This window comes from Bacillus cereus group sp. TH152-1LC (genome assembly GCF_027710505.1).
GTDB lineage: Bacteria > Bacillota > Bacilli > Bacillales > Bacillaceae_G > Bacillus_A > Bacillus_A mobilis.
Window position 1 is genome coordinate 57672 of sequence record NZ_JAQFNK010000002.1, and the last position, 57671, is coordinate 115342.

Consider the following 57671-nt stretch of genomic DNA (forward strand, 5'->3'; position numbering starts at 1 on the left):
GTTGAACCAATCGGACTTTAATGGGCAGTTGATCCACCACCTAAATTCTTTGCTTTCGCTGAATTTTGAGGTGGGGGTCTTACTGCCCATTAAAGCGGGATAAATAAAATTAAGATAAAAAAGGCTGCGTTCAAAGGGAGGTAATCAATCTTTGAATGCAGCTTTTTTGTAGTGAATTGTATAAAAAAACTTTTTAGTTTAAATCCCACTCCACAATAAGGCCTAAATGCGTAAGACCACCACCAAATCCATAAAGTAAAAGTGTTTCTCCGTTATTTAATTTTCCTTCTTTTCTAGCTAGATCTAGAGCGAGTGGAATAGAGACGGAAGATGTATTCCCCATATATTCCACACTCGTTAATGTTTTTTGTGTTGGAATTTTAGATTTTTCACAAATAGATTCAATCATTCTTAAGTTAGCACTATGTGGAATAAACCAGTCTATATCATTTATTTTCATATTTGCGGTATGTAATAGTTCTTTTATACCTGCTGGTACTATGCGTGTTGCCCATTTATAAACTTCTCTCCCATTTTGCACGATTTTTTCATTTGTTTGCAGTGGTGTGCCATTCATAGTAGTAGATAAGTTTGTTCTGTATAGATGAATGCCACCGTGCCCATTTGTTCCCATATGAGCAGCAATAAAGCTTGGTTTGTTTTCATCTCTTTCTAATAAAATAGCTCCAGCACCATCGCCAAATAAAATACAAGTCGTTCTATCGGTGTAATCAGTAACTTTAGATAATGTCTCTGTCGCTACGACAAGCACTTTTTCGTGTGATCCAGAAGTGATTAAGCTATTACCGACGTGCAGGCCATATGTGAAACCAGCGCAAGTTGCATTTAAATCAAAAGCTAGTGTATGGGGTATGTTGAAGTGTTGTTGTATTTGACACGCGACACTAGGAAAAACATAGTCAGCGGTTGTTGTAGCGACGATGATACAGTCTATATCTTCTAAATGCTTTTTAAAAGTTGTACATAAATTTTCAATTGCTTTAATGGCTAAGTGTGAGGAGTATTCGTCTTCGCAAGCAATTCTTCTTTCCTTCATTCCTGTTCTTTGTACAATCCATTCATCATTCGTATCGATCATCTTTTCTAAATCGTTATTAGATAATATTTGATCTGGAACATAAGTACCAATTGCAGTAATACGAGATTTAGAATGCATGGGAACATCTCCTAACGTATTTTTATAACCTGATACTAATATTAGGTTATAAAAATGTCAATATAGACTTTTATTGTATTGAAGTGATAATGCTTAACTTATTATGGAGGAATTTGGCGAGTGGTGTAAAAATAATATACGATAAGTTTTTAAAATTGATTATGAAGAGAGTTGGGCTCTTTGAAAAGAATTTTGTATATATTGCCTGTTGTCATTATTTGTAGCTTTATTCTTATTATTTTTCCAGGGAAATCTTATGCTTGTGATTGTATTAACGTATCAGCAGAAGATGCATTTCAAAAAAACGATGTAGTATTTGAGGGGAAGGTAATTGAGGTTGGAAGGAAAGAAGGGGGTGGGATTGAAGTATTATTTGAAGTGAAGGGAATTTGGAAAGGGACAACGTCTTCGCAAATTATTGTGTATACAAATGGTGGGGATTGTGTGTTTCACTTTTTAGAGGGAGGAGAGTACTTAGTATATTCTTCTCAAAGAGGGTCTGAAAAACAATTACACACACATAGTTGTAGTGGAACGAAGAGATTAGATGAGGCAGGAGCGGACAAAGTGGCTTTAAGTCAAATTGCAAAAGAATCTGTTCCGACGAAGAAAGTCGATTTAAAAGGTGGCATGTTGAACGGTTTAAGCTGGTGGCAAGTTGTTACTCTTTCTGTCGGTCTGTTACTGATAGTAGTTCTTGTGATTTTTGTTGTAAGAAGAACGCGCAAAAAATGACGATTAAAGTAAATATATAAAGATTTTCTTTCTGTTTCTATAGGTGGTTTAATCTTGTGAAAGCGAATTACTTATGCTACACTTTATGTAACTTAAAATGAACGGAGGGGCTTCCTTTGATCTTAATCAGATTACGTCTCAATACTTTGTGCCAATAATTGAATAGCGCTCAAAGGCTCTGTCTGTGTACAGAGTGAACGGGATTGGTCTGCCTATTTTAAAGGAACCCTTTATTAAGCTTATATGTGAAAAAGAGGGAGGGACGAATACGCCCTCTTTTTGTTTTGCCTTTATAAATAGAATGGGATCGTATAGGTGAACACTTATTGTGGATGCGTATATGATCTTGGGACTTTTTGACTATGAGATAGAATGAAAGTATAACTTTCTTCTATTTCTTTGGTGAACCCTTATCCGTTTACGAAAACACAGGCAGTAACCTGTGTTTTTTATTTTACGTAATCGAAATGGAGGAATAAATATATGGAAGAATTATTACAAAGAGCAGTTTTAGTTGGAGTAAATTTAGGTAATGAAGATGACTTTGCGTATTCGATGGAAGAGTTAACAAATCTTGCAGAAGCTTGTGATGTAGAGGTAATTGGGCAAGTGACGCAAAATTTACAACGAGTAAATCCATCACATTATATTGGAAAAGGAAAGATTGAAGAAGTAGCAGCCTATGTAAATGAAGTAGATGCGAATATGGTAATCTTTAATGATGAATTATCTCCTTCTCAAATTCGAAATTTAGAAGCGGATTTAGATTGCAAAGTAATTGACCGTACCATATTAATTTTAGATATTTTTGCGCAACGTGCGAAAACGAAAGAAGCGCAGTTGCAAGTTGAGGTAGCGCATCTTCAGTATATGATGCCTCGTTTAATCGGTCTTCGTGAATCGTTAGGAAGACAGAGCGGCGGAGTTGGTACGAAAAATAAAGGTGTCGGTGAGAAGAAATTAGAGTTAGATCGTCGTAAAATTGAAGAACAGATTTCAGTTTTAAATAAAGATCTAGAAGCACTTGTTGCCCAGCGTCAAACGCAGCGAAAGCAGCGTAAGAAAAATGAAGTACCAGTTGTAGCATTAGTAGGATATACGAACGCAGGAAAGTCAACGACGATGAATGCGATGCTTGAGATTTACAATGGTACAGAAGAAAAACAAGTATTTGAAAAAGATATGTTATTCGCGACGTTAGAAACATCTGTACGAAATATTGATCTGCCAGATAACAAATCATTTTTATTAACGGATACAGTTGGATTTGTAAGCAAACTACCACATCACCTTGTGAAAGCGTTCCGTTCAACGTTAGAAGAAGTAGCGGAAGCGGACCTACTTATTCACGTTGTAGATTATGCAAATCCAAATTATGAACAGTTAATTGATATTACAAATGAAACGTTAAAGAAAATTGGAGTTGAAAACATTCCGACCATTTATGCTTATAACAAATCAGATATGGTAGATGTTGAAATTCCGAAAGTACAAGAAGAACGCGTTTATTTATCAGCGAAGGAACATATTGGAATAGAAGAGCTTGTCGAAATGATTCGCTCACACATCTATAAAGAGTATACGAAGTGCGAAATGTTAATTCCGTATAATCAAGGACAGGTAGTTTCTTATTTCAATAATCATGCGCACGTTTTATCTACGAGTTATGAAAACGAAGGTACGAAACTAGAAGTAGAATGTAAGACGAGTGATTACGAAAAGTATAAGCGTTTTGCAATATAAGAAAAAAGGCGATCCTAATATATGTTAGGATCGCCTTTTTTTATTAATAGTTGCAAGTAATTCCTTTGTCCTGTCCTACTATAAAAGAAAATACAGAACGTTTATAAAAAATCCAATAAAACAGATAGAAAAAATATATTATTTGAGAAGTGATATTTCTGGAAAAAGAAATGAAACCAGTATAGAATAGAAATGTTTCAAAAGTCAGAATTTATTACACCTGCTGTAATAAATATATATTTTGTACAGGAAGGAGAGATTCATATATGCAGGCAGTTTCGAAAAAAAATACGATAGAAACACCGACGATATATCGAATACTATTTGCGATTAGTTTCGGTCATTTTTTAAATGACTCGATGCAAGCAGTTGTGCCGGCATTGTTTCCTATTTTGGAAAAAACGATGAATTTATCCTATATGCAAGTAGGGTGGATTGCGTTTGCATTAAATATGACGTCATCGATTATGCAGCCGGTTTTTGGTATGTATTCGGATAAGAAGCCGTCACCATTTTTATTACCGCTCGGTATGTTTTCGAGTATGCTTGGGATGATTGGACTGGCTTTTGCACCGAACTTTATTATTGTTATTATTTCTGTTTTATTTATCGGGTTAGGTTCCGCAGTATTCCATCCAGAAGGTGCTCGTGTTGCTTATATGGCGGCAGGGGCAAAACGAGGTTTAGCACAAGCGATTTATCAAGTGGGAGGAAATACAGGGAATTCCCTAGCTCCTATTTTTACAGCGTTAATTTTCGTGCCACTCGGCCAAATTGGCTCTTTAGGTTTTACAGCTTTTGCAGCGGTAGGAATTGTATTATTAATATTCGTATCAAATTGGTATAGGAATGAATTAGCTACTGGTGCTGTAAGAAGAAAGAAGAGGGCTGCGCTTGAGGCTGAAAATGCCATAGTAAGTACACATATTAAATTTGTTATTATACTTCTTGTTTTTCTTACTTTTGTACGTTCTTGGTACGGTGCTGGTATCGGGAATTTTTATCAATTTTACTTAATTGAACATTACGGTTTATCTATAAAAAATGCCCAGTATTTCGTATTCGCATTTATGATTGCCGGTGTATTAGGAACTTTCTTTGGTGGACCGTTAGCAGATCGATTTGGAAAGAAAACAATTATTGTATTTTCAATGCTAGGTTCGGCACCACTTGCACTTTTATTACCTCACGTTTCGCTCGTATGGGTCGTACCGCTATTCTTATGTATCGGTTTTATTAGTTCAAGTAGTTTTAGTGTAATTGTTGTTTATGCGCAAGAGCTTGTTCCTGGAAAAGTAGGGATGGTATCTGGATTAATTGTAGGGCTTGCGTTTGGACTTGGCGCTTTAGGTTCTGTAGTTCTTGGGAAATTGGCTGACATATATAGTCTACAATTCATTATGTTATTATGTAGTTGTCTACCATTAATTGGACTTACTTCTTGGTTATTACCAAGTGATAAGAAAACGATAGAATAGGGGATGTACTATGAAATTATGTGAAAATGTTACAGAATTAATAGGAGATACACCTGTCGTCCGATTATCTAAATTTATTCCAGAAGATGCAGCAGATGTGTATGTAAAATTAGAAATGTTTAATCCGTCGCGCAGTGTGAAAGACCGTGCTGCCTATAATTTACTGCACGTTGCAGAAGAGAATGGTCTCATCAAACGAGGAGATACAATTATTGAACCAACAAGTGGAAATACAGGAATAGGCTTAGCGATGAATGCAGCTGCGAAAGGGTATAAAGCGATTTTAATTATGCCAGACAATATGTCAAAAGAGCGTATAAATTTATTGAAAGCATACGGAGCAGAAGTAGTTTTAACACCGGCAGAACAAAGAATGCCAGGAGCAATTGCGAAGGCGTTAGAACTGCAAAAGCAAATACCAAATAGTTTTATTCCGCAACAATTTGAAAATCCAGCAAACCCAAATATTCATCGTTATACGACTGCACTTGAAATCTATGAACAAATGGATGGTAAGCTGGATGCATTTGTAGCAACAGCTGGAACTGGTGGGACGATTACAGGGACTGGGGAAACGCTAAAAGAGAAACTACCAAACTTATATATTGCAGTAGTAGAACCGAAAGGATCTCCCGTTTTATCAGGTGGTGTTCCAGGTCCTCATAAACTAGTAGGAACAAGTCCAGGGTTTATCCCGAAAAACTTAAATACAGAAGTGTATAACGAAATTATTCAAATCGCAGACGAAGAGGCTTTAACGACAATGAGAAACTTAGCGAGACAAGAGGGGTTATTAGTTGGACCATCTTCTGGAGCTTCTGTTTACGCAGCGATTATGATAGCAAAACGATTAGGCGCTGGTAAAAAAGTTTTATGTATTGCACCTGATACGGGAGAACGGTATTTAAGTATGGGATTATTTGAATAAAAATGATAGAACCCCCTTAATGGTGAAATAGCGCTATTAAGGGGTTTGTTATAGGGTATTAAGAGAGGAGAAACACAATGAAACTATTAAAACCAACAAATGAATATAGTGAGAAAATTATGGAGTATCGAGAGGCATTTTTACATACGGATGAACAACCACATGGTAGTAGTTCTTTACAAAATTTTGATTCACTTGATGAATGGTTTGAAAAAGTGAGTAAACAGGAACTGGGAGAAAACCTACAAGGTAATCGAGTACCTTCTAGTCAATTTTTAAGTGTTGAACAAGGGGAACTTATAGGTTTTGTGAATATTAGAAAACAATTAAACGAAGAATTATTGCGGGAAAGTGGTCATATTGGATATAGTGTTCATCCGAATAAACGTCGTCAAGGTTACGCGACAAAACAATTGAAACTCGCATTAGATGAAGCACAAAAGTTGGGGTTGCAGAAAGTATTAATAACTTGCGATAAAGCTAATATTGCTTCGGCTAAAACGATTCAAAAGGTTGGCGGTGTGTTAGAAAATGAAGTAGTTTCTTCTCACACTGGGGAAATTGTTCGGCGTTATTGGGTAGAAATATGATGTAGTGGAACATTGAAAAGGGAATGCAGTGCATAATATCGAAATAGATAAATGAAAAGGTAATTGTGTACTGCAATTATAGGAGGAAATGAAGTGGGATTAAAAGAGAAAGCAATAGAAATGTCGGAGATTTATAGGAGAAATCCGAAGATCGAAGCTATTATTTTAGCTGGTTCAGTAGCTAGAAAGTTAGAAGATGAACATTCGGATATAGAATTACATATATTATGGTCAACGCCACCAGAGGATGAGGATCGTAAAGGGCCTATTCATCATATTGGTGGAGCGATTTTGTCATATCATCCTTATGAGGAAGAAGAATGGTCGGAAACATATTTGACAAAAGAGGGAATTAAATTAGAAATTAGTAACTTTTTAACAGAAACAGTAGAGAAAGTTATTTCGGATGTGGTGGATCAATATGATATAAGTTATGAAAAACAATGTATAGTATCATCCATTCATGACGGTGTTAGTTTGTATGGAGAAGAGAAAGTGAATGAATTAAAAGATAGAGTGGTATCATATCCAGAAGAACTTGCGGAACAGATGATTTCAGAAAATCTTTGGTTAAGCAATCGCTGGCATAATCGAGAGGCACTTTTAAAACGAAAAGACTGGCTTATGTTATATGATGTTATTTGTGAAGTACAAAGAAATATATTGGGGGTCTTATTTGGTTTGAACCGAATGTATGTGCATCACCCGGCGTTTAAATGGATGCCGAATAATGTGGAACGAATGAGCATTAAGCCTGAAAACTTATATGAGCGTATGGCGAATACGTTAATAGGGAAACCGGAGTATAGTGTACAGGAGTTAGAAGTGTTAATCGAAGAGCTATTACATTTAGTAGAACAATATGCTCCAGAATTACATATTGCAGAACAACAAAAGCGTATTCAATATGCGAAGTGAAAAAAAGGGATGTAACAATGCGTTACATCCCTTTTTTATTTGACTAATTTACCTAGTACAGGTAATCGCTGAATCCTATCACCGAGAATATGTGAAGCCAGTCCGCTCGTTAGGACGAATAAAAGGTAAACAATTCCTCCTATAGTGCCGCATATAACAACAATGAGAAGTGATTCCATATAAGATTGTCCAGGAATTAACCATTTTAAAATAGCTTTTAAAGCAATTACAACAGCAGACATTGCTGCGGAGTAAATCGTAATAAGGAGTACTGTTTTTGCTGTTTCGCCAATTTTAAATTTCGCAAATTTAATGATGCAGTACAGCATAATAACATTGGAAACGAGGTATCCAAGAATTGTTCCAAGTACAGCACCGTGTCCGCCAAATAAATGTAAGAGCGGTGTATTTACTAAAACTTTAACGAGAATCCCGACTGAGAAAGCAATCATCGTTTTTCTTTGATAATCGATTCCTTGTAAAATAGCTGCTGAAACTGTGAAAATCGCACTTAATATAGCAGAAGGTGCAAATGAAATTAAATATTGTGATCCACCAAGTGCAATTTCAGGATTTACATAAACCATACGGAATGCATCATAAGCGATACTAGCAAGACCGAATGCAGCTGGAATAGTGAAGAATAACAAGACTTGAAATATCTTTGCAATTTGTTCTTGTAATTCTTCTAATTTCCCGCTTGTATAAGATTTTGTTATAGCCGGAATGATCGTTAATGAGAATCCGGTTGCAAGTGAAGCTGGAATCATAATTAACTTTTGGGCATAGTTCGTTATATAAGCGAAAACTGCATTCGCTGTTTCTAAAGGCTCTCCCATCGCTCTAAGGACATCAGCTACAGTATATTGATCTACTAACGTATAGAGCGGAATTGCAATGCCGACAAATACAATTGGGATTGCATATCGAAGTAATTCCATATAAATATTTTTTAATGGGATATTCGATGCCCTGGACTTTAATTCTCCTTCGGGAGGCTTTAATCTATTATATTTTTTCCAGTACATCATTAAAATCGAAACGCTGGCAAGTGCCCCAATAACAGCGCCAAACGTAGCAACTGCAACAGAAGAGGCGACTGAACCCCCTAATAGTTTTGAAACGATAAAACTACCAACTAAAATGAAAACCACGCGCGCAATTTGTTCTACGACTTGAGAAACGGCACTTGGTTTCATATGTTGAAAACCTTGGAAATAACCACGTGTAACACTCATAGCTGGTACGATAATAAGTGCGAAACTTAATGCTCGCATCGTAAGTGTTACGTCAGCGATAAATTGTGGATCCGGCGTTTTTGAGCGAATAATAAATTGTGATATGTACGGTGCTCCAATAAATAAAGTTAAAAACCCTAAAAAGCCCATAAACATCATTAATTTTACGCTTGAGTTGTATAATTTTTTGCTTGTACTATAATCACCGAGTGCATTATGTTTTGCAACAAATTTGGAAACGGCAATAGGAATACCAGCAGTTGAGAAGCTTAATAAAATACCGTACCAAGAGTATGCATATCCATATAAAGCAACCCCTTGTGTTCCGACTAATAATTGAAAAGGGAAGAAGTATATAAAACCTAATATACGTGAAATCATTGTTGCACCACTTAATAAAGCAGTACCTTTTAAAACTTTTGAAGTAGACAAAATTCTTTCCTCCTACTCGTGCTGTCTTGCATTCATCGTATACTACTATAAACCTGTTAGAGTAGTTAATATAGTATGGAACATAAATATTCTAATATTATTCATTTAAAAGTCATATTTTACATTTTTAAATAGAATGTAATACATAAAAATTCAAAATATAAGTTGACACTATTTTTAATGTATGATAAAAATGATAGTAATCAATTCGGAAAATAATATTTGGGCAATGAAAGGGTATAGTAGTGAATATCTCCCTATTTCAGAGAGCTGATGGTTGGTGTGAATCAGTATATAGATTATTCATGAAGTTCGTCCTGGAGCATCTTTCATAAATCTCACATTATGAGGAAATGAAAGACGGTAGTTTATACCGTTATCAAATAAAGTGGTGAAGATTGTTTCACAACTAGGGTGGTACCGCGATATTTATCGTCCCTACGTATTTACGTAGGGACGTTTTTTATTTAGGTCTTACTTTGTTGTGGCTTCATAACTAGGGTGGTACCGCGATAATTTATCGTCCCTACGTATTTGCGTAGGGGCGTTTTTTATTTAGGTCCTAACTTTGTTGTATCTTCATAACTAGGGTGGTACCGCGATATTTTTGTCGTCCCTACGTATTTACGTAGGGGCGTTTTTTATTAGTAGGGAGGAAGTGAACGTATTAGAAAAGAGTATGGATAGAACAATATAAATACCGAATTGTAACAAAGAAAAAGAGATAGAGAGGAGATTAATAAATGAATTCACAGCAATGGACATCGAAATTAGGTTTCGTATTAGCTGCAGCAGGTTCAGCAATTGGTCTAGGGGCGATTTGGAAATTCCCGTATATGGCCGGAATTGGAGGTGGCGGCGCGTTCTTCCTTATTTTCATCGGTTTCACATTATTAATTGGTTTACCGCTATTATTAGCTGAATTCGTAATCGGAAGAAGTACACAAAAAGAGGCCGTTGATGCATATAGAGAAATCGCACCAAAAACACTATGGCCATGGTTAGGGAAATTAGGAATTGTAACTTGTTTCATATTACTTTCTTTCTACAGTGTTGTAGGAGGTTGGATTTTATTATACTTATGGAATGCAATTACAGGTAGACTATGGGAAGGGAATGGAGCATACGAAGCTACGTTTGGTGAAATCATTTCCAATCCGTATTTAGCAGTTGGATCACAGCTATTATTCATCCTTATTACTATTTTCATCGTAAGTAAAGGTGTACAAAATGGTGTTGAAAAAGTAAATAAATATTTCATGCCAGCACTATTCGTTTTATTCTTTGTATTAATCGTTCGTGCACTTACATTAGACGGTGCTGGAGAAGGGGTTCGTTTCTTCTTACAACCTGATTTCTCAAACGTAACATCAGAAGTCATTTTATACGCAATGGGGCAATCATTCTTCTCCCTATCTGTCGGTGTAGCTGTTATGGTAACGTATAGCTCTTACTTACCGAAAGAAGAAAGTTTACCGCGTTCAGCATTTTCTATCGTTGCTTTAACATTAGTTATTACATTACTTGCAGGACTTGCAATTTTCCCAGTTGTGTTCGCATTTGGAATGGAACCATCACAAGGACCAGGACTATTATTTATCGTACTGCCAGCTATTTTCAGCAAAATGGCATTCGGCAAATTATTCTTCATCGTTTTCTTATTACTATTCTTCTTTGCGACTATTACTTCAGCAATTTCGATGTTAGAAATTAGCGTTGCATCTTTAACTGCAAAAGGTAAAGGGAAACGTGAAAAAATGGCTTTAATCGTAGGATTACTAATCTTCGTTGTTGGAGTACCATCAGCATTATCATTTGGTATATTAAGTGATCTGAAGATTTTTGGAAAGACAGTCTTTGATTTAGCGGATTATGCAGTTAGTAACGTACTAATGCCACTTGGTGTTTTATTAGTTTCTATCTTCGTTCCTTTAAAAATGAAGAAAGATGTATTAATGAAAGAGCTTGGGGTAAGTAAAAATAAAGGCTATAAATTATTCGTATTATGGCTATTCTTACTTCGCTTTATCGCACCAATTGCGATTATTATCGTATTCTTAAATGTACTTGGCATTATTTAATAAAGAAAGGTGGCGTATCATTTTATGATACGCTACCTTTTTATTTTGCTCTTTTTTGCAGTTCGTTTACCGTTACGAACTGATAGCCCTTCTTAGATAAAGAATCTAAAATACCTTCAATGGTCTGTAAATTTTCATTAGAATCATCATACATAGAGTGCAGTAAAATGATAGAACCTGGTTTTACATTTTTATTAACATATTTAATTTTATCGGCGGCAGATTTATAAAAAGTATCAGGTTCAAGGTCCCATGTGATTGTTTCAATATTATTTTTATTTAAATAATAGGGCAGGCTAATTAGCTTTTTTCCGTTTGGTGGTCTAAAGTCAATTGCGTCTGTAAATCCCGTTTGGCGGATTAATGAATTCGTTTTTTCTATTTCTTCTTTAATATAAGAAGGTGTTTTTAAAACCATTCTGTTATGAGAGTATGTATGGTTTCCAATTTGGTGTCCAGATTGGACGATATCTTCTCCTAACGATAGGTTTTTCTCTAATTCATTTCCGATTAAAAAGAATGTAGCTTTTGCATTGTATGTATCTAGTAGCGGTAATATTTGTTTTACATTGTTCGTAGGGCCATCATCAAAAGTTAAAGCAATCACTTTTTCATTTGTTTCTACTCTGTTTGTTAAATCTCCAAACAATTGAAAACTTCTTGCGTTCATCAATTTGTATGTTCCAAATAATGCTACAGTAATAATGAATAATGTAACGATTGTAATGATTATTTTCTTGTTCATAAAGCAACCTCACTATATTTTTGGATTGGACTAAAAAGTATTATATCAAACTAAGTAATTTCATGCTTTAAAAAGGATGTGGATGCAAGGGAAAGAAATTTATCATATAATAAAATGCAAAAGGTATATTAGGAGGTGTTTAAATGGCGATTATAATTCAATTGCCGGACACTGCAACGTCTCATGCAAAGCCAAGTATGGAAATGGCGATACTTTGCGTGAGGTAGACAAGTAATATACAATCGCCTAAATGAGCTCGTATCATTTTTTATATTTGGCTTTGCACCTTATTGAAATGAATTATAAAAAATAAGGGGCGAGCAGAAATGAAATACGTTAAAGCTGCGACGGTTTTACCAGAAAGTTTAATTATTGAAATTCAAAAGTATATACAAGGTGAAACAATTTACATTCCAAAACAGGAAACGAAACATTATAAATGGGGTACACGATCTGGAGGAAGAAAACAACTAGATGAAAGAAATAAAGCGATTAAAGAAGCGTTTAAAAGTGGGATTTCTGTTCATCAACTTGCAGAGGAGCATTTTCTTTCCGGCGAAACGATTAAAAAGATCGTGTATTCTAAATGAAGATAAAAGAGTCTAGTTCAAATATTATTTTGAACTAGACTCTTTTTGCTTTGTATCTATTGGATATATTGCGTATGAGCGGGAAAGATAATAGAAAAATATGCCGTTTTTTTACTAAATAGAAAATAGAACATTTGAGTGAAAAGCAGAAAGGTGAGCGTATATGAATCATTTAGGACAAATAACGATAGAACTATTTTTTGGTTTTTTTGTGCTATTGATTGCTACTAAAATATTAGGGAAGACACAAATATCTCAGTTAACACCATTTGATTTTATTTCTGCCATTGTTCTCGGAGAATTAGTCGGAAATACTATATATGATCCGAAAATAAAAATATGGTCTATTTTATATGCAGTACTTGTATGGGTAGTGTTAATCTATTCAATAGAAGTGATAACACAAAAATTTAGAGGGACGAGAAGTTTTTTTGAAGGCTCACCTTCAATCATTATCCGTAATGGATATATTGATCGGGAACAACTAAGTTCAAATCATTTGGATATTAATCAACTACAACAAATGCTTCGGCAACAAAAAGACATATTTTCAATCAGAGAAGTTGAATATATGATTTTGGAACCTAATGGGAACATAAGCGTTTTGAAGAAAAGTAAATACGAATCACCCACTATAAATGATTTAGGTTTAAAACATAAGCCTGTATACTTACCGATTTCATTAATTAGTGACGGAAAAGTAGTGAAAGATAATTTGAGAGAAGCTGGTTTTGATGAAGGATGGCTGTATAAACAAATAAAGCAAAAAGGGATTACTAAATTTGAAGATGTATTATATGCAGAATGGAAAACAGACGATGGTTTCTTTTGTCAGGAAATGAAGCGGTAGAACATAATCGAAGTATGTAATATTCGTTTCTAAGTTATCTTTTACATATCAAAAAGCTGAATCTTTGTATACAATAAAACTAGATCAACAATTTGTATGGAGTGATAAAGATGGAAGCTTTTATTAGAAGTGATCAATACAATTTTATAAAATCACAAGCTTATATTTTAGCAAATGGGCATGCAACGGCAAATGATAGAGGTGTCATTCAAGCGTTAAAATCACTTGCGATTGAAAAGATAATACATGTATTTGAGAATTTAACGGATGAACAGAAAGAGTTAATTGATACGGTATTAACAGTTCAAAATAGAGAAGATGCAGAATCGTTTTTAATGAAAATAAATCCGTATGTCATTCCGTTTCAGGAAGTTACAGCGCAAACATTAAAAAAGTTATTTCCTAAAGCGAAAAAGTTAAAACTTCCTGATATGGAAGAACTGGATATGAAAGAATTATCTTATTTAAGCTGGATTGATAAAGGGTCAAGCAGGAAATTTATTATAGCGAAAAATGATAAAAATAAGTTTGTTGGTCTGCAAGGTACGTTCCAAAGTTTAAATAAAAAAAGCATTTGTTCATTATGTCATGGGCATGAAGAAGTAGGAATGTTTTTAGTTGAAATTAAAGGTGATGTACAAGGAACTTTCGTTAAAAAGGGAAACTATATTTGCAAAGATGGTGTAGCTTGTAATCAGAATATGAAATCACTTGATAAATTGAACGATTTTATTGAACGATTGAAGAAATAAAAAAGGAGCCTCTAGTATTGAAACTGGAGGTTTTTATTTTTTGAAGAAGTAATAATAGGCTTCTTTTATAGTTGTAAATTTATAAAAAAAATCGGGTCATTTATAATGAAATTAGATAAAAATATCTATTTGGATACAGTTGCTTATATGCAAGGAGGTAAAACATGAATTACGAAGAGATATTAAAAGTGAAACGGTGGCCTAAAGGTACGATAGCGGCAGGTCGTGGTCATACAGTTGCGCTTAAATCGGATGGCACAGTTGTGGCAGTGGGGCGAAATAAAGAAGGAGAATGCAATGTAAGCAGTTGGTGTGATATTGAAGCAGTCGCAGCTGGCAATGTTCATATGGCGACGAACACGGGTAATGCTCATACAATCGCTCTGAAAAGTGATCATACTGTGGGAGCGGTGGGATGGAATAAGCATGATCAATGCGGCGTAAACGACTGGAATAATATTGTATCGGTTGCGGCAGGATGGCGTCGTACGATTGGCCTTAAACCGGATGGAACCGTAATAGCGGTAGGCCGAAATAAAGAAAGAGAATGTAATATAAATAGCTGGAGAGATATTGTGGCGGTCACGGCAGGTGACTGGCATACAGTTGGTCTTAAATTGGATGGAACGGTGACGGCAGTAGGTAATAATCGATATGGCCAATGCAATGTAAGCGAATGGAGGAGGATTGTGGCGTTGGCAGCTGGTTATCTTCATACTGTTGGTTTGAAATCGGATGGCATAGTGATGGCGGTGGGTAATAATAAACTTGGTCAATGCGATGTAGGCAGTTGGAGAGATATTGTGGCAGTAGCTGCAGGGAGTAATCATACAATCGCTCTTAAATCAGATGGTACTGTGGCGGCAGTAGGATGGAATGAGTATGGTCAATGTAATGTAAGTGATTGGCGCGATATTGTAGCGGTAGCAGCTGGTTGTGCGCATACGGTCGGTCTTAAATTAGATGGCACGGTGGTAGCGGTAGGTGATAATACATACGGTCAATGCGATGTAGGTAGTTGGCGCAACATCCGATTGCCTGGCAAATAGTTAATGTACAACAAATCATTAGTAATATTATTCTATTTTAGGAGTAATTATGGAATAGAACATGTACATAAGACTCCCTTTTCAAAAGGGTGTCTTATTCTTTTCCGTAAATGAAGGTCTAAATGGAGTTTTTAAACAAATTTTATTTCAAAGCTACAGTAGAAGAGATAAATAAGACATAGGAGAGCTGAAGAAATGCTTAAAAAATTTTTGCTTTCTTTACCGGATGTTTTACTTGTATGCGTTGTTCTCTACATAACATACACAACTACTCTTAGTTTTGGACAGATGTTAGTAATTTCAATTGCAATCGGAATCATCGGTGGTCTTGTTATAAGAATTTGTAAGGATGTATTCACGTATATAAGATGGACAATTAAACAGAGGAAATCTTGAACATATTGATAGCTATGAGGAGGAGATGAAATGACTAAGAAAAAGAGTAGAGTGAAAAACGAGATAGCACTTTGGACATTAACAGTGGTTGTTCTCATCATTGTATGGTACTTTTTTCAAAGATAAAAATGCATCGCACTTAAAAAGTACGATGCATTTTTATTATTTTTTTTGCCAATTTTCTTTTATAAAGTCTTCACGCCCAGATTCCTTTTGCTCAGTAGCATATTTCTCTGGGTTCTTTTTATAGAAATGTTGATGGTATTCTTCAGCCTCATAAAAAGGTGCAGCCGGGCGAATTTCAGTTACGATTGGCTCTTTAAACATACCGCTTTCTGCAAGAGCTTGTTTTGATTTTTCAGCAAGCTCTTTTTGCGTTTCGTTATGATAAAAAATAGCAGTGCGATAAGATGGACCACGGTCAAAGAATTGTCCGCCATCATCAGTTGGATCGATTTGTGGCCAATATAAATCTAGTAATTTTGCATATGGAAAAATAGAAGGGTCGAATGTGATTTGTACAACTTCTAAATGACCAGATGTACCGGCTTTTACTTGTTCATATGTTGGGTTTTCTACATGACCACCTGCATAGCCAGAAAGTACTTTATGAATACCAGGTAGTTCATCAAATGGCTTTACCATGCACCAAAAGCAACCGCCTGCGAAGGTTGCGAGTTCGTATGTTTTTTCGGACATTGTTGTAATCCTCCTAAATTTATATGTTTTATATAGTATTATACAATCTTTTTTATTGCGCAATAAAAAAGATTTAGAAGTAAAGAAAAATTGAAATATATTTCTTTATAAAGTCTTTAAAATTCCTTCAAAGTTTCTTTTTTTCTGAGTGTTATTATGTAAATCGAAGTGAATATGTGAGGTGATAGGTAATGAATCCACGTATGAAAATTAATAGTTTACAACAAAAAATGAAAGAGAGACTAATATGAAAAAGGAATTTATACAAAGCGATTTAAGAAATATATTGATTGCGGCATGCTTACTATTAGGGTTAGTTATTTTTGGATATTTTTTAATAAATAATTACCCAGGTACAAATGAAAAAAAGAAGTTAACAGATGCAACATCTACTTCAGAATCAATTACATCTATTGCTGAGTCAGATGCCAAAAAAAGGGTTACAAAAACTTTTAATATTACGGCGAAAGTAGCAAGTTTAGATTTGGGAGATGGGAAAAAGGTAGATGCATGGACATTTGATGGAACATCACCGGGTACTCAAATTCGAGTGAAACAAGGTGAACGTATTGTTGTAAATTTGAAAAATGAATTGCCAGAACCCGTTACAATCCATTGGCATGGATTAGATGTTCCTGCGGCGGTAGACGGTGTTCCAGGTGTTACGCAAAATGCTATAAAACCAGGTGAAACATATACATACGCATTTAATGCTGATCAGGTGGGGACATATTGGTATCATTCACATCAAAAAAGTGCAAAACAAACGGAGCGGGGACTATTTGGAACCATTGTTATTGAACCGAATAAACCAGCTGTAAAATATGAAAAAGATTATACAGTGGCGATCCATGAATGGAAAACAGGAGACATAAAAACCCGTAAGCATAATGGCGAACAAGATAAAGATTGGGATAGCTATCCTAGCAATCATATTCGAAATGAAAAGGCGCAAACTTTAGAAGGACCGTTAATGATGCCAAGTAATGATCAACTCAAAGATTTATCTGATGGAGATGATTACGATGTATTTACATTAAATGATACAAGTGAGGGACTACGATTGGATGCAAAACCAGGTGAAACAGTACGCCTGCGCTTAATTAATGCTGGGAATAATACGCATTTAATGACATTAGTTGGGGCGCCATTTCAAATTATTGCATTAGATGGTCGTGATATAAAAGGTGGGGACGAGCTAGATAAAGCAATTCTTCCGATGGGAGCTGCACAACGTTATGACCTTGTTTTTAAAATGCCGGAAACAACGAGTGTAAAACTTATTAATGTGGATCCATCTAAGAAAATGAATAGAATGTTAACGGCGACTATTGGGAACGGTTCTTTGCCGAAAAAACCTATTGATATAAAGAGTTATCCATGGTTTGACTTTACGAAATATGGAGAAAAAGAAGTTGGCAAGTTTACGATAGATTCAAAGTTTACAAAGGTCTATGATATGGATTTGGCAGAAGGTGTGAAAGATATAAATGGACAAGAAAAATGGGTGTATACAATTAATGGAAAGACATCACCTGATATTCCACCTATTAAAGTAGAGAAAGGAGATAAAGTTAAGATTCACTTTAAAAATAAGGGGGAAGAAATTCATCCAATGCATTTGCATGGACATACATTCCAGGTTATTTCTAAAAATGGTAAACCAATGGAGGGAAGTCCGATTTACTTAGATACAGTTAATGTTTTTCCGGGAGAAGAATATGAAATTGCTTTAGAGGCAAATAATAGTGGACTATGGATGGTTCATTGTCATCATCTCGTTCATGCGGAAAAAGGAATGCATACGATGATGAATTATGAGGGGGTAACTACTCCATTTTCTACCGGAGATCACTCAGGTAATCATCCAGAATAATAATACGGAGGTTTTCATGCTTTATAGAATGATAGTATTTATTTTAACAAGTGTAAGTATATTTTTATTTTCTCATAGTAGTGTATTTGCTCATACAAGTGTTATAGGAATCACCCCGAAAGAGGGTGAGGTTCTTACAGTACAACCGGAACAGATTATTCTTGAATTTAGTGAACCAGTTACAGGAAATGTAGTCAATATTGAACTACTAGATCCAAGTGCAAAGAGAGTGCAAGTATCAAAGGTTGAAATATTAGATAACCCCACAAAAATAAAAGTGAAGATACCAAACTTAAATAATGGTACATACACAGTAAGGTGGTCTATGATATCTGCAGACGGACATCCGAGTGAAGGAGGCTATCCCTTTTCAATTGGAGAAGAAGTACAAACTAATGCAGTGGTAGAGGAGAATGTGAGTGGGAGTGGCTCAGTATTTTCAGATGTTATGATAGTAACACTACGCTATATTGTAGAGGGAATGATTTTAATTGGAGCAGGAGTAAAGTGGCTCGATATGTTTGTAAAATGTTATAGATTACCTTCCATATTGCAAAGAATGAAGAATATGAAAAAGATTTTCTTCTTTATACTTGTAGTAGGATTAATAGCCGAATTAATAGTATATAAGTCACTTATTCCGAAGGGGAGTTTACTTATTCATTCGCCATTTTCAGTTATTATTATGATTCAACTGCTATTATTAGTTCTTATGTCTTTGCAACATATGGGGAACGAATGGTATGCGCTAATTTGGGGATTTCTTGTTGCGAGTTTTTCTTTCACAGGTCATGTATGGATTACTAATCCAAATTGGGCAGCAGTTATAATTAGAATGATCCACGTTATGAGTATTGCAGTGTGGCTAGGAGCACTTATTTATTTAGCTCTTGTTATAGTGTGGACAATATTATACAAAATTACATTTGATCAAAAGCGTTTTCGTAAACATTTTAGTATTATTGCTGGTACTTCATTTATTCTAGCATTTCTTTCTGGGGAATTAATTGTGTTTTTACAGACGAGGAATTGGGTACTTGTTAATTTTAATTCAATATGGACGAACCTTTTAAATATAAAGATTCTTACTGTATGTATAATTACAATTGTAGCATGGAGACAAACGAAAACATGGGGTAACGATATTGGAACAGTTAATCGCCGTTTATTGCTCTTAGAAATTGTTCTAGCTATACTCGTATTATTAGCTGGTATTTGGATGAGTCAAGTTTCGTTTCCACTGAATTCTGTAATAAGCTAAAAATATAATGTTCATAGGAGTTCTGTAATGTCAATTCGTATTAGATTGCTGTTGTCGTATGTTGCGATGGTAATTATTCCAATCGTTTTTTGCGGTATAGCAGTTATGTTAATTAGTGTTACTTTATTTGGTGATATTCGTATTGCAAAAGCAATCATTGGTCTTAATCAAAATAGTCATTCTCTCATTGATAAAGAGCAGGAGGGTGCTATTCGTACAAAAGAAGATGAAGATGATATTTTTAGTAGGTTGAAAATTCTTTCATCGTATGCTCCAGATAAATTGGAAGATATAAATTTTTTAAAGGAAACTGATAAAGAATTAAACGATAATCAAGCAGGATTACTAATTCGAAAAAATGATGAGCTTACATATTCATCTCCATATTTTAAAATCTCTTCGTTTGATAAATACCTACCCGCATTTGAAACGGAAGGACAAAGAAAAGGAATGGATGTGAAAATAGAGGGTAATTCTTTTTACTATAAGCAATTTGATTACTACGATGAAGAGAAGGATAAGGTTAGTATTTTTGTATTTGAGTATGTAAATCCTTTAGAAGAAATGATTAGAGAATTTTTCCCGTATTTCGTATTCTCTTTAATACTTGGGTTAATTATTACGAATGGAATATTAACATATTTTATATCAAGGAGTATTATCAAACCATTGCATTCATTAAAGCAGGCAACGGAAAGAATTCAAAAGGGTGATTTAGATTTTCAAGTAAAGCCACTTGCGAAAGATGAAATAGGTGAATTAAGTTTATCGTTTGAAGAGATGCGTGGCAGGTTGAAGAAATCGGTCGAGTTGCAAATGCAATATGAAAAAAATCGTAAAGAGTTGCTTTCAAATATTTCTCATGATTTACGGACGCCAATAACGGCTATTAAAGGTTATGTACAAGGAATTAAAGAAGGTATCGCTCGAACTCCAGAACAATTAGATAAATATTTAACGATTATTTATCATAAAGTGTTTGATATGGATCAATTAATTGACGAGCTTTTTCTCTTTTCAAAACTTGATTTAAAAGAGGAACCGTTTCAATTTGAAGAGGTTGAAATTAATCAATACTTATCTGATTGTATAGAAGAACTACAGCTTGAATTACAGGATAAGGGAATTGTAGTGAGATGGGATGCTCAAAAGGATACTTCTATTTTGGTAAAAGGTGATCGTGAAAAATTACGTCGTGTTATTACAAATATCATTTGGAATAGTGTGAAGTATATGGATAAAGAAGAAGGATATATAGGAATTCGCATGAACGAATCTATTGATTATGTAACGATTTACATAAAAGATAATGGGGTAGGAATAGAAGAGAAGGCGTTGCCTCATATATTTGAAAGGTTCTATCGTGCAGATCATTCTAGAAATTCTAAAACAGGTGGAAGCGGACTTGGTTTGTCAATTGCACATCAGATTATCACACAACATGGTGGTGATATTTGGGTAGAAAGTAAAAAAGGTAAAGGAACGACGCTGGCATTTACATTACAAAAAATCAATTAGAAAAAGGAGAGCATCTTGAAAAGAATTTTAATTATTGAAGATGAAGCTATTATAGCAGAGTTAGAAAAGGATTATTTAGAGGTTGCTGGGTATACAGTAGATATTGATTACTCTGGCGAAAAAGGTCTACAAAGAGTTCTTCTGGAGGATTATGATTTGTTAATTTTAGACATAATGTTACCAGGAATAGATGGATATGAAATTTGTAAACAAGTTCGATTGGAAAAGGACATACCAATACTTATGGTGTCCGCAAAACAAGAGGAAATCGATAAAATTAAAGGGTTAGGTTTTGGAGCAGATGATTATATTATAAAACCGTTTAGCCCGAGTGAAATGGTGGCACGTGTAAATGCTCATCTAGCTCGTTATGATCGTTTAACAGGAAAACGAGAACTAATAAAAGATGAAATTCGTATTCGAGGATTGTTTATTGATAAATCGGCCCGACGTGTATTTGTAAATGGAACTGAGGTCATGTTAACAGGAAAAGAATTTGATTTATTAACTTGTATGGCAGAACATCCAAATCAAGTATTTAGTAAAGATCGTCTCTTTGAAACTGTATGGGGGATGGATGTAATTGGTGATGCAGCAACGGTTGCTGTACATGTGAAAAATATTCGTCACAAAATTGAACTCGATCCATTCGATAAATCATATATCGAGACAATTTGGGGAGTAGGCTATCGTTTTACACAGTGAAAAAGGCCAGCAAAGGTGCTGGCCTTTTTTGTGTAAGTAGATTAAGAAATTACAAGCAAGATCCTCCGCTAACATCAATTAATTGCCCAGTAACCCAGCGGCTGTCTGGAGAAGCGAGAAATGCCGCGGTATCGGCAATATCTTCTACTTCACCTAAGCGATTAAAAGCGGAAATGGTAGTAGCGTACTGTTTCATCATTGGGTCGCTCAAGAGTTCCGCATTCATATCTGTTTTAATAAATCCAGGAAGTATTGCATTCACTGTTATTCCTCGTGCTCCGAGCTGTTTTGCTAGTGTGAAAGTCATTGTATTAATAGCGCCTTTCGTCATACTATATGCAACGAAATCAGGTAAAGAAATACGAGTGGCAGCGGATGAAATATTAATAATTCGGCTATTGTCACGTAAACGAGATAAAGCTTGTTGGATGATAAAGAATGGTGCTTTTGCATTAACTGAAACCATTCTATCAAAAAATTGTTCAGTCGTTTCTTCAATAAAAGCACCAGGACCAATTCCAGCGTTGTTTATTAAAATATCAAATTTAGTACTACCAGTTCTTTTTTGTAATTCGCTATCTAAAGAACTATAAAGTGTTTCTACACCATGTAAAGATTCAAGGTTTGCACCGATAGAAAAAGCAGATCCGCCATTTGATTGAATTTCATAAATAGTTTCTTCAGCATCTTCTTTTCGATTTCCGTAATGAATAGCAACTAATGCACCGTCGTTTGCTAAAGTTTTGCAATAGCACGTCCAATTCCTCGGCTTGCTCCTGTAACTAATGCCACTTTTCCTTTTAACATAGTTTTCTCATCTCCTCATAAAATTTTATATGTTATTAAGTTGTTTTTTTATGTAGTAATGCGAACATACTTAAGTAATATATGAGTATGTGTAAGAAGTTCATTCCGATTTTGTTTTGAGAAAAAATAAATAGACTTCTCTTGAATTGATCAAATTTAATTTTTTTTCGGAAAAACATGTTGACAATGAAAAGAACAACGTCCTATAATACGTTTAACAAATAAAAGTTAATTAAGAATTTTCTAACTTTATATGTTGTATATGCAAAGAAGAGGAAAGTAGATGGTTATGATCGTTTCAGAGAGCTGCTCCTAGGCTGAGAGAGTAGTAACAATCGAATCATTGAAGATCACCTCGGAGCATCGCTTGCGAAAGGGAAACTGAGTAGAGGGCGACGGCATCGTCTCCGGTAAAAGGACGGGGGTCTAATTGGACCTACAAAGCTTATATTTCGCGAGAAGTATAAGGAAGCTGAGTGGTGCCGCGAAACTCTCGCCTCAGCAATCAAAGCTACTAAATTGTAGTAGTTGATTGCTGAGGCGAGAGTTTTTATTTTAAAAATAGAATAAGAGAATGCGTAGAAGCGGAGAGTAAATGATAAAAATTGTTTCAGAGAGCTGCCTAGAAGCTGTGAGGGTAGTAACAATTTCATCATTGAAGATCACCACGGAGCACTACTTTTGAAAACTAGTAAAAAGTAGCGGAGTTGTTTCCGATAGAAAAACAAAAAGTCTAATTGGACTTGCAGAGCTTATATTTCGTGAGAAGTGTAAGGAAGCTGAGTGGTACCACGATTCCCTCGTCTCAGCAATGGATTGCTACAAGTATGTATGTAATCGATTGTTGAGACGAGTATATTTTTAAGGTTTATATACTGAATATTCTGTTAAAAATACTCATCTCAGCAATCGATATAAAAATAGGTTGCAAAAATAGAGAGAAAAAAAGAGGAGCGATGTGAGATGGGAAACCAGTACATTTATATGAATGGGGAATTTGTAGAAAAAGAAAAGGCAGTTGTTTCAGTATATGATCACGGTTTTTTATACGGAGACGGTGTATTTGAAGGGATTCGTAGTTACGGTGGAAATGTATTTTGTTTAAAAGAACATGTAAAACGATTATATGAATCGGCAAAATCTATTTTACTTACAATCCCGCTGACGGTTGAAGAAATGGAAGAAGCAGTTTTACAAACATTGCAAAAAAATGAGTATGCGGATGCTTACATTCGGTTAATTGTTTCAAGAGGAAAAGGTGACTTAGGGCTCGATCCGAGAAGTTGTGTGAAACCGAGCGTTATTATCATTGCAGAACAATTAAAGTTATTCCCACAGGAATTTTACGATAATGGATTAAGCGTTGTATCTGTTGCATCAAGACGTAATACGCCAGATGCATTAGACCCACGTATTAAGTCAATGAACTATTTAAATAACGTACTTGTAAAAATTGAAGCGGCACAAGCTGGAGTGCTAGAAGCACTTATGTTAAATCAACAAGGATATGTTTGTGAAGGATCTGGAGATAATGTTTTCGTTGTGAAAGATGGAAAGGTGTTAACACCTCCTTCTTATTTAGGAGCGCTAGAAGGTATTACGAGAAATAGTGTGATTGAGTTATGTGAGCGACTTAATATTCGGTGTGAGGAAAGACCGTTTACTCGCCATGACGTATATGTAGCAGATGAAGTATTTTTAACGGGAACGGCAGCAGAATTAATTCCAGTTGTAAAAGTTGATTCAAGAGAAATTGGAGATGGGAAGCCAGGAAGTGTAACGAAACAATTGACAGAGGAATTTAAAAAGTTAACGAGAGAAAGAGGAGTACGTGTTCCAGGATTAGCGGAAAGCTTACTGTAGGTAGGGAGAGGAGTTAATTGAAATGGAGCAACAGTATACAACATGTGAGAAATTGCATTGTGAAGAAGTGACAGGAGCTGGACACGTTATTCAATGCTTGAAGAATTTAGGTGTAACGACCGTTTTTGGTTATCCAGGTGGAGCGATTTTGCCAGTGTATGATGCGTTATACGGAAGTGGTTTGAAGCACGTTTTAACTCGTCATGAACAAGCTGCCATTCATGCGGCAGAAGGATATGCGAGAGCTTCTGGAAAGGTCGGGGTAGTCTTTGCTACCTCTGGCCCAGGGGCGACAAATTTAGTTACAGGCTTAGCGGATGCTTATATGGATTCGATTCCTTTAGTTGTCATTACAGGGCAAGTTGCAAAGCCTCTCATCGGAAAAGACGGGTTTCAAGAAGCAGATGTTGTCGGGATTACAGTACCTGTTACGAAGCATAATTATCAAGTTCGTGATGTGAATCATTTATCACGTATTGTACAAGAAGCTTTTTACATAGCGGAAAGCGGGCGACCAGGACCAATATTAATTGATATTCCAAAAGATGTTCAAAATGAAAAGGTAACAAGTTTTTACAATGAAGTAATTGAAATTCCAGGATACAAAATAGAGCCTATGCCAGACAGTATAAAGCTTAGAGAAGTGGCTAAAGAAATTTCAAAAGCTAAACGCCCACTTCTTTATATTGGAGGAGGTGTCATTCATTCGGGTGGATCTAATGAACTCATCAAATTTGCGAGGGAGAACCGTATTCCTATTGTTTCCACTTTAATGGGACTTGGTGCATATCCGCCGGGAGATTCATTATTTTTAGGAATGCTCGGCATGCATGGAACGTATGCTGCAAACATGGCAGTAACAGAATGTGATCTACTACTTGCTTTAGGTGTTCGCTTTGATGATCGTGTAACAGGAAAATTAGAACTCTTTTCTCCGCATTCGAAAAAGGTACATATTGATATAGATTCTTCAGAGTTTCATAAAAATGTAACTGTGGAATATCCGGTTGTCGGTGATGTGAAAAAGGCGTTACACAAGCTGTTACATATGCAAATTTGTACAGAAACAAAAGAATGGCTTACGAAAATCAAGGAATGGAAAGCTGAATATCCTCTTTCCTACAATCAAAAAGAAAGTGAGTTAAAACCACAGCATGTTATTAGCCTAGTAAGTGAAGTAACGAATGGTGAAGCGATTGTTACGACAGAAGTAGGGCAGCATCAAATGTGGGCAGCGCATTTTTATAAAGCGAAAAATCCACGGACTTTTCTAACATCTGGCGGACTAGGAACGATGGGATTTGGTTTCCCAGCGGCAATTGGTGCTCAGCTTGCAAAAGAAGAAGAACTCGTCATTTGTATTGCAGGCGATGCTTCTTTTCAAATGAACATTCAAGAACTACAAACAATTGCTGAAAATAATATTCCTGTAAAAGTATTTATTATAAATAACAAATTTTTAGGGATGGTAAGGCAATGGCAAGAAATGTTTTATGAAAATCGTTTATCAGAATCAAAAATCGGATCGCCAGATTTTGTGAAAGTGGCAGAAGCTTATGGGGTGAAGGGATTAAGAGCGACGAATTCAACCGAGGCGAAACAAGTGATGTTAGAAGCAATTGCTCATGAGGGTCCTGTCGTAGTTGATTTTTGTGTAGAAGAAGGTGAAAACGTATTTCCGATGGTTCCGCCAAACAAAGGGAATAACGAAATGATTATGAAGAGGTGGGAAGAATGAGTCATACTTTTTCACTCGTTATTCATAACGAGCCAAGCGTCTTATTACGTATAAGTGGAATTTTTGCTCGGCGTGGTTATTATATTTCTTCTTTACATTTAAACGAAAGAGATACTAGTGGTGTTTCTGAAATGAAACTCACAGCAGTTTGTACTGAAAATGAAGCGACATTACTTGTTGGTCAGTTGAAAAAATTAATTGATGTACTGCAAGTAAATAAATTATAAGGAGTGTATGGAATATGAAAACGTATTATGAGAAAGATGCAAATTTAGAGTTATTACAAGGGAAAACAGTTGCGGTAATTGGTTATGGATCTCAAGGTCATGCGCAGGCACAAAATTTACGTGATTCTGGTGTGGAAGTTGTAGTTGGTGTTCGCCATGGTAAGTCTTTTGAAGTTGCAAAAGCAGATGGATTTGAAGTAATGTCTGTTTCAGAAGCGGTTCGAACCGTGCAAGTTGTACAAATGTTATTGCCAGATGAACAGCAAGCCCATGTGTATAAAGCAGAAGTAGAAGAGAATCTCCGTGAAGGGCAAATGTTACTTTTCTCACATGGATTTAATATTCACTTCGGACAAATTAATCCGCCAAGTTACGTAGATGTAGCGATGGTCGCGCCAAAAAGTCCAGGACACCTCGTTCGCCGTGTATTCCAAGAAGGAAATGGTGTTCCAGCATTAGTCGCAGTACATCAAGATGCTACGGGCACGGCATTACGTGTAGCGCTTGCGTATGCAAAAGGGGTAGGTTGTACACGTGCAGGTGTAATTGAAACGACATTCCAAGAGGAAACGGAGACAGACTTATTCGGAGAGCAAGCAGTGCTTTGCGGCGGGGTAACTGCACTTGTGAAAGCTGGTTTTGAAACATTAACAGAAGGCGGATATCGTCCTGAAATTGTATACTTTGAATGTTTACATGAATTAAAGTTAATTGTTGATTTAATGTACGAAGGTGGTTTAACGAACATGCGCCATTCTATTTCAGATACGGCTGAGTTCGGAGATTATGTAACAGGATCGAGAATTGTTACAGATGAAACGAAGAAAGAAATGAAACGAGTACTTACAGAAATTCAGCAAGGTGAATTCGCGAAGAAATGGATTTTAGAAAATCAAGCCGGGCGTCCAACATATAATGCGATGAAAAAAGCAGAGCAAAATCATCAGTTAGAAAAGGTAGGGACAGAGCTTCGTGAAATGATGAGTTGGATTCATGCACCGAAAGAATTAGTAAAGAAATAGAGTAAGTGATTGTAAGTGAAAAATACGTAAGAGGGGATTTGACAAGATGAGAAGTGACATGATTAAAAAAGGTTTTGATAAAGCGCCGCACCGTAGTTTATTAAAAGCAACTGGTTTGAAAGATGAAGATTTTGATAAACCGTTTATAGCTATCTGTAATTCTTTTATTGAAATTATTCCAGGTCATAAGCACTTAAATGAGTTTGGGAAACTTGTTAAAGAAGCAGTGCGTGCAGCAGGTATGGTTCCATTTGAATTTAATACAATTGGAGTAGATGACGGTATTGCGATGGGGCATATCGGTATGCGTTATTCGCTTCCGAGTCGTGAAATCATTGCAGATTCAGTAGAAACGGTTGTAAATGCACATTGGTTTGATGGCATGATTTGTATTCCAAACTGTGACAAAATCACACCTGGTATGATGATGGCTGCACTTCGTATTAACATTCCAACTGTATTTGTTTCAGGTGGTCCGATGGCGGCTGGAAAAACATCTAAAGGAGATGTTGTTGATTTAAGTTCTGTTTTTGAAGGGGTAGGAGCTTATCAATCTGGTAAAATTTCAGAAGAAGAATTAAAGGATATTGAAGATCATGGCTGTCCATCTTGTGGTTCTTGTTCCGGTATGTTTACAGCGAACTCCATGAACTGTTTATGTGAAGTGTTAGGTTTAGCTCTGCCTGGTAACGGAAGTATTTTAGCCATCGATCCAAGACGTGAAGAATTAATTAAACAAGCAGCAGAGAAATTAAAGATTTTAATTGAAAAAGATATTAAACCAAGAGACATTGTAACAGAAGAAGCAATTGATGATGCGTTCGCGCTTGATATGGCGATGGGCGGTTCAACAAATACAGTGTTGCACACATTGGCGCTCGCGCAAGAGGCTGGATTAGATTACGATATGAACCGTATTGATGCCGTTTCAAGACGTGTACCACATTTATGTAAAGTAAGCCCTGCTTCCAATTGGCATATGGAAGATATTGATCGAGCGGGCGGGATTAGTGCTATTTTGAAAGAGATGAGCCGAAAAGAAGGTGTGCTTCATTTAGATCGTATTACTGCTACCGGGCAAACATTAAGAGAAAATATTGCTCATGCAGAGATTAAAGATAAGGAAGTTATTCATTCTCTCGAAAACCCTCATAGTGAAGAAGGGGGATTACGTATATTAAAAGGAAACCTTGCGAAAGATGGGGCAGTTATTAAAAGCGGAGCGACCGAAGTAAAACGATTTGAAGGACCTTGTGTTATTTTTAATTCACAAGATGAGGCGCTTGCGGGCATTATGCTTGGGAAAGTTAAGAAAGGAGATGTAGTTGTTATTCGTTATGAAGGACCAAGAGGTGGTCCTGGTATGCCGGAGATGTTAGCACCAACGTCAGCGATTGCTGGTATGGGATTAGGTGCAGATGTTGCGCTATTAACGGATGGACGTTTCTCGGGTGCTTCACGTGGTATTTCGGTAGGGCATATTTCACCCGAAGCGGCTGCGGGCGGAACGATTGCACTTCTTAAACAAGGGGATATCGTTTGTATCGATGTTGAGGAGAGATTGTTAGAAGTAAGAGTTAGTGATGAAGAATTAGATCAGCGTAAAAAAGAATGGAAACGACCAGAACCGAAAGTGAAAACTGGCTGGCTTGGACGTTATGCACAAATGGTAACATCGGCGAATACAGGTGCAGTCCTAAAAATCCCGAATTTCGATTGAGCCAATTTAAAAGAGATAAGGATGATATGAAATGGTGCAGAAGGTAAAGGAGAGAGTGAAAATTGAAGATATCTTAATGGCTCATAATTGCATGAAAGATATCGTTATTAAAACACCGTTACAACGTGATACAGTTTTATCTGAGAAATATGATTGTGACGTTTATGTAAAAAGAGAAGACTTACAATTGATTCGCTCTTTCAAAATTCGTGGTGCGTACAATTTAATTCAAAGTTTATCGGAAGAACAATTACAAAACGGCGTTGTTTGTGCAAGTGCTGGTAATCATGCACAAGGAGTTGCTTATACGTGTAATTTATTGAAGATCCCGTCAAAAATATTTATGCCGACAACGACACCTAAACAAAAAGTATCGCAAGTACAGTTTTTTGGTGGCGATTTTGCGGAAATTGTATTAGTTGGTGATACATTTGATAGCTCGTTCCAAGAAGCACAGCGCTATTGTGAGGAAAATAGAATGACGTTTGTTCATCCGTTTGATGATCCGTATGTTATTGCTGGTCAAGGAACAGTGGCAGTTGAAATTATGCATGATATGGAGAAATCGGTTGACTTTATTTTTACAGCAATCGGCGGTGGTGGATTAGCATCAGGTGTTGGTACATATGTGAAAGGTGTTAGTCCTGCTACAAAGGTCATTGGTGTAGAGCCAATGGGAGCTGCATCTATGAAAGAGGCTTTTCTTCAAAATGAAAATGTCGCATTAGAGAAAATAGATAGTTTTGTTGATGGGGCAGCTGTTAAAAAGGTAGGAAAGTTAACATTTGAAACGTGTAAAGATGTAATTGATGACATTGTTTTAGTACCAGAGGGAAAAGTTTGTACGACGATTTTAGAACTGTATAAGAAAAATGCAATTGTAGCTGAGCCGGCTGGTGCACTATCTATTGCAGCGCTTGATTTATATAGAGATGAAATAGAAGGTAAAACGGTTGTATGTACGCTAAGTGGTGGAAATAATGATATTGATAGAATGCAAGAAATGAAAGAACGTTCGCTCATTTATGAAGGACTAAAACATTACTTCATCATTGAATTCCCGCAGCGTTCAGGTGCGCTAAGAGAATTTCTGGATAAAGGATTAGGGCCAGAAGATGATATTACGCGCTTTGAATACATTAAGAAACATAATAAAGAAAATGGTCCAGCGTTAGTCGGCGTAGAATTAAAACATAAAGAGGATTATGAGCAATTAATTACTCGTTTTAAAGAAAATAATATTCAATTTATGGAGCTTAATAAAAATCCTGTTTTGTTTGATTTACTTATTTAATAGAAGGAAAGAGGAAACATACAGTTGTACCTGAAATAAAAAAGATAGATGCAAACAGCGGAAATGCTGCTTGTATCTATCTTTTTATAATTAAATTATATACTTTCCATATTCAAGAAAGATAAAGCTAGTTAACCAAAAGAATATCGCAATACGAATGATTACATACATAGTAAATTCAAAGGGAGTAAGCTTTCGTTCACGTTTTATTTTTTTAAAAAGTCTAACAGAAAAAAATGAACATAAAAGTAGAACGGCTATAGATATTTTATAAATATTCTCTAACAAACTTACATTTTCTAATAAGTCTTTCAGCATGTTCATCACCTATTCTGTAAAGTATGTTACAGAGAAGTAAATCTTGCGTTGTCTAGTTTCGTTTGTTTTTTATGTTCCCTGTATCATCGATTTCTACGTCAGTTGAAATCGTTTGTAAATATTGTAGAGCTTTTTTCTTTTCGTCCTCATTTACAGGGGAAACTTGGTTGTTGCGAATGATGTAAGGATTGAATGACATTTGGACATCCTTTCCTTTAAAAGTTAAAGTTAATACGCCAGTTTCGGCGCTTTTCCCGCTCACATAACTTGGGAATAAAAAGTTTCCTAATGAGTAAGCGATAGGAACTTTATTATAATACTCAAATCCTTGAAGCCAATGTGGGTGACTTCCGACAATCGCGTCAGCTCCTGCTTCAACCATTTTAGGAACATATTGTTTTTGGTATTCTACCGGACGATTTGATTTTTCAACGCCCCAATGCATATAGACAATTAAATAGTCTGCATCTTGCTTTTGCTCTTTAATTGTTTTTGTTACGAGATTTAAATCATATCCGTTCGCAACACCAGGTTTATTGTCACCAGCTACCCAATTCGTATCAGGCATAAATCGAACGAAGGAAAGAAATTTGAACTTTTTCCCTTTTACGGTCATTTCACGTGCTGTATATGCATCTTTCGCATTTTTTCCAGCTCCAATGTAAGGGAACTTTAATTTTTCTACGTGAGAAATCGTGTCTAATAATCCATCTTGCCCATAATCAAGTGTATGGTTATTTCCGATATTTACGATGTCATATCCAGTGTTTTTTATCGCTTGAAGCGTGGATGGATCACTTTTAATCCAAAACAGTTGTCCAGGGGCTTTCTTTTCTCTCGTTGTAAATGCTGACTCTAAATTAACGAAAGAAATATCAGCTTTTGTTATTTCTTCTTTTACATGCTGGAATGGATAATCAGCCCCGTTTTTTTCGATTACAGGACGTAATTGCCAATCGAACATAGTATCACCAGAAAAGGTGAGTGTGATTTCCGGATCTTCTATTTTCTTTTCATTTGTTGAAGCGGTTTTACTAGATTTGTTTTGCAAATCGGATTTGTCTTTCGCTTTTGAAGTAAAAGAGTAGTTAACTAATAAAACAATTGGTGTAATGCAAAAGGCTATTAACAGAAATCGTTTTAGTAAAGTTTTCATAAATACCTTCCCTTTTGAGTTTATACCGCAATTTGTAGGCAGTAAAACTCGCGCTAGTTAAAGTTTCACTTTATGTATAACTACAAAAAAATTGCGGTTTATGTAGTGAAAAACCTTTGTTAATATTCTCAATATTAAGTTAACATATAGATAACCTGTAAATCAATGAATAAACCAAAATATAGAAATAAAGAATTCGAAGGGTGAAGAATGAGAAATGGTTATTTTAGGAGCAGTTGTAAATGGGATTTGTATTATATTTGGTACTTTACTAGGTAAATTATTTAGTAGAATTCCAGAAAGTATGAAGGGAACAATTATGCATGCAATCGGTTTAGCGGTTACTGTGCTTGGACTTCAAATGGCATTGAAAAGTGAAAACTTTCTTGTTGTCATACTAAGTTTAGTAATTGGTACCGTCATCGGGGAATGGATAGGATTAGAGGGGAAGTTAAAACAGTTAGGAGATTGGCTAGAAAATAAAGTTGGATCGAAAGGGAAAGGAAGCATATCAGAAGGCTTTGTAACAGCTACTTTAATTTTTGCAATTGGCGCGATGGGGATACTTGGTGCACTCGACAGCGGGATTCGCGGAAATCATGATATTTTATTTACAAAGGCGATTATCGATGGATTTATTTCTATTATATTAACGACAACTTTAGGAATTGGTGTAGTGTTTTCGGCAATTCCAGTTATTTTATACGAAGGCGGTATTGCGGTTTTTGCAACACAAATTAATAGTTTGGTCCCGAAAGCATTAATGAATCAATTTATAGTGGAAATGACAGCTACAGGTGGTATTATGATAGCCGCTATTGGATTGAACTTACTTGGTATTATTAAAATTAAGGTGGCAAATTTACTGCCAGGTATATTGGTAGTTGGTATAATTGTTTCACTTATTTATGGTTACGCTTTAATAGTAAAGTAGTAGGGGATGAAGGTACATATGGAGGGATTTCAATTTACAAAACGTGTTCATAACATATTGCAGATTGCAGCAGAAGAGGCGGAAAGTAATATTATTCAACCAGTTCATTTGTTTATTGGCATGTGTAAAGAAGGTACTGGAGTATGCAGTGAGTTGTATATGTATTTGTTTCGTCACATTGGTGCGGACTTTTTAGAAAAGCTTTCAATACGAAACCAATACGATTTAAAGGATCAAGGGTATAAAGAAATAGGACAATATAAGTTATCTTATAAGGTGTTAGAAATTTTACAAATAGCGAAGAGACGTATGGAACGTTTTCAACAAGTAATAATGAATGAAGGACATGTTATAGATGCACTATTTCGAGCGGATACGTTTATTGAAAATCTACAAATACAAAAAGATATATTACGTATTCTAGCTGAGCCAAGAGATTTAGCGGTTGATCTAAAATGTTTTGTTCCTACTTATAATGATTTAACTTGTACTGTTAGAAAGGCTAACCTTTCTGATTTTGAAAAATTAGCAAGTTTTGTTGAAGCAGAATTTGGTGAACGTTGGTTACGTTCAATAGAATATGGATTTCGTACATATAAAGAAAACTTACCTATTTATATAGCAGAACAAGAAGAAGTGATAGTAGGTTTCGCTTGTTATGATGTAGTGAGAGGGAAGAAAGGATTGTTTGGTCCAATGGGCACAGCAAAGCAAAATCGTGTGAAAGGTGTAGGTAAGGAATTGTTACATCGTTGTTTACATAGTATGAAGCAAGATGGATATGAATACGCAATAATTGGACAAGCAGGTCCGATTGAGTTTTATGAAAGAAATTGTGATGCGCGTTTAATACCGTTAGAGAATAAGTGACTAACTCCATATAGGGGAGTTGGTTTTTTTATGAAAATAATGTAGGGAAGTAGTGATTCTTACTAGAAAATAGCGGGTTTTGTAGTAAATCTTACAAATAAAGCAAATTACTAAACTTTTTACAAGAAAGGGTGTAGAATGGGTATCTAAAGAAAGAAGGTGTGAAAATGGCCAGCTGGAAACGAAATTTGATGATTTGTTGGCTAGGTTGTTTTACCACTGCAGCCGGTATGAGTTTAGTAATTCCTTTTTTATCTTTTTATCTTTTTATATTGAGGAATTGGGGGTAACTGGAACTTCGAGTATTGCACAGTGGTCGGGACTTGCATTTGGTATAACATTTTTAATGGGTGCGATCGTATCACCAATATGGGGGAAACTTGGTGATATACATGGACGGAAATTGATGCTGATTCGTGCGAGCCTTGGTATGGCGATTATTATGACGCTTATGGGATTTGTAACGGATGTGTATCAACTAGTCGCACTAAGATTTTTAATGGGAGCAGTATCTGGTTTCCTTTCAACGGCGATGACATTTATTGCGGCAGAAACTCCGAAAGAGCATTCAGGTTGGGCAATCTCCACAATTTCAACAGGTGGAGTGAGCGGTTCTTTACTTGGTCCATTACTTGGTGGTTATTTGTCAGAGTTAATTGGAATGCGCCATGTTTTTCTTGTTACAGGAGCTTTTTTATTCCTTTCTTTTCTCATCGTTTTTTTCTTCCTACATGAAGAGAATCACTCCGCTCAAGCAAAAAAAGTACAAACGAAAAAAGTATGGACGATGGTTCCAGCGAAGCATTTAATTATTAGTTTGTTTGTAACAACATTTATTATTCAACTTGCGAACATGTCAATTCAACCTATTATTACATTGTATGTAAAAAATTTAGAAGGCCCAGGAACAGCTCATATTGAAATGATTGCAGGCGCAGTTATGTCAGCGACAGGGTTAGCGGTTATTTTGGCAGCACCAAGACTAGGAAGATTATCAGATCAAATCGGTCCTCAAAAAACGTTAGTTGTAGCGTTGTTTGCTGCAGGAATTATTTTTATCCCGCAAGCATTTGTAACCTCAGCTTGGCAACTATTAATTCTTCGATTTTTATTAGGTATCGCACAAGCAGGATTATTACCTTCCGTACAAACTCTACTAAAACAACATACACCAACCCATGTAACGGGACGAATATTTGGATATAATCAATCGTTTCAGTTTCTAGGGAATATGATTGGACCAGTACTTGGTGGACAAATTGCAGCACATGCGGGCTTCCAATATGTTTTCTTCTCTACTTCATCATTACTATTTATTGCGTGCATTTGGGTTTATTTTCATAATAAGAACGAAGAGGTATCAGAGAAACGACATTTGGAAGTTAGTTAACTAAGTGAATGAAAAAGGAAAAGGATGAAGCAACGATTGCTTCATCCTTTTCTTTAAAATTGAAGACAAAGATAGCTTAATGTACCAAGCTCGTAACTGCGGTGAATGATTTCACCGTTATTTTCACCGCTTCCCATAGCGATAAATAAAGGTACAAAATGCTCTGCTCTTGGTACTGCTAATTGTGCATGAGGGGCGTTGTTCTCCCAATTAAATAATGCATCTTTATCAGTAGTCTGCATATGTTTAATAATCCAATCATCAAATTCAATGGCCCATTGTTCGGGTGTCGTTTGATTCCATTTCAAAGCTCGTAAGTTATGAACGGTAACACCGCTACCGATTATTAAAATATCTTCTTTTCCAAGTCCTTTAAACGCTTCTCCAATCTTAAATTGCTCTTTTGCAGGAAGGAATGGATTGACTGAAATTTGGACGACAGGAATATTTGCTTCTGGATACATGCGGTGCAAGAGTGTCCATGAGCCATGATCTAAACCTCTCGTCATATTATGATGGACTGGAATACCTTTGTTTTTAAATTTTGTTTCTAACATAGATGCAATGTTAGAAGAGCCTTTCGCACGATATTTGATTTCGTATAACTCAGGAGGAAAACCTCCAAAATCATAAATTGTTTCATATTCGTTATCTGATGAAGAAATCGTTAATACTTCACTTTCCCAGTGAGCAGTGAAAATAACAATTGCTTTCGGTTTATATGTTTCTCCAAGTGTTTTTAAAAACCTTGTATAGTCTGTATCTTGAATAGCAAGCATCGGTGAGCCGTGTGCTAAAAATAATGATGGCATCATAATAGAAACCTCCCAAAAATATAATAATTACTTTATGTAAGTAACTATATAATTTTATTTTCCGTTCGTCAATATATTAGTTTAAGAGCTAATTGGAAAAGTGAGTCATTTGTCATAATGAAGGCAATTGCATATAATACATAATAAGAATAATGAATGGATATTCATTTTTTGATATACATAATAGAGTTGGGGGCTGACGAAATGAACGTACAGGAAAGTTTCGTTACGGCATTGGATGGATCGGAAATTTATTTACGTAAGTGGCTACCAGAAAGAAATCCGCGAGGGATTATTCAAATTGCACATGGTATGACAGAACATGCAGGTGTTTATACAGACTTTATTGCTGCGTTATTAGAAGCAGGGTATGGTGTTTATGCACATGATCATAAAGGTCATGGGAAAACAGTGAAAAGAGAAGAAGATTATGGTCATTTTAAACCGAATGTAGGTTGGAATGAGGCTGTTTCTGATGTTATTTTTGTATCAGAAACGATAAGAAAAGAGCAGACATGCCCGTTATTTTTACTTGGACATAGTATGGGTTCTTTTTTATCAAGACGTGCTGTACAACTGAAAGGTGAATTATATGATGGATTCCTTATTTCAGGAACTGGTGGAAATCCAGGGCTTTTAGGAAGTATCGGTCATAAAGTAGCGACAATTGAGATGAAATTACGCGGAGAAAAAACGAAAAGTCGAATGTTAAACTTTTTATCATTCGGAAATTTCAATTCGCACTTTAAACCAAATCGTACAAAATTTGATTGGTTATCTTCAGATAATAATCAAGTTGATAAATATATTGCGGATCCGTTATGTGGATTCATTTGTACGACGAGTTTTTATCGAGAATTGTTTTCTGGTGTATTAGAAGTAAATAAGCTAGAAGAGTTCAAGAAAACACCGAAAAACCTTCCAATACATATTTTTTCAGGAGATCGTGATCCTGTTGGGGATATGGGGAAAGGTGTAAAAGAAGTATATGAAAATTATAAAAAATGTGAAGTGAAAGATGTAACGCTGCGTTTATATGAAAATGGCAGACATGAAATGTTCCATGAAGTAAATAAAGATGAAGTATTTCAAGATTTGATTTCTTGGTTAGATAAGCATATTGTATGAGAAGAAACCTCACTTTTTTGAAGTGAGGTTTCTTTAAGGAGATGGAGGAGTAGTTATGAGTGAATTTGTAAATAAAGAATATGTAGAAATAGATTTTCAAGATGTTTTGATTAAAGAAGAGGAATTGAAGAATTGTACATTCATAAAATGCCGTTTTAGAGGGATAGATGCATCGGAAGTTTCTACTGAAAATTGTAACTTCATAGAATGTGATTTTACCGGTTCTCTTTTTAACGCCTCTATCCATAAAGGAACTACATTTGCAAATTGTAAGTTTGTTGGTGCGAATTTATTCGTATCGAAGTTTGAAGAATGTAAAATGACTGGCTCTGATTTTGAAGAAGCGAATTTAGACGGAATAACTATCATATCGGGCGATTGGTCCTATACGAATTTAAGGTTCGCGAACTTAAGTAAACAAATGTTAAAGGGTATACGTTTAATGGAAGCTGACCTATATGAATGTAATTTAGAAAAAGCAGATTTACGTGAAGCGGATTTAACCGGTGCACAATTAGGTAAGGCGAAACTTAGCGGTGCAAATTTAAAAGGAGCGATAGTTGATAGAATTGACTTTACAAGTTTTGATTTAAAAAATGTAACATTAGATATAGCACAGGCAGTTGCGGTAGCTAGATGCTATGGAGCTAAGGTGAACTAAATTGTTTGTAAAACCGTTCAAATTGTTGAACGGTTTTACAGATTATAATAGTTTTAAAAATTACTTTCTATATAAGAAGATATCTCATTAGCAAGACTCGATGTTAATAGTGTAGATACATTGCTTAAAATGATGATTGTAGCCTCTTTGTCAATTAATCGTAAATAGGAGGACGTAAAGCCATTAATTCCGCCGTGATGGAATATAAGTTTATTATTTCTTTCAGTCATACCAATGTTCCAACCGTAACCATATCCGTAAGATTCTGCAGTAAGCATGCGAGATGTCATCCTACTTGATAATAAGCGATTTTCTTTTAGCGCCTTATCAAATCTATATAAATCTTCGGCTGTAGAAACTAATCCACCAGCTGAATATGAATTAGACATATGAATAAATGATGCGTTCCGTAGGCCATTGTTTGGATGTAACTCATACCCAGTTGCTTTATGTTTTTGAATCATATGATTCAAATCAACGCCTGTGTTTATTATAGAGAGTGGGTAGAAAATTCTCTTTTTAAGAAATTCCTCATAAGAAATTCCACTTATAACTTCAATAATTTTTCCTAATATAATATATCCTGAATTCGAATAATTGAATTTTTCACCAGGACTAGATTCAAAGGGACACGCAATAATCCATTGTATTAATTCATTCGGTGTTCGAGGCTGTAAAGATTTTAATAAAAAGTCATGTTGAGCAGTAATATTACCGACTCCAGCAGTATGATTTAATAAATGCTTGATCGTAATTTGATTTCCTTTTGGAAAATCGGGAATGAATCGATCTAAAGTATCATGTAGCTGTAATTCTTCCTCTTCCACCAGCATTAAAATTGAAACTGCTGTGAAGATTTTAGTTATTGATCCAATACGAAACTTTGTTGTAGATGTATTAGGTATGTCCTAATTATAATTAGCTTTTCCAAATGACTGCTTATAAAGAGTCTCTTCTTTATGGACTATTAAAATTGTTCCATTAAATTTTTCGATATTTTTATATAAGAATGAATTGATATATGAGTTTAACAAATTTCAGGCACTCCTTTAAATGTTGGAATATTCGTTACCTGAAATGGAATCCAACGGCATAGGCAATTCCCCCCTACATGAAATGTTTTTTAGAATACTTTTCTATTTTATAATGCAAGTAATATAAGAAGCAAGTTGATTTAAAGTTATATAAAATAAAGGGTTTTTTATTGCTTGTGGCAATACTTTAGTAGTTCATATTTTAAAGGTGGAGAGAAACAATTATGGAAGTAAGAAAATTGATAGTAATTGAAGCTAGTGAATGAAGTGAACTTGTACTACATGTAAAAGCAACAGCTGCCCGTTCATAATAGTAGTATAATAGTAAATGAGGTGTTCATACTATGGAAGATAAAACATTAGGTATACTACTAGATGTAGTTGGGGAATTATTTTCAGATGAAATATCAATTGCCGTTTCGGATACGAAAGAATATATTTACTATCGGCCAAGTAAAAGAATTGATTTAAAGATTAGCGCCGGGGATCCAATTAAGGAAGGGACGATTGCTCATAAAGCAATAGTAACGAAGCAAAAAGCCTCTGAGTTTATTAATCGGGATGTTTTCGGTATTCCTTATAATGGAATGGCCGTACCGTTTTCAAATAATGGGAAGATTGAAGGGTGCGTGACGGCGATTTATCCAGCTTTAACGGATGGAAAGTCAGTCGTTACTTTAAAGACAACAGATGGATGGGTTCCGATTCCTTTTTCAAAGGTGATGTATTTAGAAGCTAAAGATAAAAAGACGTATGTGAATTCAGAAGAGTTAACAGGAACACATAAGTACTCGCTACAAGAATTCGAATACTTGTTGCCGAAAGATTCCTTTATTAGATGCCACCGTTCCTTTATTGTAAATGTTAATCATATTAAAGCGATTTACCCTGATACGCATTCTACTTTTGTACTTTCTATGGATAACGGAGAGAGGGTACCAGTGAGTCAGTCATACGCTAGCTATTTTCGTAAGCTTCTAGGATTCTAAATTTTTCTGCTTTAGAACCTAGATTCGCTGTTTTATCTGAATTTTCGGCATTGTGTACAAAAATCCCTATTTTGATAGTGTTAATGTGTAAAATAATTATGAATATTCATTGAGAGAGGGATTACATATGGAGAATAATTTAGATAGAATTAGGGATCAACGTTTCAAAGATCGAGTAGTTACACCTGAAGAGGCAGTTTCATGGATTGAAAGTGGAATGACTTTAGGTTTAAGTGGATTTACACGTGCTGGGGATGTAAAAGCAGTCCCATTTGCGCTGGTGAACCGAGTGAAGAATGATAAATCTTTTAAAGTAAATGTTTATACAGGGGCTTCTTTAGGTTCGGATGTAGATAAATTATTTGCTGAGGCAGGAATTTTAGGGAAAAGATTGCCTTTCCAAGCCGATGCGACTATGCGAAAAGGAATTAATAACGGAGACTTTTTATTTGTGGATCAGCACTTATCTCATACAGCAGAGTTACTTCGTGCTGACGTTATGGATATAGATGTCGCTATTTTGGAAGCGGTTGCGATTACTGAAGATGGAATGATTATTCCAACCACTTCAATTGGAAATTCATTAGCATTCTCCTTACATGCTAAGTCCATTATTATTGAAATGAATATGGCTCAATCTACGCAACTAGAGGGGCTACATGATTTATATGAACCAGGTAAACAAGGGGAAAGGCTTCCAATTCCGCTCGTAAAAACGGATGATCGAATTGGAACGATCGGTATCCCAATTGATGCTGAAAAAGTGAAGGGGATTGTGTTTACGAATCAACTGGATTCACCATCGACAATTGTTCCTCCAGATGAAGAAACTGTCATTATGGCACAACATTTAATAGAGTTCCTTCGAGAAGAAGTTAAAGTAGGCCGATTAACAAAGAGTTTAGCACCGTTACAATCGGGAATTGGTTCAGTTGCTAATGCAGTATTGCACGGCATGCTAGATTCGGAGTTTGAAGATTTAGAAGTGTATTCTGAAGTTTTACAAGATGCGGTCTTTGATCTAATGGACGCTGGGAAAGTTAATTTTGCTTCCTGCTGCTCCATCACGCTTTCTGAAGAGAAAATGCAACAAGTATTTTCTAACTTTGAAAAATATCGTGATAAATTAATGATGCGCCCGCAAGAGATTTCTAATCACCCTGAAATCATTCGTCGCCTTGGATTGATCTCGATTAATACTGCTTTAGAATTAGATATATACGGAAATGTTAACTCTACTCACGTTTTAGGTACAAAGATGATGAATGGTATTGGTGGTTCTGGTGATTTTGCGAGAAATGCACGTCTAGCTATATTTGTTACGAAATCGATTGCAAAAGGTGGTAACATTTCAAGTATCGTTCCTTTCGTTTCTCATGTAGATCATACGGAACATGATGTAGATGTTATCGTCACTGAACAAGGGTATGCTGACCTAAGAGGATTAGCGCCAAGAGAAAGAGTGGAACTGATTATTGAGAGTTGCGTACATCCAATGTATCGTGACCAGCTAAGAGCTTATTACGAAGAAGCACAAACAAGAGGTGGACAAACTCCTCATGTTTTAGAAAAAGCTTTTTCTTGGCATACGAATTATGCTAAAAATGGAACAATGCTTGAAGAGGTAGTAGAAACTGTTTAGAAGTGTAAAAATGATTCTTAATATAATATGCTATACAGGTTAAAAGAAAAAGAACGCCAATTCTCAGGAATGGCGTTCTTTTTCTTTTAAAAAATTGTTACCTATAATAAAGACTTATAAAAATAATCTCTTATTTACGGAAATAAGAGGTTTTTTAAATTATTTTTTCGAATCATTTTAATAGGTTACATATTGAAGGTGAGGAGAAAGAATCATGAAGATAAGAAAAGCGTTAGTAAGTGAAGCAAATGAATTAAGTGAACTTGCACTACATTCAAAAGCAACGTGGAACTATAGCGAAGCATTCATACTTGCTTGTAAGGAAGATTTAACAATTACCGATGAGTACATAAAAAACAATTTTGTATATGTTTTAGAAAACGATAATACGAAGATTGGTTTTTTCTCATTTTTACGTAACGATAAAGCTCTCGATTTCTTATACATTCATCCTCGTTACAAAGGAAAGGGGTATGGGAAAATAATGTGGAAGTTTGTAATAGAGCAAGCAAAGGAACTAGGAATAAAAAGCTTTACGATTGATAGTGATCCGAATGCAAAAGGATATTATTTGAAAATGGGAGCAAAGTTAATCGGAGAGACACCATCAACGGTTTTTAAGGACCGATTACTGCCCCTTTTGAAATATGATGTGTAAAACTATTAATAGTAGGAGAAGCTGAGAATGGATAATGTAAAGGCAAAAAGAATATATGAAGCACTTATAAAATTGTGGTCGATTGAAACAAGTTCAAAGTGGACAAGTGAAAATCTAGCAAAGGGACAGTGTGGTGTAACAGCTTTAGTTGTTCAAGATATATGTGGAGGGAAAATCAAAAAGACAAAAGTTGGAGAGGAGTGGCACTTTTATAACAGTATAGATGGGGAGAGATTTGATTTTACAGAGGCTCAATTCAATGAAAACCTGAACTATTTGGATGTGGAATCAAACCGGGAAGAAGCATTTGCAGATACAAATGAAAAACAATATAGCATTTTGAAGGAAAAGATAATGAAAGAATTGAAATTATCTTTTGACTCTTAATCTTTAATAAGTTACTATAATGGTGGTAACTTATTAAAGGGAACTTCATAGAGTTGAAAGGGGAAATATTTTTGAAAACAACTTATGTAAACGCTACAATCGTAACGATGAATGAACAAAACGAAGTGATAGAAAATGGATATATCATTGTAGAAAATGATCAAATTATAGATGTAAAGAGCGGAGAATTCGCTAATGATTTTGCAGTAGATGAAGTAATTGACATGAAAGGAAAGTGGGTTTTACCAGGACTTGTAAATACACATACACACGTTGTAATGAGTCTCTTAAGAGGTATTGGCGATGATATGTTATTACAACCGTGGCTTGAGACGAGAATTTGGCCACTTGAAAGTCAGTTTACTCCAGAGCTTGCGGTTGCTAGTACGGAATTAGGATTACTTGAAATGGTGAAAAGTGGTACAACATCATTCTCTGACATGTTTAATCCAATTGGAGTAGATCAAGATGCAATTATGGAAACGGTATCAAGGAGCGGAATGCGAGCTGCTGTTTCAAGAACTTTATTTAGCTTCGGAACGAAAGACGATGAAAAGAAAGCAATCGAAGAAGCTGAGAAATATGTGAAGCGCTACTATAACGAAAGTGGCATGTTAACTACGATGGTTGCACCGCATAGTCCATATACATGTAGTGCAGAACTGTTAGAAGAGTGCGCTCGTATTGCAGTAGAAAATCAAACGATGGTTCATATTCATCTTTCGGAAACAGAGCGTGAAGTACGTGATATTGAAGCACAGTACGGGAAACGTCCAGTAGAATATGCAGCAAGTTGCGGGTTATTTAAACGCCCAACAGTTATTGCACACGGTGTAGTATTAAATGAAAATGAGCGTGCATTTTTAGCAGAACATGATGTTCGAGTAGCACATAACCCAAATAGTAATTTAAAACTAGGTTCTGGTATAGCGAATGTAAAAGCGATGCTAGAAGCAGGAATGAAAGTAGGAATTGCAACAGATAGTGTGGCATCTAACAACAATTTAGATATGTTTGAAGAAATGCGCATAGCGACTTTACTACAAAAAGGTATTCACCAAGATGCAATAGCGTTACCAGTTGAAACAGCTCTTACACTTGCGACTAAAGGAGCTGCTGAAGTAATCGGGATGAAACAAACAGGATCACTTGAGGTTGGAAAGTGTGCTGATTTTATTACGGTTGACCCATCTAATAAGCCGCATTTACAACCAGCAGATGAAGTGTTATCGCACCTTGTATATGCTGCTAGTGGAAAAGATGTAAGTGATGTAATTATTAACGGAAAACGTGTCGTTTGGAATGGCGAATGTAAAACGTTAGATGAAGAGCGTATTATATTTGAAGCAAGTCGTTATAAACGAGGTTTGCAAAGATAGGTATTTTTAGGCTGTGGGGAAGGTCTTCTCCACAGCCTGTTTTTGTACCTTTCCCTGTGCTATGTGTCAACACTGATAAAAAGAGGGAAAGGAGAAGTTTTTTATGAGTGTTGATTAATAAAACAGAAGAGAATGGTTTAGATAAAATCACTAGTTTTAAAAAAGCCTTCACGCAATAATGATTGCATGAAGGCTTTTGATGTTTTCTTATTTTTTTGTCTCATTGACCCATGTAATAATGTCCTGGATGACGTACTCGGGAACATTTGCAGGGATTTCGTACTCACTTGGAAGACTCAATTCCCCGTCACCCTCCGTGAAGAAATGATTCAATTTCGGATATTCTTTGAACTGAACATTCCCGCGGTTTGAAAGTCCTTCCTGCCATTTTGTATAATCTTCTTTTACTGTTACTTGATAATCGCGTGCCCCTTGCAGAATCAGCAAAGGCTCTTTTCGTGATTTTGCCTCCTCAACTGGACGCCACCTAGTAACATCATACATAAAATGAGGAGACGGAAATGGAAAATTGTATCCAGCTGGCGGATGGTCAGGATCGAAAGTAGGATCCAGGATAAAAGCGAACTGTCTTTTTAGTTCATCGATTACTTCCTTTGGCGCCCCAAGGTATTGACTCACATCAATGGCAGTGTCAGTCAAAGGGCGTGCAGGTGGTGCGAGTAAGATACTTCCTCGAACAAGTGAGGAAGGCGCTTTGCTCAGTATTCGCGGCATTGTGCCAGCACCTTGGCTATGTCCGAGAATGAAAATATTATTTGGATCAATGCCTTCCTGCTGCGCTGCTGATTTTGCTGCATATATGGCATCATCTGTAGTATCACGGTCTAACGTAACGGGTTCTGCACTCATCTTTAATGCGTGTTCAAAGGTGCGTTTTTCATAGCGTAACACCGCAATTCCGTTGGACGAAAGGCCCACCGCAATGTCTCGTAAGATTTTTGTTCCCAGATATGTACTATCGCGATCATGGATGCCAGCACCATGAACAAGAACAACTACGGGTACCTTTTCACCAGGCTTATGTTTCGGAACCGTTAATGTGGCAGGTAACGGATAGGTAGAACTTCCAATGACGATTTCACGTTCTTTATAGGAAGCAGGTTGATCGTAGCTAGGCTGCGGGATAATATAAGATTCTGGAGGCGTCCTTACCCCAACTTCATCTACTTTCCCACCAGGTGTGAATTTAAGGAGTAACGGTATGGTAGCTCCTTGGGTGGTTCCTGGAATTTCCACCGTCTGATGGACCAAGTTTCGTTCTTTTATCACGGGGGTTCCCATACTTTTTATCCCGCTCCAGTCACTTTGTTTCCACCAGTTTTGTAATGTGTTTGCTGTAAACTTAGATTGAAAAGCAGCAGACGTCAACTGAAGTGCCTCTGCATACTTACCTTGCTGGAGATATTCAAAAAATAACGATGTCCGCTCTGTTAAAGAGACTCGTTCCTTTTCTGTAGATTGTTTCGCATGTGTATTTGCGTGAATAGCTGTTGTAAGCGGGAAAGATGAAATGCCAAAAGAAAAGAGCAAGGTAAAGGAAAGTACTGTTTTTTGTATTTTCTTTTTTTTATTCATATTTTAACCTCCAATATGTGATGGTAAAAACAGGCATGGTAATTATGGTTCTGGTGCAAAAAAAGGCCTAATCCATTGATATGTTCATCTAAAACCAACCGTACTGATTTTGTCTTAATAACTCTGGTAACTCTTAATCTCTCTTTCTTCCTTCACTTCATATTTTGACTATACGAAACAAAGCTCTCGTTTTTCTTACTTGATCCTTACAAAAACCTTAAGTATATAAGGTTTGTCAAATACCACTTTCTATCTGAACTTCTTTTTATGTGTTAACACTGATAAAAAGAGAATAAGGAGAGATTTCTTAGGATGGTGCTTTAATAATCATTGTGACGAATGTGTATCAGTTTCTGTTGAAGAGTTAGTTCCGAAAGAATGTTTCCTTCATACAATTGAGACTACAATTAGTTTTAATTGTATTTAGGAAAAGCGATCCTTTTTTAAAAGGATCGCTTTTTTCTTGAGCGAATAAATATTCAAAAGAATGTCGCATCTTTCTGTTCATATTTCTGCTATAATATATAACGCTTTATAATATTTTATACTTAAGGAGAAAAACTCATGAAGCGAAAAAAGAGCCATTTAATGGTAATGGCACTTGTTACAACTTTATTATTAACAGCTTGTAATAATAAAGCGAATAAAAGTGATACAGAGGCAAAAAAACAAGTATTAAATGTAACAGTATCAGAAGAAATTCCTTCTCTTGATACTGCGAAAACGATGGATGGTACATCAGCACACGTTATGCAAAACATATTTGAAGGTTTGTATGTATTAGATGATCAAGATCATCCTATTCCAGCGGTAGCAAAATCGTTTAAAAGAAGTGAAGATGGTAAAAAATATACATTTGATTTGCGTAAAGATGCAAAATGGTCAAATGGAGACAGTGTGACAGCAAATGATTTTATGTTTGCATGGAAACGTGCAATTAACCGTGAAACAGCGTCTCAATATGCGTACATGCTCTTTTACGTGAAAAATGCAAAAGAGATAAATAAGGGAACAATGCCTCTTGATAACCTTGGCGTTAAAGTTATAAATGATTATAAGTTAGAAGTGGAACTCGATCAGCCAATTCCGTATTTTTTACAGTTGTTAGCATTGCCGATATACTTACCGCAGCATGAATCATTTTTGAAAGAACAAGGAAGTAATTATGCATTGGAACCTAGTAATCTCATATATAACGGGCCATTTGTATTAGAGAAATGGAAGCATGAACAAGAGTTTCAATTAAAGAAGAATGCTACATATTGGGATGAAAAGAAAGTGAAATTAGACGAGATAAACTTTCAGATTGTAAAGGATACAATGACGGCTGTTAATTTATACGAAGCTGGTGATTTGGATCGAGTGTCTATTAATTCTCAATTTGTAGACAAGTATAAAGGGAATAAGGAATTACATATGTCGAGCGAACCTGGGATTGCTATGCTACGTTTTAATGAGCAAAATAGTGCGTTAGCAAATAAAAAGGTGCGTCAATCTATTTCATTAGCGTTAAATAAAGAAGATTTCGTTGCTCACTTTATTAATAACGGGGCAAAGTCTGCAAGTGGAGTTGTACCAGTTGGTCATATAAATGAGGAGACTGGTAAAGAGTTTAGAAAAGAAAATGGAGATCTTTCTCCATATGATTTGCAAAATGCGAAAAAGATTTGGAAAGAAGCGAAAAAAGAACTGGGAGCAGACGAAGTAAACCTCGAGTTTTTAACGTATGAACAAGATAATGCAAAACGTATGGCAGAATATATAAAAGGGGACTTAGAAAAGCATTTGCAAGGATTAACGATACAAATTAAACAACAGCCATTTAAGCAAAAATTACAGTTAGAACAAACAGGAGATTACGATATATCTATGGCAAATTGGGGACCGGATTATAAAGACCCAATTAGTTATTTAGAGCTATTTACGACGAGTAATCCAAATAACAAAATGAATTATTCTAACCTTTACTACGATGAATTAATAAAGAAAGCGAAAAGCGATTTTGTACTAGATCAGAAGAAAAGATGGGAAGCATTGCAAGAGGCTGAGCGTATTCTATTAGATGATGCTGCAGTTGCACCGCTTTATCAAATGGGATCAGCTTACGTACAAAAGGATTATGTAAAAGGAATTGAAAAGCATCAATTTGGTGGTGTTTATACGTATAAGAATGCTTATATCGCAAATGAATAAATACAAAAAAACTTACTTTTTAAAAGTAAGGTTTTTTACAGAGGGCAGGGACAGCCTTTGGTGATGTTCCCAGCATATAAAGAAGATAGATGCAAAATTGTAGTTACGCATTCATAAGAAATTGTAAAAAATCAATTCGAGCAGTTTATTTAAGTAAAAAGAAGTTAGTAGTAAACGAAATTAAATAGTTAAGAAAAAAGATACTTGAATGTGGTTGCTATTCTTTGTAGGTTTTTAATAACAGAAAAAGAAAAATAGAAATATAGCATACATGGAATAAGGAAATGCAGTACAGATCAGCGTACAAGCATTCTCTTGCTGTAACTATGCTTGTTTTTAATTATATAAAGAAAATATTAGATTATATATTTTGTCCTTGGTATACTTAAAGGGTAATTTGGGGTATTAAGATGAATTGATAGAGGTGTTTGTGTGGAATTGTTTGAGTATTATAAAAAAAAGGGGAAAGTTAAGTGTTTGATTGGAACTGGGCTTTTTCTTTATGGATTAATTGGTATGTATAATACCTGGGGTAATATTAACTGGGGACCAGTAATTTTCATTATTATAGTTTCATTTGTTGTTTTTGGTATTGGATTTTGGCAACTAAGAAAAGGGGATTTATTAAGAGAAAATATAGTTGGAAATGATTTGAAGTTTTGGGATATCGATACTTATGTTTTATTAGAATTACCTGAAAAAAATAAACATGTAGGCTTATATACTCCTGATGGGATATATGTAGCAGGAACAAAGATGGTTTCTTCAACATTACCATTTTTAAAAAATAAACAAATTTTTGGATTGGAAGCAAGTAATGGAGAAATTCTTGCATATTTTCATAGTGAAGTTGAAAATTATGATTGGGCTATTTATGATTCAAATTATAATCGTGTAGGGATGTTTAAAGAAAATATGATACAAGGATTTGGAACGGTACGTGGTTCTTTAATGAATGAAAAAGAGATAAAACTTTCTGAAGTAGAAGTTGAATTTGATTTTTTCGAAACTTCTTTTCGTACAATCGATAATCGGATATTAATAAACTGTAAAAGAGGATATATGCCTTTGGAATGGAGTGAAAGATTCGGATTAAATGTACCTATTATTAAATTAGGTAATAATATTTCTAACGCTGAAAAGATATTTGGTTTAGGGGTTCTTATCTATATTTTAGAAACAATTAAAGTAAGAGAAAGTAGGATTTTTAATGATTAAAATTAAATGTTTATGTTATAAGATTTATTGAATGTGTTATTAGGGGGATATAAATGGGGAATATACAAGTTAAACCGGAAGAGTTAAGAAGAATTGCAAAGAATTTTAGATATGCTAGTAATGTAGAATCAGATCGTCATTTGAAAATTCAAGGGGAATTATTAAATCTTCAAATGAGATGGATTGGTGCTTCGAGTTTAAGTTTTTATAATGATTTACCTAGAATGAATAAAGCACATGAATCTTTTCTTAATATGTTAAAACAAATAGAAGATGAATTAATTCGTATAGCAGAGAAATTTGAAAAAACTGATATGGAATACTCGTCTAAAAACTCTAATAATAATTCACTTTTGATGAATTCAAAGTCAGCGGTTGAAGCAGGTGCTGGAGTAGTTGTAAAAGGAATTGGTAATGTAATTAATGGTGAAAAGTATGAAAAATCACTTGTAGATGAAAATGGAACTGGTGGTCTATTTATTAAAGGTCTTACAGTTGAAGCTGAGCCATTTGTAAGTTCTCGTACTTATGATAGATTTGATGTGAAAGATAAAAACAAGAGGGAACAAACTTATGGACCTATGGTTGGTTTTACAGTAGCCCAAGCTGGAATAGAACAAGAGAATATTAGAGGATTTGGAGTAGGGGCTGAAGCTAAAGTAGCACTTGCTACTGCAGAATTAGGTGCTCATGTAGAAAATGGGAATTTACATATAGGAGCTGAAGCTACTCTAGTAAAATATGAGAGTGCTATAAAAATCCCACTTCCATTTTCTGATAAAAAATTACAAATTGGAGGATCGGCGTCACTTGGGACAGTCGGGGGATCTTTAGAAGCTGGAAAAAGTGGAGTGAAATTCCATGTACCAGTTGGTCCTGGTGTAGGTTTATGGGGATTTGGTGGAGAATTTGCTATTAAAGAATAAAGGGGAAAATTAGTATGAATAAGAAAGTGAAAATTTTAAAATATTTTATGGTTATATTAGCTTGCATTGCAATTTTTGGGACAGTTTTACCTAATGCATTAGATCCAAATGAATCATTAGCAGGGAAAATTTCAATTGCAACTTTCGGTACAATTGGAGCTTGTTTACTATTCTCTATTATGTATTTTATTGTAAAAAAAGCTATTTTAAGAGGTGGGAAATAAGATGGGACAAAATTTAGAGTTAGAATTACTTCCAATAGGTTCTGTTGTAATGTTTAAAGATTGGGAACATCCATTAATGGTTTATGGAAGAAGACAGATGGATTCTGAAACAAAAAAAACATGGGATTATGTATGTTGTTATTTCCCTCATGGTAATATTTCTTCGGAGTACAATTTCTTTTTGAATCATGAAGATATCTCTAGTGTGTTACATCTCGGTTTTATTAATGAAACTGAATTAGAGTTTCAAAAATTATTTAAAAAAGAAACTGAAGAAAAGCAGTGATTCTTTTAAGCTATTGGTGTTTTTGAAATAATTAAAGAATGAATCTTAATTCATATACATAAAAAAGGGGAATTTTTATGAAATTAATACGTGTATTTATGATTCTCACTCTTGTTGTATTGTTAAGCGCGTGCAATACAGCAACACAAGTTACAAAGGTTCAAAAAAATGGAGAAACGACTTTGGAAATTGGTTCTCTGCAAGGGTATTACGACGTACAAACGCTTAAAGCTGAAAAAGGAAATGTGGAAATCCCTTATGAAGCAGCTGTTGAAGAAGGTACGATTTTATTACAAGTTACAAAAGATGATAAGGTTATTTATGAAGAAGAAATCACTTCTCAAAAAGAAGGTTTGTTTTCTTTTGAAGCTCCAAAATCCGGATCATATGATTTAATTGTACGCGTGAAGGGTGAAAAAGAGAAAGCAAAAGAAATTCAAATACATACTAAGCTATGAAAAAACGGCAAGTGGAGTGCACCCGCTTGCCGTTTCCATTTTCAGTTGATTCTGTCACAACATATGTTTATCGATTTAAGTAGTGATCGGCTGAGTCCTGATGTTTATTCCGCCGAAATTCCTGATGGAGTTCAAATAAGAGATGAACAAAAGAATGTGTTACAAACTTGGCATGTTAAAAACAAAATTGATAACTCTCTTTTACAAGATGAAAGGACTAGGTTTGATGCGTTCGTATTTAAAAGAGATCTAGATGGTAAAGGGGGACATAGGGTGATGATCTTTTTAGAGAAGGTGTCCCAAACCTTACTACAGATATTGGTTATATATGGGGGTAAATAATTTGAAAAACATTGAGATTCTAAATACATATATTGAAGGGTTTTCTGATACTCTCCCTACGTGGTTAAAATATTTAATCGAGGCAGAGGAGATACATCAAAACTATGAGAATGTACAAGTACTTGGTGCATTAAAAACAGATGCGGTGTTGTACTATGTACACCGTACGCTGCAAGTGTTAGATGGATTGCCTATAGATGAAGAAGCGTATCGTATTATTGAAAAGGTACTAACGTATAGTGAACTTGCAAAGGTAGGCTCTTTAAAACAGCGGGAGCAATGGAAGAAAAACGGGATTAATCTATTCGTACATAACGAGGGTTCTGCTGATATCTTTAGTGATATTCAGTTTATTGAACGTGTGGAGACAAACTTAAATTCTACAGAGTATTTGTTTATTCGAGATTTAATTAGAACACATGGATTAATCGGGCAGTATATCCGCGGGTAGGCTCGTTTGGACTCTCATGTTGATTTAATTAACAAATATAAAGAAGAGTACGGAGACGTTAGGTTAAAGGAGATTCTATACTATCTTAACCAATGTATTATTGAGGGTGTATCAAAATCTTTGTGGAGCGAAGTAAAGAACGATGTGAAGATTACAATTGATGGACTATTTGATGGTTATGTGGAGCCATTTACTTCTCGTATACATAGACTCACTCCAAAACATAAGGAGTCAGTATTTGAAAAAGATATAATTATGGGAAGCGAGAAGAGAGACGTTCAAATATTTTTATCTAATAAGGATTTGTGGTATGTAGAACCGTCTATGCATGCTCTTAGTTTTGAGGATATTTGGACAGTTGTTATTATGTTAAAGAACGAGATAGGATCTAGAAAAATTCAGCATATACATTTCGAGAAATTGATGCAGCAGTTGCACTATGATTTCAAAGGCGAGAAAAAGGACAACGTGTATCGTAAGCGGGTTATTGAGAAATATCTACGGGAGTACCGTGAGAACGAGAAGCCGAATACAACGCATGTTTCTTTTAAGGCTAAAGTCGATGAAGATATGAAGACTGCGTATGTGTCGTTTCAGTTTTCCGCTGTAGGTGAGGCGTTAATTACCTTCTGTGTAGAGGCAGAAAAGATAGATATGATGCATATGATAGATTCCATAACGAAGAAGTGTATCTGGAGCATATGAATAGCTCGGCTGATGATAAACGAATTATTCTTGATTATATAAAGGGAGATACGATGGTAGATGTCGGAGCCGGTGGTGGTGTCATGTTAGACATGATCGAAGAAGAGACCGAGGACAAACGAATCTATGGTATCGATATTTCTGAAAATGTGATTGATACGTTGAAAAAGAAGAAGCAGAACGAGGGGCGTTCTTGGGATGTCATTAAAGGGGATGCAATCAACTTAAGCAGCTCGTTTGAAAAAGAATCGGTTGATACGATTGTATATTCTTCTATCCTTCATGAGCTGTTTTCTTATATCGAGTATGAAGGTAAGAAATTCAATCATGAAGTAATTAAAAAGGGGCTAAAGAGTGCTTACGAAGTGTTAAAGCCAGGAGGTCGTATTATCATTCGTGATGGCATCATGACCGAAGATAAAACGTTAATGCGTGTGATTCATTTTAAAGATGCAAGCGGAATGAAGTTTTTAGAGCAGTATGTCCGTGAACTTAAGGGACGTATAATCCAGTATGAGGTACTTGCAGACAATACAGTCAAAATGCCTGTTAACGATGCGATGGAGTTCTTATATACGTATACTTGGGGTGAGGATTCCTTCGTTCATGAGGTGCAAGAGCAGTTTGGAATCTTTACGCCAAACGACTATAAGGATTTCGTAAAGGGTATCTTCGGAGATAAAGTAAACATCGTTCAAGCTATGAACTATTTACAGGATGGATATACACAACATCTTAGCGAGAAAATCGAGTTTAAAGATGAGTCTGGCAATGCGGTTGTGCTACCGGATAGTACGTTCTTTATGGTTTTAGAAAAGAGGTGATGATGTTGAAAACTTTAAGAATCTTTAGCCAAAGGGCGTATTTTTAGAGTAATGAAAAAACCCTAATCTCTTAATTTTATACTGAGAAACAAGTCAGTTATTAAAAAATCAGGTCATTGAATATCAGGATGTATTGATGAGTGGAAGGAAAGGGCGAATTGATGGGCTTGGGCGTGATACAAAAGGGTTGAATGATGGAAACGGTTGTGTAGTTATTTCTCATATTGGAGATGTATATGCAAGTGGGTTATTACCGATTAAAACGGGAAATATTAGAACAACATCGCTAACTGAAATCTATCGAAACTCTCCTGTTTTTCAAAACCTTCGTAATCCTGACAATTATAAAGGAAAGTGTGGTATTTGTGAGTATCGATATATTTATGGAGGATCTCGTTCTAAAGCATATGCAATGACGGGAGATTACATGGAAAGCGAACCTTTCTGTGTATACATTCCAAAAATATTGCGAAAACAGAAAAAGAACGTAAAAAAAGGGACGTGAGTAAGAATATGCTCATGCCCCTTTTTTTAGATTATATAATGTATTCTACTTCGCATCAGTCGTATGATGATCTAAGAAATGAAAAACGCTCGGTTTTCCATCTTTCGTTAAAAATCCACTATCTTGATTCATTATGCTGAAGCGAGTTTTTACGTATACTTTCTATTAAACTGATTTTAATAAAGAATAATAATTCGTGTCATAGGGGATATCATCTTGATACATATAATTTTTCAGAATACCTTCTTTTTCAAATCCTAGTTTTAATAGCACTTTATTGGAAGCTTCATTTTCAAGAAAGACAATCGCCCCGATCCGTTTTAAATGAAGTGTGTAAAAACCGTATGATATAACGTCAGAAACCGCTTCAGTCGCATACCCATTTCCCCAGTGTTCAGGGAGGAAGGCATAACTTATATTGGCTCGTTTATGTTCAGAAGACCAATCATGAAATCCGATTGTTCCAATGAGTTCTTTCTTGTCTTTTAATTCGATTCCCCATTTTATACCACTTCTTGCATTGTAACTCAGCTTAAAGTTATGAATGATTTGTTTCACTTGATCAACATTTTGTAATGGTTTTTGGCCATAATAGCGCAGTACATCAGTATTAGAAAAGCATTGTAGTATACTAGGTGCATCTACTTCGGTAAGTTCTCGTAAAATGAGTCGGTCGGTTTTTAATATAGGAAACATACTTTCACTCCATTTCTTCTGAAACTAGAATATGTTGTTATTATATAATCTAGTCTGAAAATAAAGATTATTCAAGAGGGAACTATATTTTTGATTTATGATAAAATTAATTGTGGAATATATTTCAAAAAGAGGTTTGTATATGGAGAAAAATTCAATTTTAATTGTAGATGATGATCAAGATATTGTTCGATTTATGAACGTGAATTTAATGCAAGAAGGTTTTAAAGTTTTTAGTGCTCATAATGGGGAAGAGGCTTTAGAAATAATAAATAACAACAGTATTCAACTTGCTATATTGGATATTATGATGCCACAAATGGATGGGATAGAATTGTGTAGAAGGATTAGAGAGAAACATAGTTTACCAATTATGTTTTTAAGCGCAAAATCATCGGATGTAGATAAGGTAATAGGATTTAGTACAGGAGCAGATGATTATATTGTGAAGCCGTTCAGTACAATTGAATTTATAGCGAGAGTGAAGGCTCAATTAAGAAGGTATACATATTTTAATCAAAATGCTGTCCAAGTAATAGAAAAGAAAATAAACATTAGAGGTTTAGAAATAGATGAAGTGTCGAGAACAGTAATGCTATATGGAGAAACAATCAATCTTACGAAAACTGAATATGATATTTTGTATTTAATGGCAGCTGCAAAGAATCGTGTGTTTACTATTGAAGAAATATATGAGAACGTTTGGAAAGAAAGGGCCTATGAAAGTAATAATACAGTAATGGTTCATATTGCAAGATTAAGAAATAAAATTGAAGAGAATCCAAAAGAGCCGAAGTTTATTCAAAATGTTTGGGGAGTCGGATATAAAATTGAAGATTAAATCATTACAAGGCATTAGAACTAAGTTTTTTATCGCATTCATATGTAGCATTCTGTTAGCAACTGTAAGTATAATAGCGTTTCAAATATTAATTGGAAATATATATAGTCATGTTACTGCGTTAGAGGAAAAATATTCACTTTTATATGTAATAGCTTTTTTAATTTTTACTACAATATATTTTGCATTCATGACAAAAACAATGATGAAAAGGTTATCTGAAATAAATAAGAACTTGAAAGAAATAAGTAATGGTAATTTGGAAATACATATATCTATTTCGAAAAATGACGAGATTGGTGAATTAGCAACGAATGTTAATAGGATGGCTAAAAGTTTAAAAGAGTCTATCGAAAATGAAAAAAAAACGCAGGTAACGAAAAATGAAATGATTAGCAATATTTCTCATGACTTACGAACACCTGTAACATCTCTAATCGGTTATGCGGACCTGTTAGGAAATCAGCTTCATTCAAATAGAGAAGAATGTGAACAGTATGTAAGTATATTAAAGCGAAAAAGTTATGAATTAAAAAATCAAGTAGATGATTTATTAGAATATTGTCAAATAAATTATAGGGAGATTGAATTACATAAAAGTGAAGTAAATATGAAAGCGTTCATTGAACAAATCATGATTGATTTTGTACCACAACTAGATGATGCCGATATGAGCTTTTGTATTAATGGTGATAAGGAGTTACATGTGGAAATGGATGTAGCGCTTATGGTGAGGCTGTTCGAAAATGTAATTAGTAATAGTATTATGTACGGGAAAGACGGAAAACAGATTTTGATTCGAATTTCTAAAAGAGACATGAATGTTGAAATAGAAATTAAAAATTTTGGACAATGCATTCCGAAAGAGAACCTTCCTTATGTTTTTGAGAAGTTTTATCGTGGCGAAAAATCACGTAGCTCTTATACGGGTGGAAAAGGAATGGGACTTGCAATTGCGAGAAGTATAGCAGAGCTCCATAAAGGGGATATCACTGTGTGCAGTAATGAGAAAGAAACTGTTTTTACCATCGTTTTACCGCATTATAAAGAATTGTAAGAAAATCGTAAGTATTTCTTTTATATGTTGTAATTTTCACTTCGTATTATGTAGAAAAAAGATATGAGGGTGGGGGTACAACATGTGGAAGAGATATGTATTAGTAAGTTTAGTAGCGTTTTTAATTATAAGTTGGAGTGTAGTTTATTTAGCCCATGGTGTTATATCAGTCATTGTTTGGTGGGGGTTACAAGCCTTTAGCTTAGTATCAATTTTTATTTTGATAGGGTCAGTATTACTATTTTTGTGGAAAGGCATTTTCAGAAAGCGAATAGATAGAACACTACTCTTCATCGTTCTTTTCTCTATAATTGGAGCCTGGCCTTTAGGATGGTTTGCTAACATAGGGGGACTTGCTTACCCAGCAGATGTACAATCTATGAATCCTAAAGCATTCGTTCGTTTTCCTTTGAATGAAAGAGCATTAGTGGGCTGGGGCGGTGATCGATTAGAAACGAACTATCATGTTATAAAACCAAATGAACGATGGGCATATGATATTCTTATTCCGCCTGCTGAAGTGAAAAGTAGTAATTTAGGGGATTATGGAATATATGGAGCGGAAGTAATGGCACCAGCTTCTGGAACAGTTGTATCTATCAATAATGATGAAAAAGATGTAGTTCCAGGAGAGGATGATTTTCAGTCAATGGCGGGGAATCATATTTATTTACGACTAGATGAATCAGGGACATTTTTGATTCTTGCCCATTTAAAAAAAGGATCAATTAAAGTGAGGGAAGGACAACATGTAAATGAAGGAGAGGTTCTTGCCCAAGTCGGTAACTCCGGAAGTTCAAGTGAGCCGCATTTACATATTCATCATCAAAGGCAGGATCCATCCAAGGTGAGCATGTTTTTTTCGGAAGGATTACCACTTTACTTTCGAACTGAGAAAGGTGCGCTAATGCCAAAAAGAGGTACATACATAAGTGGTAATGAAAAAAGGTATTCCAGTTTTATTGGAATACCTTTTTCTATTACCCTACAAATGTTTGATACAGTAAGAAAATATTTAAAATGATAACAAGTGCAGCAATGATCCAAGCGATAAAAGTTGTTATGCGGTGATTAACGAGTGAACCCATAATTTTTTTATTGCTTGTAAACATAATAAGTGGTACTAATGCAAAAGCAATACCGAATGATAAGACGACTTGGCTCATGACTAGAGCGTAAGTTGGATTTACACCTAAAGCGATAATAACTAATGGTGGAATCATTGTAATAAAGCGGCGTAAGTATAACGGAATATGCATTCGAATGAAACCTTGCATAATAATATCACCTGACATTGTACCGACAGAAGAGCTAGATAGTCCTGCGGATAAGAGCCCAATTCCAAATAAAGCAGCCGATACTGGACCGACTAAAGTACTGAACTGATTAAAAGCAACATCAAGGTCTTCAACATGCAAGCCATTTTTAAAGAATAGTGCAGCAGCAACAATTAACATACTCGCATTAATTGCTCCAGCGATAACCATTGCGATAATGATATCAATAAATTCGAAACGGAAAATCTTTTTCTTTTGTTCATCAGTTGTTCCAACGAC

49 protein-coding genes, 7 pseudogenes and 2 other annotated features (1 of these 58 only partly in view) are annotated in these 57671 nt (G+C 35.3%); of the genes and pseudogenes, 44 read left to right on the plus strand and 12 right to left on the minus strand.

Translation table 11 applies throughout. The features are described 5' to 3' along the window. Window positions 1–193: 193 nt before the first annotated feature. Entirely contained in the window at window positions 194–1177 is a 984-nt protein-coding gene (locus PDL00_RS06920) for a ketoacyl-ACP synthase III (RefSeq protein WP_242254899.1), read from the minus strand. A 180-nt stretch (window positions 1178–1357) separates the two neighbouring features. Between PDL00_RS06920 and PDL00_RS06925 the strand changes: the two genes are divergently transcribed. The 6 genes from PDL00_RS06925 to PDL00_RS06950 all read left to right on the plus strand — a co-directional run bounded on the left by PDL00_RS06925 (window position 1358) and on the right by PDL00_RS06950 (window position 7569). Then, window positions 1358–1912, plus strand: a complete 555-nt coding sequence (locus tag PDL00_RS06925; protein ID WP_270727955.1) for a cobalamin biosynthesis protein CbiN — start codon at window positions 1358–1360, stop codon at window positions 1910–1912. Between the two features lie 483 nt (window positions 1913–2395). Continuing rightward, the gene (gene hflX, locus PDL00_RS06930; RefSeq protein WP_270727958.1) at window positions 2396–3655 is read left to right on the plus strand and encodes a GTPase HflX; all 1260 of its coding nucleotides are present in this window, start codon (window positions 2396–2398) and stop codon (window positions 3653–3655) included. Window positions 3656–3921: 266 nt separating this feature from the next. Continuing rightward, window positions 3922–5133 (plus strand): MFS transporter, encoded by a 1212-nt coding sequence (locus tag PDL00_RS06935; RefSeq protein ID WP_061673186.1) that lies wholly within the window; start codon window positions 3922–3924, stop codon window positions 5131–5133. Window positions 5134–5143: 10 nt separating this feature from the next. After that, window positions 5144–6061, plus strand: coding sequence for a cysteine synthase A (gene cysK / locus PDL00_RS06940; RefSeq protein WP_270727965.1), 918 nt, complete (start codon window positions 5144–5146; stop codon window positions 6059–6061). Window positions 6062–6138: 77 nt separating this feature from the next. Continuing rightward, window positions 6139–6651 carry a GNAT family N-acetyltransferase gene (locus PDL00_RS06945; protein ID WP_270727967.1) on the plus strand — a complete coding sequence of 171 codons (513 nt, stop codon included), beginning with the start codon at window positions 6139–6141 and terminating at the stop codon, window positions 6649–6651. A gap of 93 nt (window positions 6652–6744) precedes the next feature. Further along, a complete protein-coding gene (locus PDL00_RS06950; protein WP_270727969.1) occupies window positions 6745–7569 on the plus strand; it encodes a DUF4037 domain-containing protein in 825 nt (274 codons plus the stop codon). Between the two features lie 35 nt (window positions 7570–7604). Here PDL00_RS06950 and PDL00_RS06955 read toward each other — a convergent pair whose 3' ends face one another. Next, the gene (locus PDL00_RS06955) at window positions 7605–9239 is read right to left on the minus strand and encodes a putative polysaccharide biosynthesis protein (RefSeq protein WP_270727971.1); all 1635 of its coding nucleotides are present in this window, start codon (window positions 9237–9239) and stop codon (window positions 7605–7607) included. 220 nt (window positions 9240–9459) lie between these two features. After that, window positions 9460–9682: a binding site (T-box leader), on the plus strand. A gap of 300 nt (window positions 9683–9982) precedes the next feature. On the opposite strand from PDL00_RS06955, the gene PDL00_RS06960 reads away from it, so the two are divergent. Beyond that, entirely contained in the window at window positions 9983–11320 is a 1338-nt protein-coding gene (locus tag PDL00_RS06960; RefSeq protein WP_001088193.1) for a sodium-dependent transporter, read from the plus strand. A gap of 40 nt (window positions 11321–11360) precedes the next feature. Here PDL00_RS06960 and PDL00_RS06965 read toward each other — a convergent pair whose 3' ends face one another. Continuing rightward, complete coding sequence (locus tag PDL00_RS06965; protein ID WP_242257422.1) at window positions 11361–12065, minus strand: polysaccharide deacetylase family protein; 705 nt, start codon at window positions 12063–12065, stop codon at window positions 11361–11363. Window positions 12066–12391: 326 nt separating this feature from the next. Between PDL00_RS06965 and PDL00_RS06970 the strand changes: the two genes are divergently transcribed. The 5 genes from PDL00_RS06970 to PDL00_RS06990 all read left to right on the plus strand — a co-directional run bounded on the left by PDL00_RS06970 (window position 12392) and on the right by PDL00_RS06990 (window position 15702). After that, complete coding sequence (locus tag PDL00_RS06970) at window positions 12392–12655, plus strand: CD3324 family protein (RefSeq protein ID WP_242257423.1); 264 nt, start codon at window positions 12392–12394, stop codon at window positions 12653–12655. A gap of 163 nt (window positions 12656–12818) precedes the next feature. After that, on the plus strand, window positions 12819–13505 hold the full coding sequence (locus PDL00_RS06975; protein WP_242257424.1) for a DUF421 domain-containing protein: 687 nt from the start codon (window positions 12819–12821) through the stop codon (window positions 13503–13505). Window positions 13506–13615: 110 nt separating this feature from the next. After that, window positions 13616–14257 carry a FusB/FusC family EF-G-binding protein gene (locus PDL00_RS06980; protein WP_000387068.1) on the plus strand — a complete coding sequence of 214 codons (642 nt, stop codon included), beginning with the start codon at window positions 13616–13618 and terminating at the stop codon, window positions 14255–14257. Window positions 14258–14421: 164 nt separating this feature from the next. Beyond that, window positions 14422–15306, plus strand: coding sequence for an RCC1 domain-containing protein (locus tag PDL00_RS06985; protein WP_270727978.1), 885 nt, complete (start codon window positions 14422–14424; stop codon window positions 15304–15306). 195 nt (window positions 15307–15501) lie between these two features. Further along, on the plus strand, window positions 15502–15702 hold the full coding sequence (locus PDL00_RS06990; protein ID WP_270727981.1) for a hypothetical protein: 201 nt from the start codon (window positions 15502–15504) through the stop codon (window positions 15700–15702). 162 nt (window positions 15703–15864) lie between these two features. Here the strand turns inward: PDL00_RS06990 and msrA are convergent, their stop codons facing one another. Next, window positions 15865–16401 carry a peptide-methionine (S)-S-oxide reductase MsrA gene (gene msrA / locus PDL00_RS06995; RefSeq protein WP_270727983.1) on the minus strand — a complete coding sequence of 179 codons (537 nt, stop codon included), beginning with the start codon at window positions 16399–16401 and terminating at the stop codon, window positions 15865–15867. Between the two features lie 247 nt (window positions 16402–16648). Here msrA and PDL00_RS07000 point away from each other — a divergent pair, with 247 nt between their 5' ends. The 4 genes from PDL00_RS07000 to PDL00_RS07015 are packed head-to-tail and all read left to right on the plus strand — an operon-like array spanning window position 16649 to window position 21761. After that, window positions 16649–18277: a multicopper oxidase family protein gene (locus tag PDL00_RS07000; protein WP_270727986.1), complete on the plus strand. Its 1629-nt coding sequence runs from the start codon at window positions 16649–16651 to the stop codon at window positions 18275–18277. Window positions 18278–18293: 16 nt separating this feature from the next. Beyond that, a complete protein-coding gene (locus tag PDL00_RS07005; RefSeq protein WP_242253941.1) occupies window positions 18294–19538 on the plus strand; it encodes a copper resistance CopC/CopD family protein in 1245 nt (414 codons plus the stop codon). A gap of 27 nt (window positions 19539–19565) precedes the next feature. After that, window positions 19566–21056, plus strand: a complete 1491-nt coding sequence (locus tag PDL00_RS07010) for a sensor histidine kinase (RefSeq protein ID WP_270727988.1) — start codon at window positions 19566–19568, stop codon at window positions 21054–21056. Between the two features lie 15 nt (window positions 21057–21071). Further along, entirely contained in the window at window positions 21072–21761 is a 690-nt protein-coding gene (locus PDL00_RS07015) for a response regulator transcription factor (RefSeq protein WP_000821644.1), read from the plus strand. A 49-nt stretch (window positions 21762–21810) separates the two neighbouring features. On the opposite strand, the pseudogene PDL00_RS07020 reads toward PDL00_RS07015, so the two are convergent. Then, window positions 21811–22568, minus strand: a pseudogene (locus PDL00_RS07020) (SDR family oxidoreductase). 570 nt (window positions 22569–23138) lie between these two features. After that, window positions 23139–23379 (plus strand) — a binding site (T-box leader). A gap of 152 nt (window positions 23380–23531) precedes the next feature. Between PDL00_RS07020 and ilvE the strand changes: the two are divergent. From ilvE to ilvA, 6 genes are read left to right on the plus strand one after another with little or no spacing between them, the layout of a single operon-like run. Next, window positions 23532–24431: a branched-chain-amino-acid transaminase gene (gene ilvE, locus PDL00_RS07025; RefSeq protein WP_000528140.1), complete on the plus strand. Its 900-nt coding sequence runs from the start codon at window positions 23532–23534 to the stop codon at window positions 24429–24431. A gap of 22 nt (window positions 24432–24453) precedes the next feature. Continuing rightward, window positions 24454–26169 carry an acetolactate synthase large subunit gene (ilvB, locus tag PDL00_RS07030; RefSeq protein WP_270727992.1) on the plus strand — a complete coding sequence of 572 codons (1716 nt, stop codon included), beginning with the start codon at window positions 24454–24456 and terminating at the stop codon, window positions 26167–26169. Beyond that, window positions 26166–26396 (plus strand): ACT domain-containing protein, encoded by a 231-nt coding sequence (locus PDL00_RS07035; protein WP_000019914.1) that lies wholly within the window; start codon window positions 26166–26168, stop codon window positions 26394–26396. The genes ilvB and PDL00_RS07035 overlap by 4 nt, the downstream gene beginning before the upstream one ends. 14 nt (window positions 26397–26410) lie before the next feature. Further along, a complete protein-coding gene (gene ilvC / locus PDL00_RS07040; RefSeq protein WP_270727995.1) occupies window positions 26411–27418 on the plus strand; it encodes a ketol-acid reductoisomerase in 1008 nt (335 codons plus the stop codon). 46 nt (window positions 27419–27464) lie between these two features. Next, entirely contained in the window at window positions 27465–29138 is a 1674-nt protein-coding gene (gene ilvD, locus PDL00_RS07045; RefSeq protein ID WP_063263766.1) for a dihydroxy-acid dehydratase, read from the plus strand. Between the two features lie 31 nt (window positions 29139–29169). Continuing rightward, window positions 29170–30432 carry a threonine ammonia-lyase IlvA gene (ilvA, locus tag PDL00_RS07050; protein WP_242253951.1) on the plus strand — a complete coding sequence of 421 codons (1263 nt, stop codon included), beginning with the start codon at window positions 29170–29172 and terminating at the stop codon, window positions 30430–30432. Between the two features lie 90 nt (window positions 30433–30522). On the opposite strand, the gene PDL00_RS07055 is transcribed toward ilvA, so the two are convergent. After that, window positions 30523–30750, minus strand: a complete 228-nt coding sequence (locus tag PDL00_RS07055; protein ID WP_242253953.1) for a hypothetical protein — start codon at window positions 30748–30750, stop codon at window positions 30523–30525. A gap of 52 nt (window positions 30751–30802) precedes the next feature. Next, on the minus strand, window positions 30803–31906 hold the full coding sequence (locus PDL00_RS07060) for a CapA family protein (RefSeq protein ID WP_242253955.1): 1104 nt from the start codon (window positions 31904–31906) through the stop codon (window positions 30803–30805). 217 nt (window positions 31907–32123) lie between these two features. Between PDL00_RS07060 and PDL00_RS07065 the strand changes: the two genes are divergently transcribed. From PDL00_RS07065 to PDL00_RS07075, 3 genes and pseudogenes are all read left to right on the plus strand, one after another. Beyond that, window positions 32124–32840: a DUF554 domain-containing protein gene (locus PDL00_RS07065; protein WP_242253958.1), complete on the plus strand. Its 717-nt coding sequence runs from the start codon at window positions 32124–32126 to the stop codon at window positions 32838–32840. Between the two features lie 18 nt (window positions 32841–32858). After that, window positions 32859–33710: a GNAT family N-acetyltransferase gene (locus tag PDL00_RS07070; protein ID WP_270728002.1), complete on the plus strand. Its 852-nt coding sequence runs from the start codon at window positions 32859–32861 to the stop codon at window positions 33708–33710. Between the two features lie 167 nt (window positions 33711–33877). Further along, window positions 33878–35100, plus strand: a pseudogene (locus PDL00_RS07075) (multidrug efflux MFS transporter). Window positions 35101–35153: 53 nt separating this feature from the next. Here the strand turns inward: PDL00_RS07075 and PDL00_RS07080 are convergent. Continuing rightward, on the minus strand, window positions 35154–35915 hold the full coding sequence (locus PDL00_RS07080; RefSeq protein WP_270728004.1) for a DODA-type extradiol aromatic ring-opening family dioxygenase: 762 nt from the start codon (window positions 35913–35915) through the stop codon (window positions 35154–35156). A gap of 204 nt (window positions 35916–36119) precedes the next feature. Between PDL00_RS07080 and PDL00_RS07085 the strand changes: the two genes are divergently transcribed. Next, window positions 36120–37043, plus strand: coding sequence for an alpha/beta hydrolase (locus tag PDL00_RS07085; RefSeq protein ID WP_270728006.1), 924 nt, complete (start codon window positions 36120–36122; stop codon window positions 37041–37043). A 55-nt stretch (window positions 37044–37098) separates the two neighbouring features. Beyond that, a complete protein-coding gene (locus PDL00_RS07090; RefSeq protein ID WP_242253962.1) occupies window positions 37099–37704 on the plus strand; it encodes a pentapeptide repeat-containing protein in 606 nt (201 codons plus the stop codon). A 53-nt stretch (window positions 37705–37757) separates the two neighbouring features. On the opposite strand, the pseudogene PDL00_RS07095 reads toward PDL00_RS07090, so the two are convergent. Continuing rightward, window positions 37758–38738: pseudogene (locus PDL00_RS07095) on the minus strand (serine hydrolase domain-containing protein). Between the two features lie 344 nt (window positions 38739–39082). Here PDL00_RS07095 and PDL00_RS07100 point away from each other — a divergent pair. The 5 genes from PDL00_RS07100 (at window position 39083) to PDL00_RS07120 (ending at window position 43793) form a co-directional block, all read left to right on the plus strand. Then, a complete protein-coding gene (locus tag PDL00_RS07100) occupies window positions 39083–39727 on the plus strand; it encodes a LytTR family DNA-binding domain-containing protein (protein ID WP_242253964.1) in 645 nt (214 codons plus the stop codon). A 127-nt stretch (window positions 39728–39854) separates the two neighbouring features. Continuing rightward, the gene (locus PDL00_RS07105; protein WP_270728012.1) at window positions 39855–41369 is read left to right on the plus strand and encodes an acetyl-CoA hydrolase/transferase family protein; all 1515 of its coding nucleotides are present in this window, start codon (window positions 39855–39857) and stop codon (window positions 41367–41369) included. Window positions 41370–41583: 214 nt separating this feature from the next. Next, on the plus strand, window positions 41584–42027 hold the full coding sequence (locus PDL00_RS07110) for a GNAT family N-acetyltransferase (protein WP_061676666.1): 444 nt from the start codon (window positions 41584–41586) through the stop codon (window positions 42025–42027). Window positions 42028–42054: 27 nt separating this feature from the next. Beyond that, window positions 42055–42414, plus strand: a complete 360-nt coding sequence (locus PDL00_RS07115) for a YunG family protein (protein WP_242253966.1) — start codon at window positions 42055–42057, stop codon at window positions 42412–42414. Window positions 42415–42467: 53 nt separating this feature from the next. Then, window positions 42468–43793, plus strand: coding sequence for a bifunctional S-methyl-5'-thioadenosine deaminase/S-adenosylhomocysteine deaminase (locus tag PDL00_RS07120; protein WP_270728016.1), 1326 nt, complete (start codon window positions 42468–42470; stop codon window positions 43791–43793). 207 nt (window positions 43794–44000) lie between these two features. On the opposite strand, the gene PDL00_RS07125 is transcribed toward PDL00_RS07120, so the two are convergent. Continuing rightward, window positions 44001–45389, minus strand: coding sequence for an alpha/beta hydrolase (locus PDL00_RS07125; protein WP_097843455.1), 1389 nt, complete (start codon window positions 45387–45389; stop codon window positions 44001–44003). Window positions 45390–45953: 564 nt separating this feature from the next. Between PDL00_RS07125 and PDL00_RS07130 the strand changes: the two genes are divergently transcribed. From PDL00_RS07130 to PDL00_RS07170, 9 genes and pseudogenes are all read left to right on the plus strand, one after another. Beyond that, a complete protein-coding gene (locus tag PDL00_RS07130; RefSeq protein WP_242253970.1) occupies window positions 45954–47582 on the plus strand; it encodes a peptide ABC transporter substrate-binding protein in 1629 nt (542 codons plus the stop codon). A gap of 72 nt (window positions 47583–47654) precedes the next feature. Next, window positions 47655–47770 (plus strand): annotated as a pseudogene (locus tag PDL00_RS07135) (ABC transporter ATP-binding protein); the annotation flags it as partial. 244 nt (window positions 47771–48014) lie between these two features. Further along, the gene (locus tag PDL00_RS07140; protein ID WP_270728020.1) at window positions 48015–48800 is read left to right on the plus strand and encodes an ABC transporter ATP-binding protein; all 786 of its coding nucleotides are present in this window, start codon (window positions 48015–48017) and stop codon (window positions 48798–48800) included. A gap of 53 nt (window positions 48801–48853) precedes the next feature. After that, the gene (locus PDL00_RS07145; RefSeq protein ID WP_242253974.1) at window positions 48854–49726 is read left to right on the plus strand and encodes a WXG100 family type VII secretion target; all 873 of its coding nucleotides are present in this window, start codon (window positions 48854–48856) and stop codon (window positions 49724–49726) included. A gap of 14 nt (window positions 49727–49740) precedes the next feature. Then, on the plus strand, window positions 49741–49950 hold the full coding sequence (locus PDL00_RS07150) for a hypothetical protein (RefSeq protein WP_001036914.1): 210 nt from the start codon (window positions 49741–49743) through the stop codon (window positions 49948–49950). Between the two features lies 1 nt (window position 49951). Beyond that, window positions 49952–50236, plus strand: a complete 285-nt coding sequence (locus tag PDL00_RS07155; protein ID WP_242253976.1) for a DUF4176 domain-containing protein — start codon at window positions 49952–49954, stop codon at window positions 50234–50236. 77 nt (window positions 50237–50313) lie between these two features. After that, window positions 50314–50694: a BA_1872 family lipoprotein gene (locus PDL00_RS07160; protein ID WP_242253979.1), complete on the plus strand. Its 381-nt coding sequence runs from the start codon at window positions 50314–50316 to the stop codon at window positions 50692–50694. A gap of 328 nt (window positions 50695–51022) precedes the next feature. Then, window positions 51023–53016, plus strand: a pseudogene (locus tag PDL00_RS07165) (class I SAM-dependent methyltransferase). Window positions 53017–53119: 103 nt separating this feature from the next. Continuing rightward, a pseudogene (locus tag PDL00_RS07170) lies at window positions 53120–53521 on the plus strand (SPASM domain-containing protein); the annotation flags it as partial. 165 nt (window positions 53522–53686) lie between these two features. Here the strand turns inward: PDL00_RS07170 and PDL00_RS07175 are convergent. After that, the gene (locus PDL00_RS07175; protein WP_270728026.1) at window positions 53687–54217 is read right to left on the minus strand and encodes a GNAT family N-acetyltransferase; all 531 of its coding nucleotides are present in this window, start codon (window positions 54215–54217) and stop codon (window positions 53687–53689) included. 142 nt (window positions 54218–54359) lie between these two features. Between PDL00_RS07175 and PDL00_RS07180 the strand changes: the two genes are divergently transcribed. The 3 genes from PDL00_RS07180 (at window position 54360) to PDL00_RS07190 (ending at window position 57139) form a co-directional block, all read left to right on the plus strand. Beyond that, window positions 54360–55058, plus strand: coding sequence for a response regulator transcription factor (locus PDL00_RS07180; protein ID WP_270728028.1), 699 nt, complete (start codon window positions 54360–54362; stop codon window positions 55056–55058). After that, complete coding sequence (locus tag PDL00_RS07185) at window positions 55048–56115, plus strand: sensor histidine kinase (RefSeq protein WP_242253987.1); 1068 nt, start codon at window positions 55048–55050, stop codon at window positions 56113–56115. Before PDL00_RS07180 ends, PDL00_RS07185 begins: the two co-directional genes overlap by 11 nt. An 82-nt stretch (window positions 56116–56197) precedes the next feature. Continuing rightward, window positions 56198–57139: a M23 family metallopeptidase gene (locus tag PDL00_RS07190; RefSeq protein WP_270728030.1), complete on the plus strand. Its 942-nt coding sequence runs from the start codon at window positions 56198–56200 to the stop codon at window positions 57137–57139. Here the strand turns inward: PDL00_RS07190 and PDL00_RS07195 are convergent. Further along, a pseudogene (locus PDL00_RS07195) lies at window positions 57096–57671 on the minus strand (Nramp family divalent metal transporter) (it continues 721 nt past the right edge of the window). The gene PDL00_RS07190 and the pseudogene PDL00_RS07195 sit on opposite strands and share 44 nt — an antisense overlap.

Bases quoted from the DNA above. Each gene is read 5' to 3' on its own strand.
- PDL00_RS06920 (WP_242254899.1), bottom strand. From the start codon at position 1,177: ATGCATTCTAAATCTCGTATTACTGCAATTGGTACTTATGTTCCAGAT.
- hflX (WP_270727958.1), top strand. From the start codon at position 2,396: ATGGAAGAATTATTACAAAGAGCAGTTTTAGTTGGAGTAAATTTAGGT.
- PDL00_RS06935 (WP_061673186.1), top strand. From the start codon at position 3,922: ATGCAGGCAGTTTCGAAAAAAAATACGATAGAAACACCGACGATATAT.
- cysK (WP_270727965.1), top strand. From the start codon at position 5,144: ATGAAATTATGTGAAAATGTTACAGAATTAATAGGAGATACACCTGTC.
- PDL00_RS06945 (WP_270727967.1), top strand. From the start codon at position 6,139: ATGAAACTATTAAAACCAACAAATGAATATAGTGAGAAAATTATGGAG.
- PDL00_RS06960 (WP_001088193.1), top strand. From the start codon at position 9,983: ATGAATTCACAGCAATGGACATCGAAATTAGGTTTCGTATTAGCTGCA.
- PDL00_RS06965 (WP_242257422.1), bottom strand. From the start codon at position 12,065: ATGAACAAGAAAATAATCATTACAATCGTTACATTATTCATTATTACT.
- PDL00_RS06970 (WP_242257423.1), top strand. From the start codon at position 12,392: ATGAAATACGTTAAAGCTGCGACGGTTTTACCAGAAAGTTTAATTATT.
- PDL00_RS06975 (WP_242257424.1), top strand. From the start codon at position 12,819: ATGAATCATTTAGGACAAATAACGATAGAACTATTTTTTGGTTTTTTT.
- PDL00_RS06980 (WP_000387068.1), top strand. From the start codon at position 13,616: ATGGAAGCTTTTATTAGAAGTGATCAATACAATTTTATAAAATCACAA.
- PDL00_RS06985 (WP_270727978.1), top strand. From the start codon at position 14,422: ATGAATTACGAAGAGATATTAAAAGTGAAACGGTGGCCTAAAGGTACG.
- PDL00_RS06990 (WP_270727981.1), top strand. From the start codon at position 15,502: ATGCTTAAAAAATTTTTGCTTTCTTTACCGGATGTTTTACTTGTATGC.
- msrA (WP_270727983.1), bottom strand. From the start codon at position 16,401: ATGTCCGAAAAAACATACGAACTCGCAACCTTCGCAGGCGGTTGCTTT.
- PDL00_RS07000 (WP_270727986.1), top strand. From the start codon at position 16,649: ATGAAAAAGGAATTTATACAAAGCGATTTAAGAAATATATTGATTGCG.
- PDL00_RS07005 (WP_242253941.1), top strand. From the start codon at position 18,294: ATGCTTTATAGAATGATAGTATTTATTTTAACAAGTGTAAGTATATTT.
- PDL00_RS07010 (WP_270727988.1), top strand. From the start codon at position 19,566: ATGTCAATTCGTATTAGATTGCTGTTGTCGTATGTTGCGATGGTAATT.
- ilvE (WP_000528140.1), top strand. From the start codon at position 23,532: ATGGGAAACCAGTACATTTATATGAATGGGGAATTTGTAGAAAAAGAA.
- ilvB (WP_270727992.1), top strand. From the start codon at position 24,454: ATGGAGCAACAGTATACAACATGTGAGAAATTGCATTGTGAAGAAGTG.
- PDL00_RS07035 (WP_000019914.1), top strand. From the start codon at position 26,166: ATGAGTCATACTTTTTCACTCGTTATTCATAACGAGCCAAGCGTCTTA.
- ilvC (WP_270727995.1), top strand. From the start codon at position 26,411: ATGAAAACGTATTATGAGAAAGATGCAAATTTAGAGTTATTACAAGGG.
- ilvD (WP_063263766.1), top strand. From the start codon at position 27,465: ATGAGAAGTGACATGATTAAAAAAGGTTTTGATAAAGCGCCGCACCGT.
- ilvA (WP_242253951.1), top strand. From the start codon at position 29,170: ATGGTGCAGAAGGTAAAGGAGAGAGTGAAAATTGAAGATATCTTAATG.
- PDL00_RS07055 (WP_242253953.1), bottom strand. From the start codon at position 30,750: ATGCTGAAAGACTTATTAGAAAATGTAAGTTTGTTAGAGAATATTTAT.
- PDL00_RS07060 (WP_242253955.1), bottom strand. From the start codon at position 31,906: ATGAAAACTTTACTAAAACGATTTCTGTTAATAGCCTTTTGCATTACA.
- PDL00_RS07065 (WP_242253958.1), top strand. From the start codon at position 32,124: ATGGTTATTTTAGGAGCAGTTGTAAATGGGATTTGTATTATATTTGGT.
- PDL00_RS07070 (WP_270728002.1), top strand. From the start codon at position 32,859: ATGGAGGGATTTCAATTTACAAAACGTGTTCATAACATATTGCAGATT.
- PDL00_RS07080 (WP_270728004.1), bottom strand. From the start codon at position 35,915: ATGATGCCATCATTATTTTTAGCACACGGCTCACCGATGCTTGCTATT.
- PDL00_RS07085 (WP_270728006.1), top strand. From the start codon at position 36,120: ATGAACGTACAGGAAAGTTTCGTTACGGCATTGGATGGATCGGAAATT.
- PDL00_RS07090 (WP_242253962.1), top strand. From the start codon at position 37,099: ATGAGTGAATTTGTAAATAAAGAATATGTAGAAATAGATTTTCAAGAT.
- PDL00_RS07100 (WP_242253964.1), top strand. From the start codon at position 39,083: ATGGAAGATAAAACATTAGGTATACTACTAGATGTAGTTGGGGAATTA.
- PDL00_RS07105 (WP_270728012.1), top strand. From the start codon at position 39,855: ATGGAGAATAATTTAGATAGAATTAGGGATCAACGTTTCAAAGATCGA.
- PDL00_RS07110 (WP_061676666.1), top strand. From the start codon at position 41,584: ATGAAGATAAGAAAAGCGTTAGTAAGTGAAGCAAATGAATTAAGTGAA.
- PDL00_RS07115 (WP_242253966.1), top strand. From the start codon at position 42,055: ATGGATAATGTAAAGGCAAAAAGAATATATGAAGCACTTATAAAATTG.
- PDL00_RS07125 (WP_097843455.1), bottom strand. From the start codon at position 45,389: ATGAATAAAAAAAAGAAAATACAAAAAACAGTACTTTCCTTTACCTTG.
- PDL00_RS07130 (WP_242253970.1), top strand. From the start codon at position 45,954: ATGAAGCGAAAAAAGAGCCATTTAATGGTAATGGCACTTGTTACAACT.
- PDL00_RS07145 (WP_242253974.1), top strand. From the start codon at position 48,854: ATGGGGAATATACAAGTTAAACCGGAAGAGTTAAGAAGAATTGCAAAG.
- PDL00_RS07150 (WP_001036914.1), top strand. From the start codon at position 49,741: ATGAATAAGAAAGTGAAAATTTTAAAATATTTTATGGTTATATTAGCT.
- PDL00_RS07155 (WP_242253976.1), top strand. From the start codon at position 49,952: ATGGGACAAAATTTAGAGTTAGAATTACTTCCAATAGGTTCTGTTGTA.
- PDL00_RS07160 (WP_242253979.1), top strand. From the start codon at position 50,314: ATGAAATTAATACGTGTATTTATGATTCTCACTCTTGTTGTATTGTTA.
- PDL00_RS07175 (WP_270728026.1), bottom strand. From the start codon at position 54,217: ATGTTTCCTATATTAAAAACCGACCGACTCATTTTACGAGAACTTACC.
- PDL00_RS07180 (WP_270728028.1), top strand. From the start codon at position 54,360: ATGGAGAAAAATTCAATTTTAATTGTAGATGATGATCAAGATATTGTT.
- PDL00_RS07190 (WP_270728030.1), top strand. From the start codon at position 56,198: ATGTGGAAGAGATATGTATTAGTAAGTTTAGTAGCGTTTTTAATTATA.